The sequence below is a fragment of the Cobetia sp. BMC6 genome (assembly GCF_029991385.1).
Taxonomy (GTDB): Bacteria; Pseudomonadota; Gammaproteobacteria; order Pseudomonadales; family Halomonadaceae; genus Cobetia.
Genome location: NZ_JAKUMF010000012.1, coordinates 57,672 through 104,166 on the forward strand (window position 1 = coordinate 57,672; position 46,495 = coordinate 104,166).

Genomic DNA, 46,495 nt, shown 5'->3' on the forward strand with positions numbered 1-46,495 from the left:
TGACGCTATCACTGACGTTGTGCTGGACGCGCTTGGCAGCCGGGCTATCGTCGGCGGCGAAGGATGCAGTGCTGACGGTGGCGAGTGCGGCAGCGGCGATCAGAGTCTTGAGAGTGTTCATGGTGTATCTCCTCGATAAAAAGCAAAGCGATGATCAGACCCGGCAATCCAGGTCAGGCTTGACGATGGTTCAGACGTTGCTGTCATTCAGGGCGTGCTGGACGCGAGTCGCTGCGACACTCTTGCCGGCATCGTTATCGAATGCCTGGCTGGCAGTGGCCACGGTGTGCGACTGACCATGGATGCGATCGGCACTGATGGACTGCTGAATGCGACCTGCCGCGACGCTCATGCCGGTTTCCGCGAAGCTGGCTTGCTGGGTAGCGGCTGACTGAGCGGTGCCGACGACGACGTCTTGGCTGATGGACTGCTGGACACGCTGGGCGGCCGGGCTGTCGTCCGCGGCGAAGGTGGCGGTGCTGACGGTAGCGAGAGCGGCGGCGGCGATCAGAGTCTTGATGGTTTTCATGATGAATCTCCTCGATAAACAAAGTGGTCAGTGGGCGTGAGTGCCCGGGCAAGACGACTGAATGGCTCAGACGTTGCTGTCGCTCAGGGCGTGCTGAACGCGGGTAGCAGCGACACTCTTGCCGGCGTCGTTGTCGAAGGCCTGCTCGCGGCTGACGGTGGCAACACCCTTGCCTTCGATGGCGGACTGATTGAGGGCAGTCTCGACACGACCTGCGGCAACGCTCATGCCGGTATCGGCGAAAGTGGCCTGGGCAGTCGGTGCCTGCTGGGCAGTGCCGACGACGACGTCCTGGCTGACGGACTGCTGAACACGCTGTGCGGCCGGGCTGTCATCCGCTGCGAAGGAGGCAGTGCTCACGGTAGCGAGAGCGGCGGCGGCGATCAGAGTCTTGAGGTTCAGAGTTTTCATGATGATTTTCCTTTGCTTGTCCTGGGCGATGTTGCCCTTGTGATGTCGTGTGCAGTCTCGGCTGCACCCGCCTAACTTGTTAACAGACTAATGATTATTGCGCTATCACACTAGCCATGTCGCTGGCAGCTCACTGTTTCCATCAAAGAACCAGATTGCGATGCCTTGTCATTGCCTCGGTACCCGTAAGTGGTTAAGTCCCTCACCACGCAAAACCCTTGCAAGCTTTTTGCATCACTTCTGTACAACCATGAAGGTGCATGTCGCCAGTGATCGAATGTCGATCAGTCACTCAGGTCTGCTCCGGTACCGCTGCCTGACACTTCAACTTTGGTCGCGATCATGAGGAAGGCATTCGTCAGCAGTATGTCTTTCTACCCTGCTGAAACCCTCACCGTTGTGCTTGTAGAGTCTTACGCTTGCGCCAACGGGTTGGATGCATGCCATCTTCAAAAAAGTGGAAGACGTCTTGACAGGCGCCAGCCATCGACCGAATCCAGACTGCCGTTTCGTGCAATGTGGAATGAGCGCATTGTGGACGAAACCCGCCACGCGAGATATCCCTCCACTGGAACAGCATTGATTCCAATCACGAACCAATGCGTCACTCACCTGACCCGCTGGACAGACGCTCATCTACGACTTTGGTAATAAGCATAGTATTATCAACCGCTTACGAAGCCCGTGGACGCCCTCTCAAGTCACCTGTTTCAAGCACTCCCTGCGCCTCTGCGCTCCCCTTGCATCGCGACGGGCGATGAAAATTGTTGTCCAGACACGAAAACGCGGAGCCATTGGAAGATGGCTCCGCGTTTTTTCATGCTGCTGCACCGCGCCTCAATAGCCCGGGTATTTCTCCCAGGCCCACTTTTCATCCTTACCCCCACCATCGGTGTAGAGCTCCCAGCGGGGGCAGTCGTGCAGGTCTTTGGCGATCTCGCCGATGACGTCACGCAGTTCAAGGGGCGCCAGCCAGTCACTCGGTATCGCCTCCTCGCCCCATTGCGCCCCGAGCAGATTGCCCGTGATGGCCCCGGTGGAATCCGAATCCCCATCGTGATTGACCGCGAGCTGAATCGCAGAGCGGTAATCCCGGGCAGTGAGCGCGCAGTAGACAGCGATTGCCAAGGCTTCTTCCGCGATCCACCCCAGCCCCAGCAATACCACTGCGGCCGGCGCCGACGTTTCGGACTCGGCCAGCGCGCGGGCTTGCTCCAGGGCCTGCAGAGTGTCATCACAGCTCGGCTTGCGCTCGAGAATACGCAGAGCATGCGCGAGTGCCTGTGCCATCGAATCCCCCGCCACCAGACACTGGATCATCACCGCCAGCACGCCGCCGGTCAGCTGGCCGGTCACGTGCCCATGGGTCAGCGCACAGACCTCTTCTCCGAGTTCGAAGCACATCTCATGGGAGGCTCCCATCGCATGCGCGAACAAGCCGACAGGTGCCACACGCATCACCCCACCACAGCCCTTGCTGTCGTTTTGCGCCTTGTCACCGTAGGCACGCATCTGCTTGAGCGCTGACAGGCATGTCATGCCCGGGGCGCGCCGCGAATGGAGCTCGCGCTGCTTGATCAGCCAGCCACTGTCCAACCATTCCTGCTCGGTCTCCTGCCGCGAGCGTTCGCCTTGGGTGTAAAGCCAGCGCTCGTAGGCGCTGCTGACCAGACCACTTTGCGTCGTGATGCCTCTCAAGCAGCCACGCACATGACTGCGCAGCAGGCCCTCGGCAGTAAACAGCGTCATCTGCGTATCATCGGTAATCCGCCCCAGCCCACCATAGGCCGGTGCATAGTCGGCTATTCCATCACTGCCGAAGCGCGCCTGGATCTCCTCGTGCGACAGGAATTCCACCGCCGCCCCCAGGGCGTCACCCACCGCACCGCCCAACAGGCAACCACGAAACCGCGATGTCATCTCAAGCGTCATGTGCCTCTCCCCTGCGTGACCTTCAGGTGGCGTCAGCCACCCTCAATACGTCTTACGCTATCAGCATCTGCGCATTTGCTGAAAAGCAGGCTCAACCAGTGGTGCGCATAATCAGGCAGAACTGGATGGGCGCTCAGTATCGGCAGGCGTGAGGTTGGCAGCACCGAAGACAACGCCGATGACAAGCCCGACGATAGAGACCTTCATACAAGAACGGCCGCCCAGGAGGCGGCCGTTCTTCTTCATGCAATTGTGACTTTCCGCGGTGTGCTCTCAGCGATCACTCTGCTGCTCGGTCTACACGGAGGTTCATGAGGCCAGCTTGAGGATATCGTCATACAAGGCTCTCGAAAGCGTGACGCCCTCTTCTTGATGCTTCTGGCGAGCCTTGAAGCGACGCTCGGAGGAGAGCCTTGCGCCCTGCTGCTTCACGAGTTCGAACAGCCTTTCAGAGCGCAGCATGTGCTGCTGGGTGCTGCCGCCCGTGAGGCGCGCGGGATCTATCGCGATGATCAACTCCCCATGATACGGCAGGCTCCCCTTGCCCTGATCGTGTTCGCTGGATTCGATACTCAGCATGTCGCCGATCAGCGGCCCTGCGATCAACTCGATCATGATCGCCAGCGCAGAGCCCTTGTGATCACCGAAGGGCAGCATCGCGCCATGGTCCAGCACTTCCGTCGGGTCCTGTGACGGCTCGCCCTCTCGATCGACACCCCAGCCGAGCGGAATCTTGTCCCCCTGGCGACGATGCAGCTCGATATCGCCGCGCGCGATGGCACTGGTGGCGAAGTCGAATACGTACGGGTTTCCGTCCTCACGCGGCCAGCCAAAGGCGAGGGGATTGGTCCCCAGCAGAGGCTGACTGCCACCATACGGCGCCATGTACGACTGAGTCGGATTGCAGGCGATAGCGACCAGTCCTTCACGCGTCAGCCGCTCGATCTCTACCCACAATGCCGTGCCATGCACGCAATGATTGATGGCCAGAATGGCAATGCCATTGGCACGCGCCTTGTCGAGCAGCTCAGGCACGCCCTGCTGGAAGGCCAGCGACGAGAAGCCCCCCTTGGCATCCACCTTGACGATGGAGGGTGCCGTATCCTCGACGACCGGCACGGCGTCCGGCACCACACCGCCATTGTTCAGTGTCGCGACGAACCCCATCAGGCGATAGAGCCCATGGGAACGACAGCCGTCCATTTCAGCCGCTACCAGCGCGTCACTCATGGCATCGACATGTGGCTCACTGAACCCATGGTGGCTCAGCACCTCGTGACATAGCGTCTTGAGCGCTGCCCGATCGAGATTGACGTCCATTCCTGTCTCTTCCTGTGTTGCATCACTCATACGAACTCATTCCTTTCCAATAAGGTGTCCATCATTTCCATGACGGTCCGCTGATGGCATCAGGCAACCACAGCGCCAGTCCCGGGAAGGCCAGGATCAGCGCCAACACCACCAGCTGCAGGAAGATGAAGGGCATCACCCCCTTGTACATGTGCTTCAGCGTCACTTCAGGAGGCGTGATGGCACGCAGATAGAAGATGGAGGGCGCCAACGGCGGTGTCAGATAACTCGTCTGCATCACGATCAGGAAGGCCACGCAGAACCAGATCTCATCGAACCCGAGCAGGCCGATGACCGGCATCGCCACGGGGATGACGATCAGGACCACCGAGATCATGTCGAGCACGAAACCGGCCAGGAAGGCGATCAGGAGGATGGCGCCAAGAATCAGCCACGGGCTCAAGCCGGTATCCAGCAGCAACGACTGTACGGTGGCCATCCCGCCGGAGGCGAAGAAGACGCCCGCGAACATGTTGCCGCCCAGCACGATCAGCAGAATCATCGCGGTGATGTTGAGTGTGCGTACCGCCGCGTTCCACAGGATGGACAGCGTGAGATTGCGATACCCCAGTGCCAGCAATACGGAGCCGAGCGCCCCACAGGCCGCCGCTTCCGTCGGCGTGGCGATGCCCATCAGAATCGTGCCCAGCACCACCAGGATCAGACTCATGGTCGGCAGCAGCGCACTCAGGGTAATGGTGAGCAGCTTGCCCCACCCCGGATGCTGCTCATCTTCCTTGAGTCGCGGCGCAAGTGCTGGCTTCAGCGCACAGACCACGACGATATAGAGGAGGAACAGCAGCGCCATCAACAGCCCCGGGATCAGCAGACCACTGAACAGTGATCCGACAGAGACCCCGGCTACAGGCCCGAGAATGACCACGGTAATGGAAGGCGGAATCGCCGTGCCCAATGAGCCACTGGCACAGATGGTGCCGGAGATCAGCGACTTGTCGTAGTGATGCTTGAGCATGACCGGCACGGCCAGCATGCCGATCACCGCCTCGGTGGCCCCGACGACACCACTGGCGGCGGCGAAGATGGTGCCCATGATGACCGCACCGACGCCCAGCCCGCCGGGCATCCGACGTGTCCACAGATGGATGGCCCCGAACAGTCGCTCGGCAATGCCGGAATTCTCGAGCATCGCGCCCATGAAGATGAACAAGGGCACGGCAGCCAGAATGGAATTGGACGCCGTGTCCTCGATCTTGGTCAGCAGTTGATAGGCCGCGGCATCCCCGAACTGGGCAACACCAAAGACGGTAGCGACAACGATCATCGAGAACGCGATCGGGAAACCGAGCACGATCAGAGCGATGAGCGCAGGGAACATGATGAGGGCAATGAAGTCGCTCATGAGGACACCTCCGCGCCATGATCATGGCCCAGCAGTGTGCTCCAGAGCTTCAACATCTCCGCGATCACCTGCAGCGTCAGATAGACGAAGCCCAGCCACCACACGCCGAAGACCGGCCAGATCACCGGATTCCAGGCAGAACGTCCGGAGCGCTCATTGCTGGAGAACGCCTCGAGCGCATAGAGCGACAGCTCCCAGACAAGCCACATCAGTACCGGCAGCAACACCGCATAACAGGCCAGATGAACTCCAGCCCTGAGACGCGGTGCAAAATTCTGGCTCAACACATCCACACTAACGTGCTGGCCGACACGCAGGGCATTTGCCATGCCAAGCATGAAGATGGCGCCCATCACCATGTAGCTGACTTCAAACGCCCATAAGGTGGGCTTTCCCAGCACATAACGACTGAAGACTTCATAGACCAACGCAAGCACCAGCGGCAGTATCAAGACTGCCCCCAGATACCCGGCCCAGCGGGTCTGGCGCTCAATGACAGCGACGATTTTCATGGCAACTCACCAGGATGACGACAAGGAGAGAGCCCGGGCGATACAGGTATCGCCCGGGCCAGAGACATCATTCAAGAAGAATCAGCGTCCCATTTCCCCGATCGGCAAACGGTAGTCCTGCCAGGTCGTCATGCTCTGTTTGAAGGTACGTTGCGACTCAAGCACACGTGCGAACCACTCATTCTCGCCCGCCTTCTCATCTTCCCAGGCACGGGTCTCTTCGTAGATGGCATCGATGAAGGATTGATCCAGCTGCACGATTTCGTTGGGGCCTTCCTCCAGCTCCTTGAAGGCCTTGAGATCGGCAAAGGAGCTATCCAGCCAGGACTCGAACACGCTCAGCTTGCCCGCGAGGCGCAACTGGTTCTGCTGGGCTTCGCTCAGCCCGTCCCAGGCATCGACATTCACTTCACACTCCAGAATGCCGCCCGACTGATGGATGCCGGGCAAGATGACGTACTGCGCGACATTCTGGAAACCCGTCGGCTTGTTGAGCTCAGGACTCCCCCACTCCGCGGCATCGATTACACCGCGATCCAACGCCGTATAGATGTCACTGCCGGCCATCACCACGGTAGAGGCCCCAAGACGTGAGGCGATTTCAGCCCAGGCACCCGAGGTTCTCAGGCGCAGTCCCTGGAAGTCCTCAAGCGTCTGCACCTTCTTGCTCGAGTGCAGGAAAATCTCGGTGCCCAGGGTCGAGCACGGGAAGGCCACGACGCCGAACACCTCGCGACGGAAGGCTTCATAGAGCTCGACACCGCCGCCCTCGTACATCCACAGCATGAATTCTTCCGGTGTCAGGCCGCTGGAGTGCCCGGCCAGCAGCGCTGCCGTCGGGTCAGTTCCGTAGTCATAGTTGATGTAGTTGTGACTGATCTGCGCGACACCGGACTTCACGGTATTGGTGACGCGCAGCGCGCCGCCCAGGGTGCCACCGGGGAATACCTGGATGCTCACGTCGCCATTCGTCAATTCGCTTGCATAGTCCGCGAAGGTCTTGGCATCCCGTTCAAGCCAGGGCCCACCGCCCCACGGGGTCGCCATCTTCCACTCGACGTCCGCCGCCTGAGTCGTGGCAGTCGCCAACAGGCTGGCAGCGATACCCATGCCGAGGAGCTGTTTCTTGAAGTCGTACATTTTTGTTTTCCCAAGATTATTTTAATTAGAGTGCAATGCCATGCGTACCTGCAGGCGAATGCCTGATACAGGCTGAGGCCTGATACACGCCCAGTGGGCGGCCACTGTCGATTGCGCATTCGCCTCCACAATTGCATATACGCAATATTGGGTCAAATGTGGATACCTGCTCGACATTTTGCTCGTGGAAGCCCTAAATGGACGCCATCATGGCGCTTACGCCTCTCTCCTGCCGTGGCATGACTTGATGACTCGCGCCCATGTGCCACACAGGCGCTAAGCAACGGCAAACGGCGACAGACGCCACCCAGCAGACAAACTCGATGGAGCACGCTGACATGACACCCCACCAGGAAACGCCGATCGCGCTGAAGCACCGAGAACGCAAGGCAGGCGCCATTGGTGACAATCTCAAGGCACTACGCAAGGAGAAGGGACTGACCATCGCGGCCGTGGCCAGCGCGTCAGGTATCTCGGCGGCCAGCGTGTCGAGAATCGAGAATGGACGTATCTCGCCGACCTTCGAGGCGATCGTGAATCTCGCTAGGGGCCTGAAGGTGGATGTCAGCGAGCTGTTCTATCACACGGAGGACGCGGCATTTCGGGGTTGGCTCGCGTTGACGCGAGCACAGGAGGGAGACGTCATCGAGACGCCCAACTACCGCTATCGACCGCTCTGCAACAATGTGGCGTCCAAGGAATACATGGTATTGGAAACCACCGTGCTCAATCGCAGTCTCGAGGAGTTCGGCGGCCTGCAAAAACATTCCGGCCAGGAACAGATCATCGTGACCAGCGGCGAGGTGACGGTCTGGACCGAACTCTACGACCCCATCCAGCTCAAGGTCGGTGACAGCCTGGCCTTCGACAGCACCCTCGGACACGCCATCACCTACAACGGTGACACCCCCGCGACCATGACCTGGGTATGCAGTGCCTACGCGTGAGGGGATCGAGCCTCATGTGGACAGCACTTTCCACTGAAGATCGGACATGAAAAAGGGGCCTCATCAGAGGCCCCTTTTTCATCGTCTTGCTTAGCGCAGCCTGTTGGCCACTAATTCAGCGATTGAGAATGATGGCCGTGATCGCGCCACCCGCCACCGCGGCCAGCACATAGCGCCCATCGATGTTCAGCCAACGATGACCGCGCGGCGGTTTGGACAGATGACGATGGTGCCAGTCCTTCACCCAGTAGCGGCTGTCGGAGTAGTAATGACGCGGCAGGTGGTCGCCACGGCGCCACTGGTGATGGCGTCGCGCCTCATGACGGCGGCGTTCATGGTGGCGCTGCTGCTTGTGGTGCTTATTGTGCTGTTTGCCGTGATGGCCGCGGTCGTGGTGGCCATGCCCACGGTCATGATGCCCATGGCCTCTATCGTGCGGTCCTGCCTGAGCCAGCGGGGCTCCCAGCAGCGTGAATATCATCATCAGAATGGTCAGTGTGCGCGTTCGCATGGCTGGCCTCCTCGCCTTGCCCCGTCGCCAATCAAGCGCCGGGAGTCATGTTGGGGCTTCCTGGTTAGGAAACAGTGTTGCGCAACCTTAGCGAGAACTGGGGGACGCCGCAAGATGTCTCATTTTTCTCGTTCTTTGTCGTTATTTCATGCACTTTCCGTCGCATTGTGCCGAAACCGATGTCGCCACTGACCAACACCCACCTTTATATGTCGCCACCTCTATAGCGCTCTTTATAGTGCTCTCTCGCAGCGACCCGACTTTCGCTGCCCTTTCCGCTGCCCTTTCCGCTGCCCTCTCCGCTGCCCCATTTCCCCTTTCGACTCCCGGGCCTCGATCAGGAGACTGCTGAGGCATGGCAAGAAAGCGACGATGCCGGGTACGCCGATCGCACCACATCGGTGTAAGACCACCCTCAGAGTTGTGAGATATCTGGCCCTGGATCGTTGGCCGTTTTAGCCAGGACACAATGCTTCAGGCGCCGAACGGGGTGTGAGAACGGAAAAATTCATTTTGCTGAATCGTGTCATTGAATCGAGACACCCTCGCGCAAGCCCTGATTTCATGCGGCCTTCAGCGCTTTCCTGACTTCCATAGCCATGATCACTCGAGGTCATAGCCCAAAGTTCAAGCACGCGGGCTTTGCGTTTTGATGACCATTCACCGATCATTTGCACCACACCTGAGTCATTTGATCGATAATAGACGATCTACCCTCGTCATCGCCGACAGGATCGCCAAGGCGGCTGCGTGACATCTCGGGTAGGAGCAGCAAGACAAGCCGTAAAAAACAGGAGCCAATCATGGCCAGTACTGCGCCAGATTTGGATCGGCAGATCGCCCATATGGACGATGAGCTACTGCCGGTGCCACGTCATAAACTGCACCGGTGGCCACACTTTGCCGGTCTCTATGCCGCCGAGCACGTTGCCGCGACCGAGTTCGTCATCGGTGCCACCTTCGTGGCGCTCGGTGCCGGTATCTGGGATATCCTGCTGGGCCTGCTGATCGGTAATGGCCTCGCAGTGCTCAGCTTCTGGTTGATCACGACGCCAATCGCGATCGAGACCCGTCTGAGCCTCTTCACCTATCTTCACCGTATTGCCGGTGATTCGATGTCACGGCTCTACAATTGGGCCAACGTGGTCATATTCACCGCCATATCGGCGGCCATGATTACCGTTTCCGCCACGGCGGTCAGGCTGCTGTTCGACATCCCGGCCCAGACCCAGGCCTATCCCACCAGCTTCGAGTTCATCCTGCTGGCACTGGCCGTGGCGGCCATTGTGGTGCTGGTCGCGGTCTATGGCTTCAACGCCCTGACCGAATTCGCCAGCATCTGTGCCCCGTGGCTGATGCTGATGTTCACCGTCGGCGGCATGGTTCTGCTGCCGGAACTGGCGGAGTCCGTCACTGGTGAAACCAGCCTGAACAGTTTCTCGAGTTTCATTGATGTCGCCGGCAGTACCGTCTTCACCGGGATCAACTCCCAGGGCGAAGCGGGCATCGGCATCTGGGAAGTCATCGGCTTCTCCTGGGCGGCCAACACCTTCTCCCACTTCGGTCTGATCGACATGGCGCTGCTGCGCTATGCCAAGCGTATGCGCTCCGGCCTTGCGACCAGCACCGGCATGATGTTCGGCCACTATGTCGCCTGGATCTCCGCCGGTCTGATGGGCGCGGCCACCGCAGCCGTCGCCGGTATCAGCATCGATGTGCTGGAACCGGGCGAAGTGGCGTTGCACGCCCTTGGCGCCGCTGGCTTCGTTATCGTGGTCGTCGCAGGCTGGACCACCGCCAACGCCAACCTGTACCGCGCGGGCCTTGCCGCCCAGTCGGCCATGCCGAACCTGTCGCGCAACAAGGCGACGCTGGCCGTGGGTATCTGCGTTGCCGTGCTCAGCTGCTTCCCGTTCGTCTATCGCAGCATGCTGCCGCTGCTGACCTATGCGGGCCTGGTGCTGGTGCCGGTCGGCGGGATCATCTTCGCTGAGCATCACCTGTTCCCGAAACTCGGCTTCAGCCGTTACTGGGCGCGCTACAAGGGCGTGAAGCACAACACGCCGGCACTGGCAACCTGGGCGCTGTCACTGATCTTCGGCTTTGGCCTCGAGACGGTCGACGTGATCCCGTTCTACTACCTGTTCCTGCCGACCTGGTTCGTCTCCATCATCCTCTACACCCTGATGGCCAGATCTGCCGGTGCAGCCGACTCCTACCCGAAAGCCGAAGCGGCCGAGCGGGAATTCCAGGAGCGTGTCGAAGCCCTGCACGCCAAGCAGGCCGAGACCACCAACCACGCACCGGTCAAGGACACTTCGGGTCTGACCAAGGCCATCAAGGCCGTCTGGATGGTGCTGGGCCTGGCGGTGCCGATGGTCCTCGCGCTGCGCGTACTCTTCGGCAGCCCGGACCTGGCCAGCTACGAAGCGAATCGTGAGTTGTTCTATGACGTGACCATCTGGTCGACGATCATCTACTTCATCTTCGCGTACTGGGAGCTGCAGCGCAGCAAGGCGCTGTTCAACAAGCAGTCCCCCAAGCAAGCGGCCACCGCTAGCTGAGTCGGCAGGGGCTTGCCCCCTGCCATGCCAGCGGCGAAGGAAGCCTGAATCACACGGGTGACCTTCGCCGCTGGCCGTTACGACCTACCCTTTCTTTACCCATCTCGACTCGACCGCGACACGCGGCAGGAGACCTCCCCATGACCCGTCTCTCCAATGCCAGTCTGACTCAGCTGGACGCCAAGGTAGCCACTCCGAACTATGACCGCACTGCGGTCAGCGCCGGTATCGTCCACTTCGGCGTGGGCGGTTTCCATCGTGCGCACCAGGCCATGTACCTCGACGAGCTGATGAATCAGGGCAAGGCGCTGGACTGGGGCATCGTCGGCGTCGGCGTGATGCCGGGCGACCGCCGCATGCAGGAAGCCCTGGCCTCGCAGGACCACCTCTACACCGTGGTACTCAAGCACCCGGACGGCAACTATGAGCCGCGCGTGGTGGGTTCCATCATCGATTACCGCTTTGCCCCGGACTCCCCGGAGGCCGTCATCGAGCTGATGGCCGACCCGGCGATCCGCATCGTCTCGCTGACCGTCACCGAAGGTGGCTACAACTTCCACCCGGTCACCGGCGAATTCAATCTCGAGAACGCCGACGTCCAGCACGACCTGGCCAACCCGGGGGAAGCCAAGACCAGCTTCGGCCTGATCACCGAAGCCCTGGCACGTCGTCGCGAGCGTGGCGTCGCCCCGTTCACCGTGATGTCCTGTGACAACATCGAAGGCAACGGCAACGTCGCTCACAAGATGTTCACTGCCTACGCGCGTGCACGTGATGCAGAACTGGCGGCATGGATCGAAGCCGAAGTCCCCTTCCCCAACTCCATGGTCGACCGCATCACGCCGGTGACCACGCCGGCTGACATCGAAGAGCTGTCCTCACGTTTCGGCGTGGAAGACGCCTGGCCGGTGGTCTGCGAGCCCTTCACCCAGTGGGTGCTGGAAGACCACTTCGCCCATGGCCGCCCGGCCTTTGAAGATGCCGGCGTGCAGCCGGTGGAAGATGTCGAGCCCTATGAGCTGATGAAGCTGCGTCTGCTCAACGCCGGTCACCAGGCGCTGTGCTACTTCGGCTATCTGGCCGGCTATCGCTACGCGCATGAAGCCTGCAACGACCCGCTGATCGTCGACTTCCTGCTCGGCTACATGAACGAGGAAGCTCGCCCGACGCTGGCCCAGCTGCCGGGTATCGATCTCGACGCCCATTGCCGCACGCTGATCGAGCGTTTCGCCAACCCGGAAGTCAAGGACACCCTCGCGCGTCTGTGCGCCGAGACCTCCGACCGCATTCCGAAGTTCCTGATCCCGGTGGCACACGCACAGCTCAAGACCGACGGCGAACTGCGTCGTACCGCAGCCGTCGTGGCCAGCTGGGCACGTTATGCAGAAGGCGTGGATGAGCAAGGCGAGACCATCGACGTGGTCGACCCGCTGAAGGACGAGCTGATGGAGCGTGCCAGCCGTCAGCGCGAAGAGCCGACTGCCTTCCTGGACAACCGTGAACTGTTCGGTGATCTGGTCGATCAGCCGCGCTTCCGCGACGCCTACCTGGCAGCGCTGAAGAGCCTGCACGACAACGGCGCGCGCGCCACGCTGGAAATGCTGGTGGCAGACGCCAAGTAAGCATGGCGGTGCAGGGGTTCACGACAACGTGATGCCCCGCCAGCGCCCGTAGAAAGACAAAAGCGAGATAGGCAGCCGCCTGTCTCGCTTTTTTTGTGCCTCATGCCACGCCTTTCCTCACACCAGCGCAACGGTCCACAGTCCCGCCAGCATGATGACGATGCCGATCCACTTGGCGATGGCCGCTCGCTCGCGCAACCAGAGCACCCCGAGCATCACGCCCAGCGGGATCGACAGTTGACGCATCGCCACGACGAGGCTGACCTCCGCCGTCAGCGTCATGGCAACCAGCACCAGCCCGTAGGTCGCCATCACCATCACGCCGGTCAGCACCATGCTGCCCCGCTCCCCCCGCCATAGCGCGGGCAGGCGGCGACGCTCTGCCGGCAGCAACATCACCAGCAGCGCGCCCCAAGCGACGGTCATGATGGCCTGCAACACCAGAAAGACAGCGCCCGCCGAGGTGGGCGAGTAACCGACACTCACCATGATATCCAGCGCCTGCTTGTCGATCAGCGAATAGCCGGTGGTGCCGACTGCTGCCAGCAGCGCGAACCCCAACGCGGGCGTCAGGTAGGTCGAGGGGCGCAGGCCCTGCGGACTGCTCAAGGGCAGCACCAACGCGCCGAGCACGATCAGCCCCATGCCGACCAGATCCAACGCCGTGAGTGCCTGACTGCCCAGCAGACTCAGTGACACCAGCGGCACCAGCACCACCGGCAAGGCCCGCGCGATGGGATACAGCACACTGACCTCGCCGCGCGCATAGGCCCAGGCAAGTCCGCCCATGTAGAGCACCTGACAGAGGCCGGTGGCCACCAGCCAGCCCCAGAATTCAGTGGGCAGCACGGCAAACGACGGCCCCAACCCCAGCAGCGGCGCAAAGATCAGCGCACCACTGGCCATGGCCAGCATGAAGAAGGCCAGCGACGGCGCCCGCCCCTTGCCGAGCAGATTCCAGCCGGCATGCAGACAGACCGAGATCAGGATGAGTCCCAGCGCCAGTGGGCTCAAGAGGCACTCACGGCAATCGTGTGGCCTTGAACTTGAGCTTGAGCTTGAACATGAAACTGGGCTTGAGAGTGAGCTTGCCCGTGCATGGGGACAGGCATGCGGACGGGCATGCGGGAATTACGGGCTTTCAGGGCAACCAGGCGGCAATCGCCAATGAGCATATGTCCTTACCTTTTGCGAGAAGACGCCAGCCTCAAGGCCTTGTGCAAGGACCCGAGGCTGGCGCCTGAAGGGGTGGAGTGAAGTGGTGGGGTGAAATGGTAGATCAAGGTGGGCGAGCGAGGTGACAGGCAGGCCTGGCATCGCCACCCCGTCACCAGGCTGTCAGGGGCGCTCACCGCGCGCCAGACGCGCCTCGATCTCGCGGATCACCTCGGGCAGCTGCGCGATGGTGTCGATCATGAAGTGCGGCCCGGACGGCGTGAACTGGGCTTCGATGGCGCTACGCCTTTCGTTGAGCTCTGCCTCCGACAGGTCCATGAACACCGCGTGATCCAGCCCCATGGCGTTGCCGGAGCAGGTCAGCGCGACCGTCCACATGCCGGCGCTGCGACCTTCCAGCAGCCCCGGCGCCGTGTCATCCACTTTCACACAGGCCGCCACGTCAGTGATGCCCAGCGCGATGACATTGGCCAGAGACTGCGCCGGAGAGGGTCGCCCTTTGGGCACCTCATCAGTGGCCACGACATGGTCCACCACCAGCCCATTGCCCTTGCCCCGTGCGACCACCTGCTCGAGCACCTCTCGGGGGTAGCCGGAGCAGGAGCCGATCTTGATGCCCTTGTCGCGCAACCCGTTGATGACCTCGAGCGCGCCGGGAATCAGTGCGGAGTGCGCCCCGATCTTGTCGATCTGCAGCGGCATGAAGCGCTCATAAAGCGCCGTGACATCGGCATCACTCGGGGCGTGGCCACAGGCTGCCTCGAAACGGGCCGCGATCGCTGGGTCATCACACAGGGTGCGGATGTGTTCCCATTTGCCCATGCCCATCGGGCCGCGCGCCTCTTCCAGACTGATGGCCACGCCGATTTCCGCGAAGGCCTCGACGAAGATCTGGGTCGGCGCGAAGGAGCCGAAATCCACCAGGGTGCCGGCCCAATCGAAGATGGCAGCCTGCAGACGATCCGGGGTGTGATATTGCATGACAGTTCTCCAGTCAGTTGAGTGCGACAGCGCCAGCGCACGGGCGGGCATCGTCGACACCCAGGGTGGCCAGCGCGTCATCCACGGCGGCCAGAAGTTGATCCATCACGCGGACATCCAGCTGCCCGATGCTGCCGATGCGGAAGCTCTCCACGTCGGTGAGCTTGCCCGGGTAGATGATGAAGCCACGTGCCTTGAGCTCGGCGTAGAAACGTGAAAAGTCGAAGTCCGGGTGTGCCGGGCTCAGGAAGGTGGTGATGATCGGCGACAGCCAGGCATCGTCGAGCAGGGTCGTGAAGCCGCGCTGACGCATGCCTGCCACCAGTCGCTGCATGTTGGCGTGATACCGGGCGTGGCGACCCGCGACGCCGCCCTCCTCGGCGTGTTCCTTCAGCGCCTGGTGAAACGCCGCCACCACGTGAGTCGGCGGGGTATAACGCCATTGGCCGGTGCGCTTGAGGTACTGCCATTGATCGTGCAGGTCCAGCGACAGTGAGTGGCTACGCCCCTGTGCCGCCTGCAGCGCATCGCGCCGGGCGATCACGAAGCCGAACCCCGGCACCCCCTCGAAGCATTTGTTGGCCGAGGAGATCAGCGCCAGAAACGGGGTACGTTGCGCATCGATCTCCAGCGCCCCGAAGCCACTCATCGAATCGAGGATCAGCTCACGGCCGTGTGCTGCCACCACCTCGGCGATGTCCGCCACCGGATTGAGCATCCCGGAGCTTGTCTCGCAGTGAATCATGGCGACATGGCCGATCTCGGGCCTTGCCGCGAGTCTGTCGGCCACGGCCTTGGCACACGGCGCCTCGGCATCGCCCCACGCCAGCACGTCGCAGTCGCGCCCCATGCGGGTCAGTAGACTGACCAGCCGCTTGCCATAGGCGCCATTGACCAGCACCAGCGTCGTACTCGTCGGCTCGATCAGACTGCCCAGCGCCGCCTCGACCGCGAAGGTACCGCTGCCCTGCATCGGCACGCACTCATGGTGCTCACTGGCATTGGCACAGCGGAGCAACTGCTGGCAGATCTCGGCGGTCTTGGTGTTGAAGTCCTGATCCCAGGAGCCCCAGTCCTTCATCATGGCGGCCTTGACGCTCTCACTGGTGGTCAAGGGACCGGGAGTCAGCAGGTACGGATGTTGAATACTCATTGGTATATACCAGTTAATTTGCACAAAAAAAAGACGGCCAACGGCGTAATCAGGTCGCCTGTCGCCAGCGTTGGGCACGGGTCAACAGCAGATGACTGACCACCGCATGCAGCAGCTTGACGCCCAGACAGGTGAAGAAGATCAGCACTGCCATGGCGGCCGCGCTGGCGAAGTGCCCGGCTTCGTCGAGATGCATCACCGCGATGGAGGCCAGTCGGGTATCGCTGTTGTAGAGAAATACCACCGCCGAGACGGTCGTCATCGCGTTCATGAACAGATAGGCCGAGATATCCAGCACTGACGGCAGAGACACCGGCAAGGTGATGCGGCAGAAGGTCTTCCAGAACGGCACCTTGAGTGAGGCACCGACCGCCTCGAATTCCCCATCGAGCTGCTTGAGCGCGGTCACCGAGGTCAGGTGGCAGACGGTATAGAAATGCACCAGGGTGTTGAGCACCAGAATCGCGAAGGTGCCGTAGATCCAGTTCAGCGGGTTGTCGGCCTGGTTGAAGTAGAAGATGTAGGACAGACCCAGCACCATGCCCGGCACGGCCATCGGCATCATCGCCATGAAGTGCAGTCCCTGGCGCAGCGGGCGATAGCCCTGACTCTTCTCGGTCAGCCAGGCGTTGAAGAAGATGACCAGCGTGCCGATCAAGGTGACCCAGAAGGCCAGCGTCAGCGAGTTGAGCCACGCGTCCCAGCCACCACCCGCCAGCGCCTTGAAGGCGTAGTGATCGAGGGTCAGGCTCAGGTTGTAGGGCCAGAACTGCACGAGCGAGGCATAGATGGCGGTGCCGATCACGGCCAGAATCGCGGCGGCCACGCCATAGCAGAGCAGCGCGAAGACCCAGTCACGCAGCGGGCTTGGCGTCGGCTGCCAGGGCACGGCGCGCGCCGAGAGCTGCGCGACCTGACGGCGCTGGATCCAGCGGTCCACCGCGAAGGACAGCAAGGCCGGCAACAGCAGGATGACGCTGACCACCGCGCCCATCTGGAAGTTCTGCTGCCCCACCACCTGACGATAGACATCGGTGGCCAGCACACTGAACTGCCCGCCAATGATCTTCGGCACGCCGAAATCGGTGATCGACAGCGTGAAGGCCACGAAGGCACAGGAGATGATGCCGTAGCGCGCACCCGGCAAGGTGATGGTCAGAAAGCTGCGCCATTTGGGCGTTCCCAGCGCGTCCGCGGCTTCATAGAGACGGGCATCGCTGTTGCTGAGCGCCGTCATCATGATCATCAGCGCATGCGGGAAGATCCAGAATGTCATGCCCATCACGATGCCGATGGGGCCGTAGATGCTCTCCCCCAGCAGCACATCCTTGAACCAGCCCTGATTGCCGAAAAGATACACCAGACTGATGGCTGGCAGCAGTGACGGAGCCAGTAGCGGCAGGATGGACAGCATGCGGAAGACGCGCTTGCCCGGCATGCAGGTGCGGGTGGTGCCGTACGCGCACAGGAAGGCCAGGCTCACCACCGTCAGGGTACTGATCAACGCGATGCTGACGGAATTGATGATCGAGCCGACCAGCGCCGGCGTCTGCACATAGCGCGCGAAGTTGGCCAGGCCGACGAAGTCGCCGCTGCGGTCCTGCACGCTCTTGATCAGCATGGTGGCCAGCGGCAACAGCAGCCCGATGACCAGCAGCGCCAAGGCCAGCAGCAACATCAACAGACGCAAGCCGGACTCGCCAGACAGCCGACCCGACAAGGGCAATGCGCGCGCCATCATGCCTGCGCCTCCACCAACGGATACAGGCGGATCGCCTCGGACGGCAGACGCACACCCACCCGAGCACCGACCCGCACGCCCAGTGACTCGCTGTCCTTGAGCGCCACATCCGCCGACAGTGTCTGCCCACAGCCCTCAAGCGTCAGAGTGATACGCAGGAAGGCGCCGAGAAACTCGACGTGATCCACCTGCGCCGACAGCCCCTCACCCACTGCGCACAGCGAGACGGCTTCCGGGCGAATGGCCAGACGCGCCTGATCCAGCCCCTCAAGATCATGCGCCGCGCATTCCAGTCGCTGCTGGCCCAGACGCAGAGTACTGGCGTTCTCGGGACAGCATTGCAGGAAGTTCATGCTGCCGATGAATTCGGCCACGAAGGCGCTCGCCGGCTGACGGTAGATCTCGGCGGGAGTGCCGATCTGCTCGATCACGCCATGGTTCATCACCACGATGCGGTCCGCCATGGCCAGGGCCTCTTCCTGGTCGTGGGTCACCATGATGGTGGTGACGCCCAGCCGTGCCTGCAGTGCCTTGATCTGACTGCGCAGATGCAGGCGTACGCGCGCATCCAGTGCCGACAGCGGCTCATCGAGCAACAGCAGCCCCGGCTCGGTCGCCAGCGCCCGCGCCAATGCCACGCGTTGCTGCTGGCCCCCGGACAGTGCCGCCGGATACTTGCCTTCACTGCCGGCCAGGTCCACCAGGGTGAGCAGCTCCGTCACGCGGCGGCGCATCGCGTCACGCGCATCGCGCCGATTGCGCAGCCCATAGGCCACATTGTCGAACACGGTGAGATTGGGGAACAGCGCATAGGACTGGAAGACGATGCCGAAGTCGCGCGCCTGCGGCGGCAGCCGTGAGATGTCCTGGCCGCGCTGGTGGATGGTGCCTTCGCTCTGCGGCGCAAGCCCGGCGATGGCGCGCAGCAAGGTGGTCTTGCCACAGCCGGAGGGGCCGAGGAAGCACACGAACTCGCCTTCGCGGATCGCGAGATCGATCTCGCTCAGGGCCGTGAACTGGCCATAGCGCTTGGTGAGGCCGCTGATCTTGAGGTGGATGCTGTCTGACGACGCAGAACGCGTGGTGAGTGCCTGAGGCGCTGCGTCACGCGCAGGCGCCCGGGCTGCAGGGGCGGATACCGCGCGCGGCGAGGCGCCGGCAGTCGCTGGCGGCGCTTGACGCGAGGCGTGATGACGCGGGGGTGCGGTCACAAGAGACATGCGAGAAACTCCCGACCCCGGCGCAAGGCGCCGGGGCAATGACGAAGGTGGCTGGGCGTGACTTACTGACTGTCGGACTTGCCGTCGTAACGGCGCTGCCATTCGGCGAGCACTTCATCCCGCTGGTTGGCCGCCTTGGCAAAGTCAGCCTCGATCATCATCTCGGTGATATTGGCCGGATAATGCTCGATCGGCTTGGCCACCCCCGGATAGGCCACGACCGCATAGCCTTCGTTGTAGAGTTCATTGGCCGGCTTGGACACTGCCCAATCCATCAGTGCCTGCGCCGCCTCACGCTTGTCGGTGCCCTTCATGATCGCCGCGGCTTCCATGTCCCAGCCCAGCCCTTCCTCGGGGAAGACCAGGTCCACCGGTGCGCCCTGTGCCTTGAGGCGCGCGCCTCGGAAGGCGAAGGACACACCGACCACGGCCTCGCCGGAACCGGCCAGATTGCAGGGCGCGGAGCCTGAGTGGGTATAGCGGGCAATGTTGTCGTGCAGGCGGTCCATGTACTCCCAGCCGCCCTCGTCACCCCACAGCTGCAACCAGCTGGCGACATCCAGATAGCCGGTACCGGAAGAACTCGGATTGGGCATGATCACGTGGCCCTTGAACTCGGGACGCGTGAGGTCTTCCCAGGACGTCGGCTTGGGCACTCCCAGTCGCTCACCTTCGACGGTGTTGTAGCAGAGCGAGGCGACCCAGGCGTCCATCCCGACCCAGGACGGGTCCTGGCCATCACGGTAGGCGGGGTCGACGAACTTGCTATCCAGCGCCTCGACTCCCTTGGGGGCATAACGCGACAGCATGCCTTCCTTCTCGAGCACCAGCAGGCTGGTCGCGGCCAGGCCCCACACCACATCCGCCTGCGGGTTGTCCTTCTCGGCAAGCAATCGTGCGGTGATCACGCCCGTGGAGTCGCGCACCCATTTGATGTCGATATCCGGGTGCGCCTGCTGGAAGCGCTCGGCATATTTCTGCAGATCATCGGACTCCACCGCAGTATAGACGGTGAGCTCGGTGGCCGCCTGGGCATTGAGGGAAACGACCAGACCAACGGCACTGGCCAGCAAGGAACGGGTGAGGAAGGAACGGGTCAAGAAGGACATCGGGACTCTCCAACGCTTGGAATGAATGGCTCTCACCATCTGGTATATACCAAGAGTATGAGCGGGCCGAATGACACCCCCGTGACAGTCAGTTGAAGGCCCGGTGAAACAGTGTTATCTCATATAGTGTCCCTGCAGCGCGGGCTCAGGGCTTGTTCTTGAGCGTGACGGTGATGCACAGCGCATTGTGCAGCCAGCGCTCTTCGTCATAGCCGATGGGACGATGCTGCTCATCGAAGGTAGCGCGACGTACGGTCAGACCGGGACTACCCATGGCGACCCCCAGCTCCCGGGCGGCCTGCTCCCCCAGCGACTCGGAGTAGAAGCGCAGCTCACGGTGGGCCAGCGTCAGGCCATAGCGCCCGCGCAGCTCCGCCCACAGTGACACCCCGAACTGGCCCTCCTCGAGCAGTCCCGGGGCACGCTCCGGCACCACCCACATCGACTCGCTGAGCACGGCGCGCTCATCCACGAAACGCCGGCGGCGAATATGATAGAGCGGTGTCTGGGCCGCCAGGCCCAGCGCTTGCGCAGCCGGTGGGTAGGCCTGAACATCGGTCAGCAGCACTTCCGTCCGTGGCCGCCGCCCCTGCGCCGTCACATAGTCATTGAAGCCGGAGTCACGCGTGGGGTCGTAATCCAGCCGCGGCGGCGACACGAACCACCCACGCCGATTGCTGCGATGAATGCGCCCTTCTCCCTCCAGCTGCCCCAACGCCTGACGCAACGTCACGCGCGTGGTATCGAAGCGCTCGGCCAGCACGCGTTCCGAGGGCAATCGCCCATCTTCAAAGGCATCAGGGTCCTTCAGCTGTTCGCGCAGGCGATCGGTAAGGTGGAGGTAATACGCATCACTCATGACGAGGGGTCCTGACCAAAGATGAAGGGGTTGCCACTACCGGGTAATAACACGGCGCCGCTTGCCCCGCCGGCGAAGAAAATGCCCGGGACTCTGCGCCGCCAAACGGCTGGACGCTCCAGAAACTATCACATTCGCGTGACTCGCACTGGCCTGCCAGCTTACGTGCCGCTGGCGCTGCAGGGTTTCATGACAGCCGCCTGGTTGAGCTCACAGGCGTGGATGGCGGTGGGATGACACGCTGATGTTCAAGGAGGGGGTGAACGCACAATGCGCAGCCTCTAAAGACTGCGCATCGCATGGGTAAACAGGAAACGAATGACCGGCGGGAGAACTCAGAACTCGCTGACGATATTCAGGTACTGCTGCATGTCCCCGACCATGGCCTGCTCCAAGAGCTTGCCTGTCTCGATGGCATAGGGCTGCTGGAAGTGAATGTCCCACAGGTCTGACTCCGTGCGCCAATGCTCGTATATCACCAGCGTGTCGTCCTGCCCGTCGATGGTATACAGATCAAACACGAGATTGCCCGGCTCCTCACTGCGCGTCTTCGCCACATGCGTGGTGAATTGCTGCAGCAATCGAGCGCGATATTCTTCCTTGATCTTGAAGATGAAGAAGATACTGAATACCTCATCTTCCGGCTGCACGTGCCTGGGGTTCGCCTCATGCAATGGCGGCGGGTCAGTATCGTTCAAGGGCATCACCTCGAATGACGATGCCAACGCCGTGTCAGCCAGTTTCAGCAGGGCTTGCGCGTATGGCTGATTCACATGTGCCTGATGAGCTTCGGCGCTTGCCCAGCGCTCGTAGGCGAAGATGGTGGTGGGAGAATCCTTGGCCGCGAAGAAACGCATTTCCAGCATCTCCGGTTCAGCCGCTGAGCCCAGCTTGTTGTCAGCCAAGGCCTGCTTGAAGGTAGCGAGTTGTTCGGGCTTGACGTCAAATTTCACGATCAAGGTGAGCATGGAGATGCCCCTTATAGTCAGTGGTTGTCATAGGCCCAACGGCAAGAGCTGTTACGTCACGTGGCAGCAGGTCTGTCTCGGGAAGTGACTGACACTATCTCTCGCTGCCTGGCTGAAAAACCCGCGGCGCAGAGAAAGACTTTCAATGAAACCTTGAACGTGAATACAGCCCCTTCCTCTGCAATGCGCCGCTTGAAACAAGAGACTGCGGCCTCACGCAGATTCAGAACGAAAGATCCCGCAGGCAGGGCTACAGGATCAACGAATACAGACAACTCATCGACCAGCTCACGTCCTCATCCCAGGCCCTGCTTGCCACTCGCGGCAGAGATCAGCGCCGCCCCACATGACGTGTGACAGCCGTGAAACGCTACCGGCTTGCCATTCAAGCTGATGGTGGGATGCCCCTAGATGATGCTGCAGATGCTGTGGCCATCCTTGGGACACCTTACCATGACCCCCACCACTGCCACCGGCTTGCCCTCCAACAGATAGTTGGACTGGGCATACACCACCTTGCCGCCATGTGTGGTGCTATCACCTGGCACTATAACGCCATCGCCGGAACTGAGCATCCGAGACCCTACAGCTGGGCCGCTTTGAAGACTCGCTCTCCCATGTGTCAACGTCCTCTTCCACGCCGAGTCAGCCGTTGCTTGGGCCATTGAGGGAGTCTTTTCCTCAAGCATTGGACAAGAAATACGCATGACGTAATGACAACGATTTATTTCACTTTCTGGCACCATTCAGAACACTCAGCAAATAAACACAACTCATGCCGAGTAATATTATTTATATAATACGTCATGTCTTTCATGCTGCTCTGGCACGTGTCACGCAACTGAACATCGTCGCACCCGCTCGTCCAATCATCGTTGAGGTGAATGAGAGGCAAGCTTTCTCCGCCAGGGTGTGGACATTGACATGCGTATAATTTATCGTTGCCAACGAATTTGATAACGAGAAAAAATAAAAACACCGTTTTGCCAAGCTTGGGGCTGACCAACAACTCGCATCAGCGCCCTTGCAAGGCTTGACCGATAACAAGGACGCGTATGCGATATCATTATTCCGATGAAGGCAGATGCATGCCACGCCGCCCTCCCCCAAGTTCCCGCCTGACCGGGAAGTGCCACCAACTCCGTCTTCATTGACCGAGATTGCCGATTATTGATGACGCGGCCCACGTGCTGCGCTGGATGCCATTTGCTTGAGCAAATGACGCAGAACTACGTCCACGGCTAAGAACCTTCCCCTCCTTACTCGTCGCTATCGACAACCGTTTGCCCTTAGGCGACTGCGTTGCGTAGCGCCCTGTTTCCCTACCGAGGGCCAGTTCTTGAACAACGAATCGCTATATCAATTCTCTACCCTGACTGTCGTACTGCTGCTGCTTGCCTTCTATGGCGGCACCTACCTGATGACGCTGGGGATCCGCAAGAAAAATGAAGATGCCGATGCCTTCATGGTCTCCAACCATCGCGTTGGCTTCGGCATGGGCGCGGCAAGCATGACGGCTACCTGGATCTGGGCGGCCTCCTTCTATGCCGCCGCCACCTCCGGCTATACCTATGGTGTCTCAGGGCCGATCCACTATGGCCTGTGGGGTGCACTGATGATTCTGTTCATCTACCCCTTCGGTCGCCGCTTCCGCAAGCTGGCGCCCAATGCGCATACACTGGGCGAGCTGATCCATGCGCGCCACGGTTCCTCCAGTCAGCTGATTCTGGCGCTCTCCAACCTGCTGGGTAGCGTGATCAGCCTGATGGTCAACTTCACCGCCGCCGGGGCGCTCGTCTCCGTGCTCTCACCGCTGTCCTTCCAGGCAGGCGTGATCATGGCGGGTGTGGGGGTGCTGTTCTACACCCTGTGGTCCGGCTTCCGCGCCTCGGTACTGACCGACTTCGCGCAACTGGTTGCCCTGATGGCGATCGCCATCGTGATCATTCCAGCGGTGTTCTTCGCCATGGGCGGCCCGACAGAGCTGGTCGCTGGCCTAGATAATCTGACGCCTGAGCAGGCCAACTTCTTCTCGACGGATGCCATCCTGAACCAGGGGGCGCCCTTCTTCGTCGCTGTACTGGCCTATGCGATCGGTAACCAGACCATTTCCCAGCGCCTGTTCGCCGTCAACGAAGACCACATCAAGCCGACCTTCCTCACCGCGACGCTGGGCTATGGTGCCATCGTCATCGGCCTGGGCATGATTGGCCTGATGGCACTGACACTCGGGGTGGAGCCGCTCAACGGCGACATGAACAACCTCATCCCGCAGATGGTGTCCGAGTATCTGCCGCCGTTCTTCATCGCGCTGTTCTTCATTCTGGTGATCGGCTCGCTGTCCTCTACCGCGGATTCCGACCTTTCCGCGCTATCCGCCATCATCATGGCTGATGTCTATGGCAAGAATATCGCCCGCGGCAAGCCAGACCCGAAGCGCATGCTCTTCATCGGCCGCTTGACCATGATCATCGCCACGGTGCTGGGCATCGTCTTCGCCAGCTTTTCACTGGATATCCTGGTGATGCTGGTCTTCGTCGGGGCTCTGTGGGGCGCGATCGTTTTCCCGGTCATCGCCAGCTGCTTCTGGAATCGCGTGACCAACACCGCCTTCACCACGTCGGTCATCGTCGCGATGGTGATGTTCTGCCTGGCACGCTTTGAACTGGTGCCGCTGACGGGCATGAGCGGCCTGTTCTTCGAGCTGCTCGCCAGCATCGGCGGCGGCGTGATCATCGGTCTGATGGTATTCGGCTTCCTGGGGCGCATTCTCGGCATCATCGCTGCTGTCGCCGCCATGATCGCCATGCTGATCTTCGCGACCGACTTCCTGCGTGACTACACCGTTCTGCTCGCCTCACTGACCGCTTACGGCACCAGCACTCTGGTGTGTGTGGTCATGAGCCTCGCCAGCCGCCAGGAGCGCTTCGACTTCGACACCATCACCGCACGTGTCGGCAACTATGACGAAGCACTCGACGCAGACGACCACAAGACTTCAGCGCCCAACCAGCCACAGCCGGCGGCCTGAGCCTCGCATGAAGCTGGATAACGTCTGAAGACGGACAACAGGAGACATGCCCCATGACATTGCTTTTCGCTACCTATGTACTGATATGGCCAGCACTCACCCTGGCGGTATTGATCGTCATCTGTCGCGCGGTCGCACGTGATCGTCGCATCGCACGTGAAGAAAAGCGCGAGCTGGTATGAAGCTCTTGGCGTAATGTGACGCCATGAACGCAAAAGCCCGCCTCTGGAATGTCCAGAGGCGGGCTTTTTTACAGCTTACCGAAGAATAGCCTATCTATCACACCTGCTCGACGATCCACTCATGCGCGGGGTCATTCTTGAACTTCCAGACCCGCTTGGGGCCGGCACTGTCGTTGAGACCACGCTGGCCATCAGAAAATCGAGCACATTTCCACGGGCAAGATCGAAACACTGGCAGGCGATGACGGTCTTAGCACCCTGCTCCTAGAACCATACCTCGCTCTGGACACCGAAGGCCCATTCGCCTCCCGTAAAGCCTGCACTCCCGAGGGCATCGTCTTCGGAGTAATCATTGAGCTCTTCATCCCAGTCACTCCAGGACGCGAACAAGCGAATTTCCGGACGCTTCCAGAAGCCACCGACTTCAGGCTTGAAGGTCGGTGCAATGGTGAACTTGCTATACCCGCCTTCCACGGCATTGCCTGTCGAGCCGGGGTCCAGGTCCATCCATTGATAGCTCAGCTCGTACTGCATCTCGAAATTCGTCGTCAGCTCATTGGCCAGACGCGCATTGAAGGTCGCCCAGGAATACTCATCTCCGTCGTCGTAGCGATCTTTGCTCACCTCTGCCAGAACGGCTGGTGCGAAGCGCCACTTGGGTGCGAGATAGGTCGTGCCGTAAAGCCCCAGCCGAGTAGAAGTGGCGTCATCCGTCAGGTTCCCGTCAGCTCCGATGACCTTGGTCTCCGCGCCGAGCCCTCGACCATGCAGCACGGCGGCCTTGAAACTGCCATCGGCGAGGCCAAAGAAGCTGTCGCCATGGTAGGCCAGCATGGTGTGGAAGCCGGAATCGGCCGCTTCGGCCCCCGTGTCCATGGCGCGCTCTTCATTGTCTGCCGCCGACAGGGCACTGACCATCCACTGCCAGTGGCCGACATAGTTGTTCATGGTGAACGTCAGGTTGTCGGTATTACCGCCAGTATCGGAGTCCTCTGTCGGGTATTCACTGTAACTGCGCCCGTAGACCGAGAAGTTGGCTTTCCAGTCATCGGCAAGCTGGACGTCGTAGATACCTGCGCCGGTCCCGGCGAGGAAGATGAAATCGCTGTCTAGCCAGTGGATATCGAAGTTGTCCCGATCGAAGCGCTTACCCGCCCAGATGGAGGAATTCTCGAAGGCGCCGGTAAAGCTCGGCAGATCGCTCAACTCCACGAAGACCTGTCGTACGTTCAGACTGGACTCGTCCGAGGTCCAGTCGTTACTGGTCTCTACTCCATCGGCAATCATGGTGCGGTAAAGCGCCTTCGTCCCGTTGTCGTAGCGGGTCTTGTAGTTGAATACCGACTCGACGTAGGTGTCGGGTTCGTTCCCCAGCCGCCCGACCGCCCCGCCCACCGAGCCCGCCGGCGTGAGGTAGGGGCCGCCTTCGATGCTCTTGCCTCCTTCGCCGATCAATAGTCCGGAGCGGGCATAGGCATTGAAGGAGAACCCTTCTTCGCCACTGGCCTGGCGCTCGACGGCCGCCAGACGCTCTTCGAGGTCCTCGGTCTGCGCGGTCACGCGCGCGGGTTGATCAGCCTCATTCGACTGGCGCTGAACGGCCATCGCGCGCTCTGCCTCGGCGGCGCGACGCTCAGCCGCTCTGGCCCGTTGTTCGGCGTCATCGATACGCTGTTCCAGCTCTGCGAGCCGCGCCTCGATATCGCCTGTCCCGTCGGCATTGGCGAGTCCACTGGTGCTCATGACCGCTATGGCAACGGCCATGACAAGTGGGGTCTTGAGCGGGTGCTGAGGGGGAGTTGTCATGTTGAAGAGAGCCTTTGTTGTTGTTGACGAATCACTCGCTTGGCGATGATCAGCGAAGTGGCGCCCGAATCATTGGCGTTGGAGGGGTTGCCACACTCACTTAATCGTTTAAGACCCTAGTGGCAATCCGGCGCTCCAGACACACGACTTATGTCGAAATTCGACCAAAGGGGAGCGATCACCGCGTAAAACTCCCATTTCTGGCGACATATCGGTGACAGCAAGACCAAAGTTCAGGTTGCGGATATCGACGCCAATCGTTTGACTGTGACTACGCCTTAATCGATTAAGAAGCCACCATCGGACGACGTTGTGACTCTCCCCCACCCAGTCGTCCGATGCGGGTCAAACAACAACAAGTGACGAGGATCCACCATGCAACGCAAGACGCTAATCGCCTCAAGCTTCGCCCTGCTGGGAGCGGCCACCACCGCCCCTGCGATGGGCGCGGACCTGACCATCTCCTGCGGTGCGGTCGGGGCCGAACTGGAACTCTGTGAACAGGGCGTCGCTGCCTGGGAAGACAAGACCGGCCATGAGGTCGATATCGTCTCCACGCCCAATTCCTCGACGGAACGCCTCTCGCTCTACCAGCAGATTCTGTCAGCGCAGTCCGGTGACATCGACGTCTTGCAGATCGATGTGGTCTGGCCGGGCCTGCTCGGCAATCACCTGCTTGATCTGCACCAGACGCTCGGCGAAAAGGCATCGCAGGGCCACTTCAAGACCATCATCGACAACAACACGGTCGATGGCCGCCTGGTGGCCATGCCCTGGTTCACGGATGCCGGGGTGCTCTACTACCGCAAGGACCTGCTGGAGAAATACGGGTTCGCACCTCCCGAGACATGGCAGGAGCTGACAGAGACTGCCACGCAGATCCAGGCAAAGGAACGCGAGGCCGGCAGCGAGAAGATGTGGGGTTACGTCTTCCAGGGGCGTGCCTATGAGGGCCTGACCTGCAATGCGCTGGAATGGGTCGCCAGCAACGACGGTGGCGCCATTGTCGATGCCGATGGCGAGATCACCGTCGACAACCCCAATACGGCCTCCGCTCTCGACCTGGCCGCCAGCTGGATCGGCGAGATCACCCCGCAGGGGGCGCTCAATTATTCCGAGGAAGAAGCCCGCGGCATCTTCCAGTCCGGCAACGCCGTCTTCATGCGCAACTGGCCCTACGCCTGGTCGCTGACCCAGAGCGATAACAGCAAGGTGGCTGGCAAGGTCGGAGTGGTCAAGCTGCCCCACGGCGCCGAGGGAGAAAGCGCGGCGGCGCTGGGCGGCTGGAACCTGGCGGTCTCGAAGTACAGCGAGAACCCCGAGCTCGCCTCGCAGCTGGTGGCCTTCCTCACCGGTGAGTCCGAGCAGAAACGCCGGGCCATCCAGGCCGCCTACAACCCGACCCTCACGGCGCTGTATCAGGACGAAGAGGTGCTCACCGCCGTGCCCTTCTTCGGCACGCTCTACGACACCTTCACCAATGCCGTGGCACGTCCGTCTGCCGTCACCGGTGACAACTACGGCCAGGTCAGTAACGCCTTCTTCAATGCGACCCACAGTGTGCTGAGCGGCGAGCAGAGCGGCGCCCAGGCCGTGGCTCAGCTGAAGGGCGAGCTGGCTCGCATCAAACGTCGTCGCTGGTAACCCGGGAGGTTTCGCATGACAACCACGCTCAATGAGTCAGTGCCGACGGACACGCCCTCGGCCCGGACCCGCAAACGCGGCACCAAGGTCAGACGCCAGCGGGTACGTGCGGCCTGGACCTATCTCGCGCCGATGCTGGTCGCGCTGGCCCTGGTGGCCGGCTGGCCACTGCTGAGAACCTTCTACCTCAGCCTGACCGATGCCTCGCTCTCGGACACGACCGGCGCCGCCTTCATCGGCTTTGAAAACTACCTCGTGAAGGACGACGGCGTCTGGTACGGCCTGCTGGCTGACCCGGTGTGGTGGAATTCCGTCTGGAACACCGTCTATTTCAGCGTCATCTCGGTGTCGCTGGAAGTCGTCTTCGGCATCATCGTGGCCCTGCTGCTCAACGCCGAATTCAAGGGGCGCATGCTGGTCCGCGCCGCGGTGCTCATCCCCTGGGCCATCCCGACCATCGTCTCCGCCAAGATGTGGGCCTGGATGCTCAATGACCAGTTCGGGATCATCAACCACCTGCTGATGGGGCTGGGGCTGATTGATGCGCCCCTGGCCTGGACGGCGGATGCCGATCTGTCGATGTGGGCCGTGATCATGGTCGATGTCTGGAAGACCATCCCCTTCGTGGCACTACTGGTACTCGCCGCGCTGCAGATGCTGCCCAAGGACTGCTATGAGGCCGCCGAGGTCGATGGCATCCACCCGGTGAAGGTGTTCTTCCGTGTCACCCTGCCATTAATCACCCCGGCCCTGCTGGTCGCTGTGATCTTCCGCCTTCTCGATGCACTGCGCGTCTTCGATGTCATCTATGTGCTGACCTCCAACTCGTCGAGCACCATGACCATGTCCATCTACGCCCGCCAGCAACTGGTGGAGTTCCAGGACGTGGGCTACGGCAGTGCCGCCTCCACGATGCTGTTCCTGATCATCGCGCTGGCCGTCGTGGTCTACCTCTACCTTGGCCGCCGCCAACTGGGAGTGGAGAAATGAATCAGACTCCGATGAACCGCTACCAGCTGACCCGACTCGCCAAGCATGTCGGCAAATGGGCCTTGATCGCCATCATCATCGTCTACGCCGTGTTCCCCTTCTATTACGCGGTGATCACCTCACTGAAACCGTCCAGTGAGCTGTTCGAGGTCAACTACTGGCTGACCTCTCTGGACTTCAGCAACTATGCCCAGATCTTTGCGCAGAAGAGCTTCCTACAGGCGATCGGCAACTCGATCCTGATCGCCTTGAGCGTCGTGTTGATCGCGCTGCTGCTGGGCATCACCGCCTCCTATGCGCTGGGGCGCGTGCGCTTTCGCGGCCGCTCCACCGTGATGCTGATCATCCTCGGGGTCTCGATGTTCCCTCAGGTCGCGGTGCTCTCCGGGCTGTTCGAGGTGATTCGCAGCCTGAATCTCTACAACAACCCCGGTGGCCTGATTCTCAGTTACACCATCTTCACGCTGCCCTTCACCGTCTGGGTACTGACGACCTTCATGCGTCAGCTGCCCATGGAACTGGAAGAGGCCGCGATCATGGACGGCGCCACACCGTGGGAGACCATCACCAAGGTCTTCCTGCCCCTGATGTGGCCGGCCATGGCCACCACCGGGTTGCTCGCCTTCATCGCGGCCTGGAACGAGTTCCTGTTCGCCTTGACCTTCACGCTGACCGACAGCGAACGCACCGTGCCGGTCGCCATCGCCCTGATCTCCGGCGGCAGCCAGCATGAGCTCCCCTGGGGCCCCATCATGGCCGCCTCCGTCACCGTCACCATACCGCTGGTCATCCTGGTGATGATCTTCCAGCGCCGCATCGTATCCGGCCTGACCGCCGGCGCCGTCAAAGGATAATTTTCATGTCATTGCTCGAAGCCCAAATGCAGACCTCCTCCAACTGGTGGCGCGGTGGCGTCATCTACCAGATCTACCCGCGCAGCTTCCTGGACAGCAACGGCGACGGGATCGGCGATCTGCCGGGCATCACCGCCAGACTCGATTACGTGGCCTCCCTGGGCGTGGATGGCATCTGGCTGTCGCCCTTCTTCACCTCTCCGATGCTCGACTTCGGGTATGACATCAGCGATTACCGTGATGTCGACCCGATGTTCGGCACCCTGGAGGACTTCAAGGCCCTGCTGGAGCGCGCTCACTCGCTCAATCTCAAGGTCATGATCGACCAGGTGATCAGCCACACCTCCGACCAGCACCCCTGGTTCCAGCAAAGCCGTCAGGACCGCACGAATGACAAGGCCGACTGGTTTGTGTGGGCAGACCCCAAGCCCGATGGCACGCCGCCAAACAACTGGCTGTCGATCTTCGGCGGCTCGGCCTGGACCTTCGATTCGCGCCGCCAGCAGTATTACCTGCATAACTTCCTGACCAGCCAGCCCGACGTGAACTTCCATCACCCGGAGGCCCGTCAGGCTCAGCTCGACAACATGCGCTTCTGGCTGGAACTCGGCGTCGATGGCTTCCGACTGGATACCGTCAACTTCTACTTCCACGATCAGGCTCTGCGCGACAATCCGCCAGTGCCAGCAGGCGAAGCCAAGACACTGGGCGCGCCGGATTCCAACCCCTATACCTGGCAGCGCCACGTCTATGACTTGAGCCGCCCGGAAAATCTCGACTTCCTGAGAGACCTACGTGCCCTGATGGATGAATACCCCGGCACCACCACGGTCGGTGAAATCGGTGACGACAAGCCGCTGGAGCGCATGGCGGAATACACCGCTGGGGGCGACAAGCTGCACATGGCCTACGGATTCGATCTGCTCAATGCGCCGCATTCCGCAGGCTATATCCGAGAAGTCATCGAGCGCTTCCAGCGCCTGGCCGGTGATGCCTGGCCATGCTGGGCCCTGTCAAACCACGACGTGGTGCGCAGCGCCACCCGTTGGGGGGCCCACGAAGACCCGGTGTCCTACCCCAAGGTCGCCCTGGCCATGGTGTTGTCACTGCGCGGCAGCGTCTGCCTCTACCAGGGTGAGGAGCTGGGCCTGCCAGAAGCCGAGGTGCCCTTCGAGCGTATTCAGGACCCTTACGGCAAGGTGCTGTGGCCGGAGTTCAAGGGCCGTGATGGCTGCCGGACCCCCATGCCCTGGCGTCAAGCGGCGCAAGGGGACTTCTCAAGTGTCGAGCCTTGGCTACCGGTCGATGAGCGCCACCTGCCACTGGCCGTGGCCAACCAGGAAGACGACGCTAACTCTGTGCTTCATGCCACGCGGATTCTGCTGAACTTCCGCCGTCAGCATCCGGTCTTGCGTGAGGGGGACATTCAACTGGTCGACGTGGGGGACGAGCTTCTGGGCTTCCTGCGTGAGCATGACGGTCAGCGCATGCTGTGCCTGTTCAATCTCACAGGCACTGAACTAAGTACCGCGCTGCCGCAAGCCTACGCAGGCGGCGCGCGTCTTCTCAAGGGCACGGGTTTCACTGCCGAACTGGATGAGGCTCAGCCCCAGACAGCGCGCCTGGTACTGCCGCCCTATCAGGCTGCCTTCCTGGCACTCGACTAACCTTCTTTCGAAAGCCGGTGCCGAGCACCGGCTGGGAGTCGCAAGATGACAAGCGTAACCCTCTCCAAGATCAACAAGACCTTCGGCAGCACGCACATTATCAAGGACCTGGACCTGAAGATCGGCAGCGGAGAATTCGTGGTCTTCGTCGGGCCGTCAGGCTGTGGCAAGTCGACCTTACTGCGCCTGATCGCCGGGCTGGAATCGATCACCGAGGGTGAGATGCATATCGCCAACGATCTGGTCAATGACCTCCCCCCGCGTGAGCGCGGCGTGGGCATGGTCTTCCAGTCCTATGCCCTCTACCCGCACATGACGGTGTACGAGAACATGGCCTTCGGCCTCAAGCTTGCCAAGACCGACAAGGAAAGCGTCGAACAACGCGTGATGGAGACGGCGCGCATCCTTCAGCTCGAGGAGTTGCTGCACCGCAAGCCCAAGGCGCTTTCCGGCGGCCAGCGACAGCGCGTCGCCATGGGGCGCGCCATGGCGCGTGAGCCGAAGATCCTGTTGTTCGATGAGCCGCTCTCCAACCTGGATGCCTCACTGCGGGTGCAGATGCGCAATGAGATCGCCCGCCTGCACCACCGCCTGGGCTCCACCATGGTCTACGTCACCCACGACCAGGTCGAAGCCATGACCCTGGCCGACAAGATCGTGGTACTGCGTGATGGCCGTATCGAACAGGTCGGCAGTCCCCAGACACTTTATCAGGCACCGGCGACCCGCTTCGTGGCCGGCTTCATCGGCTCCCCGACCATGAACTTCCTGCCGGCGGAGCTATTGAGCAGCGATGCCAATAACTGTCGCATCACGACGGCCGGGATCGGCGAGCTGGGCCTGCCTCGCGATGCCGGTAGCGAGCGCGTTGGTAGCCGTCTGATGCTGGGGGTTCGTCCCGAACACCTCTGCCTGGAAGAGGCCCGTGGCGACAACGCCTTCGAGATCGTCAACGTCGAGTACCTGGGCAACGAAGTCTATGTCTATCTGGATCCGAAAGTCGGCGACAGCCTGCTGATCCACCGCAGTGAAGCCCCCAGTCAGTGGAAGATCGGCCAACGCGTCGCGCTGGTGCCGGACCTGGAGCACGTGCATCTCTTCGACAGCCAGGATCGCGCGCTGAGCCTGACCCAGCAACGCCAGGCAGCCTGACGTTCAGGGCCTGTTCTGCAGGGCTTTTTCTCGAGGGCCTGGCAGCCAGGACTGAGTATCCAGCGCCTGCTCACGGCGCCTCAGGCCAACCGCTTCATTCTCCGCAAGGACCCCACGGGCGGGAGCCATGGCTCCCGCCCAGGAGACTCGCATGTCCACGATTCGAGACACCCAGGTGTCGGCCCACGATTGGTGGCGCGGCGCCGTCATCTATCAGATCTACCCGCGCAGCTTTCAGGACAGCAATGGCGATGGCATCGGTGATCTGCCGGGCATCCTCGAGCGCCTGGATTACATCGCCTCGCTGAATGTCGATGCGATCTGGCTATCCCCCTTCTTTACCTCGCCCATGAAGGACTTCGGCTATGACATCAGCGACTATCGCGATGTCGACCCGATGTTCGGCACCCTGGAGGACTTCGACCGTCTGGTCGAGGCAGCGCATGCGCGCGGCCTGAAAGTCATCATCGATCAGGTGCTCTCACACACCTCCGACGCCCACCCGTGGTTCGAGGAAAGCCGCCAGAGCCGCGATAACCCGCGCGCCGACTGGTATGTCTGGGCAGACCCCAGACCCGATGGCGCACCGCCCACCAACTGGCAATCGATCTTCGGGGGCTCCGCGTGGCAATGGGATACTCGCCGCTGCCAGTACTACCTGCACAACTTCCTGATCGAGCAGCCGGACCTCAACTTCCATCACCCCGAGGTCGTGACGGCCATTCTTGAAGAAGTGCGATTCTGGCTGGAGCGGGGGGTGGATGGTTTCCGCCTGGATGCCATCAACTTCTGCACACATGGTGAGCTAAAGGATAACCCGCCGCGGCGTGAGATCGCCGAGGGCTTCATTGGCGTGCGCCCGGACAACCCCTACGGCTATCAACAACATCTTCACGACAAGACCCAACCCGAGAACCTCGCTGTTCTCGAGCGGCTGCGGAGTCTGCTCGATGAATACCCCGGCACCACCAGCGTTGGCGAGGTCGGCGACGATGACTCCTTGCGCGTGATGGCCGAGTACACCCAAGGCGACCAGCGGCTGCACATGGCCTACTCCTTCGATCTGCTGACCGAGAACGCCTCACCTGACCACCTCCTGGCGACCCTACAGACGATGGAAGCGCAGATCGGGGACGGCTGGCCATGCTGGGCACTGGGAAACCACGATGTCACACGCCTGGCAACGCGCTGGGACGCCGAAGCCTCGCCGGCGCGCCTGCGCCTCTATCTCGCCTTCCTGCTGACCCAGCGCGGCAGCGTCTGCCTGTATCAGGGCGAAGAACTGGGGCTGAGTGAAGCCCAGCTACGCCATGACCAGCTGGTGGACCCCGCCGGCATCACCTTCTGGCCACGCTACAAGGGACGCGACGGCTGCCGGACGCCCATGCCGTGGCAGGCCGGTGAGTCGCATGCGGGCTTCTCTCGCGTGTCTCCCTGGTTGCCGGTTCCCGACTTCCACCATGCCTTGGCCGTCGACCATCAGGAACACGACCCGGCATCGCTGTTGAATGCCAGCCGGGAGCTGCTCGCCTTCCGCCGCCGTCACCCCGCTCTCAGCCGAGGGGAGATCCACTTCCACTCGCTGCATGAGGAAGTCATCTGCTTCACGCGTCACTCAGGCGGCGAGTCGTTGCTGATCGCGCTCAACTTCTCTGCTCAGGCCCTGACTCTGGAGACCGCCTGGCGAGCGGAAGCCCTCGAGGATGCCCCCGGCATGATCAATGGCCACTGGCAGTCAGGTCGCCTGACGCTGCCACCCCACGGTATTGCCATCGCGCGCTGTGTTGGCGATGCGCACTGAATCTCTCGCTTGCCGATCACGCGACTCACATGGAGGTCATGATGTCCCTGTCTCAACTCGATCCTCACGCACGCCTCGACTGGTGGCGTGGCGCCACGATCTATCAGATCTACCCTCGCAGTTTCATGGATGCCAACGGCGACGGCATCGGCGATCTGGCCGGCATCATCGAGCGCCTGCCCCATGTGGCCAGTCTCGGCGTGGATGCCATCTGGCTGTCGCCCTTCTTTACCTCGCCGATGAAGGATTTCGGCTATGACGTCGCGGACTATCGGGATGTCGACCCGATGTTCGGCCACCTGGACGATTTCAAGCGGCTGGTCTCGCAAGCCCATCAGCTGGGAGTGCGCGTGATCATCGACCAGGTGCTGTCTCACAGCTCCGATCAACACGTCTGGTTCCAGCAAAGCCGCAAGGACCGTCACAACGCCAAGGCCGACTGGTATGTCTGGGCTGACCCGCTCCCGGATGGCAACCCGCCCAACAACTGGATGGCGGCCTTCAGTGGTCGCGCCTGGACCTTCGATGCCAAGCGCCGCCAGTACTATCTGCACAACTTCCTGGCCAGTCAGCCGGATCTGAATTTCCATCATCCCGAGGTGCGCCAGGCGCAGCTGGACAACCTGCGTTTCTGGCTGGACCTCGGGGTGGATGGCTTCCGGTTCGACGTCGTCAATTACTACTTCCATGACCGCGCCCTGACCGACAACCCCGCAATGCCGCGCGAAGGCGTCAACCCGGGCAACCCGCAGAGTTATCAGCGGATGCAGCACAATATCGAGCAACCGGAGAATCTGGCGTATCTGGAGCGCATCCGCGACCTGCTCGATGAGTACCCGGGCACCACCAGTGTCGGCGAGATCGCCGGCAATGACCCTCTCCCGACCATGGCCGCCTATACCGCCGGCCAACACCGCCTGCACATGGCCTACACCTTTGACCTGCTCAACAGTGATGGCGATGCCCGCGCGCTGTACGACGTGCTGACGCGCTTTGCCGAGCAGGGGGAAGACACTTGGCCTTGCTGGGCGCTGTCCAATCATGACGTGGAACGCAGTGCGACCAGCTGGGGAGAGTCGCGTGCCCTGCTCGCCCTGACGGTGCTGTGTTCGCTGCGCGGCAGCCTGTGCCTCTATCAGGGGGAAGAACTGGGACTCCCAGAAGCGGAGCTGGCCTTCGAAGATCTGCAGGACCCCTTCGGCATCAACCTGTGGCCCGAGATCAAGGGCCGCGATGGCTGCCGCACGCCGATGGTCTGGGATGACAGCCCGGACGGTGGGTTCAGTCGTCGCGCGACGAAGTCCGGAGTCGAGGCTGAGGCCACACCCTGGCTGCCGGTCTCCCCACGGCAATTGCCATTGTCGGTGGCGCAGCAGGAAAGGCGTGATGACAGCTTCCTGTCACGAGCGCGTCGCCTGCTGCGCTATCGCGGTACGAGCCAGGTGCTGCGCGAGGGCGATCAGATCCTGATTGCGCCCGAGCGGCTGCCTGACGACGTCTTCGCCAGCGTGCGTCAGCAAGGCGCGCAACGCCTGCTGTGTCTGGCTCACCTCGGGGCAGGCGACACGCCGAGCGTGATCGACCCGAGCCAACTCGCGCCAGACATCACCACCTGGACCGCCATCGAGATCGCCGGTGTCACGGCGACACACACCTCTCACCACCCCCTGTCGCTGATGCCAGGCAGCGCCATGTGGCTCGCCCTCAACTGACGCCTGGCGGATTCGATGATTCACGGGATGCTCGGTGGATGACGGTCATCCCGGACGCCGCAACAACAATCACAATGATGGAGTCGCACGCCATGCCTTCTGTTATCAGCACCCCACGCCACCGGATGCTCACGACCCTCAAGGGTAGCGCCGGTGCCCTGCTGTTGAGCGGGGCCTCATTGACGGCACCACTCGCACTGGCCACCGAGGTCACGATTGCCTGTGGCCCCGGTGGAGATTCCGACATGTGCCCGGAGCTCGCCCAGCAATGGGCCGAGCAGTCCGGCAATCGCGTCAATGTGATCTCCACTCCCAACGACACCACCGAGAAGCTCTCGCTGTATCAGCAGCTGCTCAGCAGCGGCTCCAGCGACATCGATGTGCTAATCGTCGACATGGCGTGGCCGGGGCTGCTGGACGATCACCTGGTCGATCTTTCCCGCTACCTGCCCGACGACGCCACCGAGGGCTTCTTCCCCGCGCTGATCGACAACGGCACCGTGGAGGGCCGTCTGGTAGCCATGCCCTGGTACACCGACGCAGGCGTGCTCTATTACCGCAAGGACCTGCTGGAGAAATACGACCAGCAAGTGCCGGAGACCTGGCAGCAACTCACCGAGACGGCGCGTACGATCCAGGCGGCCGAACGCGACGCCGGCAATGCCGATTTCTGGGGATACAGCTTCCAGGGACGCGCCTACGAGGGGCTGACCTGCAACGCACTCGAGTGGGTCGCGAGTCAGGGCGGCGGCACCCTGGTGGATGATGCCGGTGAGGTCACCATCGACAACTCGCACGCCGCGCAGGCACTCGACCTTGCCGCCTCCTGGATCGGCAGCATCGCCCCGGAAGGAGCGCTGAATCATACCGAGGAGGAGTCACGCGGGCTGTTCCAGTCGGGCAATGCGCTGTTCCTGCGCAACTGGCCCTATGTCTGGAAGCTCAGCCAGGCCGAGGGCAGTCCGGTGGCCGGCAAGGTCGGCATGGCGCCCCTCCCCCATGGCTCACAGGGCGAATCCCGCGCGACCCTGGGCGGCTGGAATCTTGCAGTATCACGCTACTCGGAGCACCCGCAGGCCGCAGCGGAGCTGGTCGCCTATATCACCGCTGCCCCGCAGCAGAAGGCCCATGCCATGAAGATGGGACGCAACCCCACCATCGAACACCTCTATCAGGATGACGAGGTGCTGGCGAGCAATCCCTCGATGGGTGAGCTCTATGAAGCGCTCCGGACCGGCGTCGCGCGTCCGGCCTCGGTGACGGGCGACGCCTACGCTCGCGTCTCCAATACCTTCTTCAACCGCACCCACCGTGTGCTTTCCGGCGAGGAGACGGGCACCCAGGCGGTGGAAGCGCTAGGCAAGGAGCTTGAGCGCATCGGCCGCCGGGGCTGGTAACACCACCGTCCCCCGCTCCGCCCAGACAACCCACTCTGACCGCACGCTGGAAGGCCTCTCTCATCCAGGCGAGGCCTTTCACGCCTGCCGGCTTCCGTGTGACTAGCGCCGCATCGACGACAAGGAACGTGCAATGACGCCTACCCAACTTCATCGCCATGCCACACACGACTGGTGGCGTGGTGCAACGCTCTATCAGATCTATCCACGTAGCTTCATGGACGCCAATGGCGACGGTGTCGGCGATATCGCCGGCATCATCCAACGCCTGGACTACCTCGCGACCCTGGGGGTGGACGCGATCTGGATCTCCCCCATCTTCACCTCGCCCATGCAAGACTTCGGGTATGACGTCTCGGACTACCGTGACATCGATCCCCTGTTCGGCACTCTGGAGGATTTCACGCGCCTCATCGCCCGCGCACATGAGCTCGGACTGGCCGTCATCATTGATCAGGTGCTGTCACACAGCTCCGATCAGCATGTGTGGTTCCGGGAAAGTCGCCAGTCCCGGGACAATGCCAAGGCTGACTGGTACGTCTGGGCTGACCCACGTCCAGATGGCAGCGCGCCCAACAACTGGCTAGCCGCCTTTGGTGGGCCGGCCTGGACCTTCGATTCGCGGCGCTGCCAGTACTATCTGCACAACTTCCTCGCCAGCCAGCCGGATCTCAACTTCCATCATCCCGAGGTGCGTCAGGCACAGCTCGACAATCTGCGTTTCTGGCTGGAACTGGGCGTCGACGGATTCCGCTTCGACACCGCCAACTTCTACTTTCATGATCGGGCGCTGACAGACAATCCCCCGTCATCGGACGACTATCGTAGCCGCGGGCATCCCCGCAGCTATCAGCTGCTGAAGCACAATGCGGATCAGCCAGAGAATCTCGACTATCTGGAAGAGATTCGTGCCCTGCTGGAGGAATACCCGGGCGCCACCAGTGTCGGCGAGGTCGGGGGCAGCGACCCGCTCCCCGCCATGGCAGCCTACACCGCGGGTCAGCACCGCCTGCACATGGCCTACACCTTCGACCTGCTCAACAGCACGGGAGATGCCATGGCATTGCACGCCGTTCTGGCACGCTTTGCCGAACATGGCGATGACGCCTGGCCGTGCTGGGCGCTGTCCAATCATGATGTTCCGCGCAGCGCCAGTCGCTGGGGTAGTGACCGTGCCCTGTTGGCTCTGACAGTTCTCTGCTCATTGCGGGGCAGCCTCTGCCTCTATCAGGGCGAAGAGCTTGGATTCGAGGAAGCGGAGTTGAGCTACGCCGAGCTGCAGGACCCCTTCGGAATCGCGCTCTGGCCCGAGGTAAAGGGACGCGATGGATGTCGCACGCCCATGGTGTGGGAGCCTCATCGCCATGGTGGATTCTGCGCCGACTCCCTGTCGCCCTGGCTCCCCGTCCATGTTCCACATCAGTCACAGGCGGTCTCGTTGCAACAAGAGGCGCCCGAGAGTCTGCTGAATCACGTTCGCCAACTGCTGGAACTGCGTCGCGAGAATGCGACGCTGAAGACGGGGCAACAGACACTCATCTCCCCGTCCGTGCTGCCGAAGGGTGTCTTTGGTGTGATACGTCACGACCGTCATCAGCGGATGATGTGCCTGGCCAACCTGGGACACCAATCAGGCCACAAATCAGGCCACGACAACTCTCCCGTCATGCTCGATCTGACAGCCCTGCTGGGCTCGCGAACGCTGCATGGCCAGTGTCATGACCCGATAGAGATCGTCTCATTGCCCGGTATGGCCACGCCTATCCTTGAGACAGGCCAATTGAGACTGTCGCCGGGGATGGCAACCTGGCTGGTCGTGCCAGCCGATGCGTCAAGAGACCAGGATGGGTAAAGGAAAGGACCAGCAAGGGGCGCTTGCGACCGACCATCTGCCCGGGGCATTGTCCCGGGCAGATGGCGTGCAAAGGCAGCTCAGTCTGGTCGCACCGCCTCCATCACTTTCTGGGCATTTCTGGTACGTGGCGATATGCTATTTCTGCACTTAATCGTTCAAGCTTTTCATCATCAGGAACCCGACGCCTGTGTCATCGCCTCGCCGTATCACTCTCAAGGAGCTAGCCGCAGAACTGGGCGTCTCCACCGCCAGTGTTTCCAACGCCTTCAACCGCCCCGACCAGCTCTCGCCTGCATTGCGCGAGCGGATTCTCGAGGAGGCCAAACGGCTGGGCTATCGTGGTCCGGACGCCAAGGCGCGAAGCCTGCGTACGGGGCGCTCACGGATCATCGCCGTGGTACTCGCAGAGACACTGACCTACAGCCTCAAGGATGCCGTCGCCAGCGAGCTGTTGTCGGGCATCGCCGAAGTGCTGGACGCCCACGGCCATACCCTGCTGCTGCTCTCGGGTCGCCAGGATGCCTCTCAAGTGCCGGGGTCTTACAGCATTGCCGATGGCTTCATCGTCTACGGGCTGATGGCCAGCATGGCGCTGGTGGAAGAACTCCAGAGCGCGGGTCACAAGCCCATCGTGGCGGTCGACTTCGATCTGGGCGACCACCCCGCCATCCACGTGGATGATGAGCCCGCCTGCTACGCCATCGCGCGACATGCCCTGAAGACACCCGCCAGTCGCATCGGCATCGTCAACCTGCGCCTGACCGAAACAGCCTGCAACGGCCGCATCACCGAAGCCCATGCGCTGCTCCCGGCGGGTCGAACCATCACCCGCTCGCGACTGGCGGGTTTTCATCGTGCGCTGACTGAGCGGGATATCTCCCCCGATTCTGTGACGATGTGGAACATCGAGGAAAACACCTACGAGGTCTGCGCGCCGGTGCTGGCAGAGATTCTGGATCTTCCGGCCAGTGAACGGCCAGACCTCCTGATGTGCATGTCCGACCGCATCGCGTTGACCGCCGTGACCTTGGCGGAACAACGTGCCATCCGGATTCCCGAAGACCTGCGTATTACCGGCTTTGATGGTATCGAGGAAGGGCAATATCGCTCACCACGCCTAACCACGGTCCAGCAGGATAGTACCGAGAAAGGCCGCCTTGCCGCGCGAATGATTCTAGGGCTGGAACCCGCCTCGCCTCGCCTGCTCACTACCCAGCTGATCCCGGGTGAAACCTGTCCGTGAAGAGACCTCGCGGAGAGTGACGCTATGGGACTTGGCAGGTATTATCCCCAGCCCGTTCATCGCACCCGAGGGAGGTTCCCATGCCGATCCTGCACAGCATCATTCACCGTATCGACAAGGGCAATAGCGAGACGCCGGCCCAGCTGGTGCCTGCCGCCACCACCCTGGCGGCATCCGATGCACTGGAGGATCTGGTGTCCGGGCTCAATGATGCCTACCACGGCAAGGCCAAGAACTGGGGCCGTTTCAATGAAGACGCGCCTGCCGCCTTCCCCACGGAACTGGCGGCCTTCCTCGCAGGTGATAGCGATTTCGCGAACCTGACCCAGGCGCTTGCCAGTCGTCTCATGCCGTTGATCGATGACAACCTCCCGACAGGCGGCCATCTGCTGGTGGTGGATCACCAACAGGGCGAGACGCGTCATCTGTTCATGGCGTTGCTGCATCATCGTGATGGCTTCGCGATCAACGAGACCCTTGCGGTGACGCCTGCCCGCCAGCTCAACCTGACCCAGATGTCATTGGCCGCGCGACTGGATATCAGTCAGTGGCAAGGCAGTTCGACCTCTCACCCCTATCTATCCTGGGCGCGTGATCGCGGACGCACCAAGCTCGCCGAGGCCTTCGCCGAAACGCTGGGTGCACAGGAGCAGCGGGATGCCGGCCAGGAAACCCGTACCCTGCTCAAGGCGTTCAGCGACTATGTCGAGAAGGAAGACATGGCCGAGCAAGCCAGCCGCGAGAAGACCGACACCCTGGTCGATTATGCCACCGACCAGGCCAAGCTCGGTGAGCCGATTACCCTTGATCAGCTGTCTGAGCTGATCGATGAGGAGCGCCCGCAGGCCTTCTACGACCACATTCGCAACAGCGACTATGGGCTGTCACCGGAAATCCCGCCGGACAAGAAGACGCTCAACCAGTTCAAGCGTTTCACCGGGCGCGCCGCGGGCGTCTCGATCAGCTTTGACTCGCACCTGCTGGGCGACTCAGTTGAATACGATGAGGCCAGCGATCGTCTGATCATCAAACAGGTCCCGACGGGCCTGCGTGATCAACTCAAGCAGCGCTGAAGCCTCAGATCAGACAACATCGCCTGATTCATATCCGTCAGACACACGAAGGCCAGGCAGATGCCTGGCCTTCGTGTGTCTGACAAGAAACCGTGTGCCCCGGCCTTTACAGCCCTTCGAGAATCTCATTCATCTGGGCACGCACACTCTGCAAGCCATTGCCGGAGAGATACCAAAGCCCCGGGGATAGTACGGTGACACCAATGTCCGCGCCGCCAGCATCGGCCAGCGCGGCCTTAAGCGCGTCAGCATCCATTGGGGTCTGGCCAATGGCAGCACTGCGATCAACCACATACAGAGTATCCGGCGCCATCTCGGCAATATTCGCTGGCGTCAGCGGATAGAAAGTACGCTCACCACGGCTGACCGGCTCCACGGAGTTCGGCAGCGCCGGCTGATCGATCTGCAGCAGCTCAGTGACGATCGGCTCCTGGCGCAGAACATAACGACCGTCGTTATGGATCACGACCAACGCGTCAAAATTTTCCGCCAGCCCTTCACGCGCCGTCGCAATATCCGACTCGAGCGCTGCCAGCTTCTCACGTGCCTTTTCTTCAGCATGATACGGGGACGCCAAGCTCAGTACCTTGCCGCTCAGTGCCTCGAAGTAGTTGCCTTCTTCGAGAGTGACATCACGCGTCTCCGCCACAGCCTTGAGTGCCTCAAGTGATCCAGATTGACGACCGGTGACCAGAATCAGGTCCGGCTCCAATCCCGCGATCGCCTCGACATCAGGCTCCTTGAGCCCGCCGATATCTGCCCGACCTTTGACCAGGTGTGACACATAGGCGGGCGCAGACTGATGTGGTACCCCGACGAGATGCTCGGCTAATCCCAGCTCATCCAGCGTATCGGCAGCGCCCCAGTCCAAACTCACGACGGAAGGGCCATGCTCTCCCCCGCCGACTTCGTGTGCCTGGGCACTAATAGGTAAAGCAGCCAACAACAGAGTAGAAACAGACAAGGTGAGCCCAGCGACGTTCATCGACACCCCCTTTATTGAATAATAATTAATATCATTTGTGTTTGCGATCCTAGCACGGCTATTTCCTCAAAATCATGCAACTGTGCGTTGCACAACCCGCAATTTACGAACGACTCCATGCCACCACCGAGGGTTGCGCAGAACGCAACTCTGACAACAAAGAAACACACCTAAACTAAAAAATACGAATGTTTATCATTTGTTTTCTTAAATACGAAAAAAAGATCGACACTGATGCGATGACGTCTGTCGTATTCCTTACCCGAAGTCGACGTCAACAGAGCACTCAGTGGCCATAACCCTAAAAAACCTCGTGGCTCAATAACGACATAATCGCGACCTCAAGGATCCAGGAACATGACAGTCCCCGCACTCCCCTTTGCTCGATCGGCCTTGGCTATCGGTATCGCCGCCGCTTGCCTACCTGCTGGCGTACAGGCTGACGAATCCAGCCAGTTGGAACCTGTGGTGGTGACAGCTTCCGGCTACGAGCAGGTGATCTCGGATGCCCCTGCCAGTATCTCGGTCATTACCGGCGAGCAGCTAAACAAGCAGTCGTACACGGACATCACAGATGCCATGGATAATGTGCCTGGCGTCTATGTTACGGGGGGCGGGAATTCTCAGGACATCAGTATTCGAGGGATGGACAACAGCTACACGCTTTACATGATCGATGGCCGCCCGCTCTCGGCTGGCCGCTCCGTGAATACCAATGGCAATGATGAAGGCAAGCAGATTGGTCTCCCCCCGATCTCGATGATCGAACGAGTGGAAGTGATTCGCGGACCGATGTCATCGCTGTACGGCTCACAAGCCATGGGCGGCGTCATCAACATCATCACCAAGAAGGTGGCGGATGATTGGTCAGGGTCTGTCACGACAGAATATACCCACTCGCTCAACGACATCAGCAATGACGGTCAGCAGCTGAGTTTCTATACCAGCGGGCCGCTCATCGAAGGCCTGCTCGGCCTCAAGGTCCATGGCAACTGGACCGGCTATGAAGAAAGCGATTACCAGGGCGGTAGCGACAATGCCGAAAGCATGCCCGATAGCGACACACGTCAAGGAGGTGCCGAGTTCACGCTGACGCCAGATGAGGACAATGCGTTCACGCTCGGCTATACCGCTTCCAAGAAAGAATACACTCACAATGCTGGCGTCAGCATCGCGGATGATTCCGAAACCAGTCGTTATCGCTACGATAAGGACGTCTATACCCTTGGCCACAAGGGAAGTTACGGCAGCTTCCTCACGGACACCTATCTACAGCACGATATCTCGGAGAACGTGCTGGACTCCAATGATGAGAAACGCGAAGAAGTCACCACGCTCAACAACCAGACCACGTACTTCTGGGGCGACCATATGCTGACCTTCGGCGGTCAGTACAAATTCGAGCAGCTGACCGATGAGACCAATGGTTTGCTGGATTCGAATGTCCCGGGGGCCGTCGATAACGTCGATCGCTGGATCGCGGCGCTATTCGTCGAGATGGAATGGAGTCTGACCGAGGACCTCAACGTCACCACCGGCTTGCGCTACGACGATGACGAGCTGTTTGGCGGACATCTCTCGCCGCGCGTCTATGCCAATTACCACCTTGACCCGCAATGGACACTCAAGGGCGGGGTTTCCACGGGCTATAGTCAGCCGAGCCTATCCGCTGCGACAGAGGGCTTTGGACGTCGAACCGGTCGGGGTAGCGCTGTCATCATCGGTAACGAGGAGCTGGATCCGGAAACCAGTACCAACTACGAGCTGGGCACCGTCTTCCAGAACCAGTCTGGCACGCTCAGCGCCGGCGCCACCCTGTTCTACACCCATTTCAAGGACAAGATCTCCGAAGACCGCCTCTGCCAGGGCCCGGATGAAGGTTTCTCCGATCCCGCCTTCCGCGAGTGCAGCTATGCCGGCACTGACTACTATTTCGTCAGCACCTACCGCAACATCGACGAAGCTGTCATGCAGGGCATCGAGCTGTCACTGGACTATGCCATCACGCCAAGCGTGAACCTTAGCTCCAGCTACACCTACACCGACTCCGAGCAGAAAAGTGGTGAATTCAAGGGCGAGCCCTTGAACAAGATCCCGGAACATATGCTCAACGTGGCGCTGGACTGGCAAGCCACTCACGACCTCAATCTGTGGGCACAGGGGAACTACCGTGGCGAAACCAGTGATTACCTGTCACGTACCAGCATGAGCGAAGGCACGCCGAGCTATACCTTCTTCGATGTGGGTGTCGTCTATGCCTTGAACGAGAGCGCTCGCGTCAAGGCTGGCCTCTACAACATCGCTGACAAGGAAGTCACCAATGACACCTACGGCGTGGTGCTGGATGGCCGCCGGTTGAACCTTGGGCTGACCATGGACTTCTGACCCTCGACTAGATCCACTCATGCTTACGCAACAAGGGGAGCCGAAGCTCCCCTTGTTGCATTGCAGCTCATGGTTTTAAACAAGACGTCAGTCATGACGGGCCGGTGTCTTCATCAGCAGCTTCCATCAGATCCACGAGACTCGCTGCCACTTTCCTCCAGCAACCGCTCGCGGAAGGCTTGCACCTTGGCAAGCGTTGCCCCCAGGCCGATGAATCACGTAATAGGCCAAGGAAGAAGCGCATATCACCTCATCGAAAAGTCTCACCAGACGCCCTGCAGCAATTACATCGTGAGCCATTACCTCACGAGCCAGTGCAATACCCTGCTTATCAATTGCAACCTGCCGCTCCGAAGCGGAGTTATTCACCGATGATCCATGACGTATTGCGAGTGGGTTACCTGGCAGTCGTTCTCAAGGATTGCTCAAACCTGTCCAGGAAGAGGTCGGCTTCCGAGCGCTCGATGCACAGTGGCGGGCGAATCTTCAAGGTACTGCCGGACTTGCCGGCCCCGCCGATCGGAATCTGTCAACATAGTTGGCACATGAAGTGGTTCTGGCTTTTTAAAACCCTATTGCCTGCGGTATCGGATCCCGCTCCGGATTCAAATGCACTATCTCCGGCAGGTCGAG

At 61.1% G+C, this 46,495-nt stretch carries 36 protein-coding genes and 1 pseudogene (1 of these 37 running past the window's edge); 17 read left to right on the top strand and 20 right to left on the bottom strand.

What is annotated here, in order from left to right; genetic code table 11:
* The 8 genes from MKZ40_RS15780 to MKZ40_RS15815 form a co-directional block, all read right to left on the bottom strand.
* Positions 1-121, bottom strand: partial view of a hypothetical protein gene (locus MKZ40_RS15780; RefSeq protein WP_175090547.1) — the 5' portion only. The gene continues 218 nt to the left of window position 1, outside the view; only the first 121 of its 339 coding nucleotides appear in the window; it begins with the start codon at positions 119-121; its stop codon lies beyond the left edge, outside the window.
* Between the two features lie 69 nt (positions 122-190).
* The gene (locus MKZ40_RS15785; RefSeq protein WP_054555881.1) at positions 191-529 is read right to left on the bottom strand and encodes a hypothetical protein; all 339 of its coding nucleotides are present in this window, start codon (positions 527-529) and stop codon (positions 191-193) included.
* 66 nt (positions 530-595) lie between these two features.
* Positions 596-940 carry a hypothetical protein gene (locus MKZ40_RS15790; RefSeq protein ID WP_043334022.1) on the bottom strand — a complete coding sequence of 115 codons (345 nt, stop codon included), beginning with the start codon at positions 938-940 and terminating at the stop codon, positions 596-598.
* Positions 941-1,777: 837 nt separating this feature from the next.
* Positions 1,778-2,872, bottom strand: coding sequence for an ADP-ribosylglycohydrolase family protein (locus MKZ40_RS15795; RefSeq protein WP_043334023.1), 1,095 nt, complete (start codon positions 2,870-2,872; stop codon positions 1,778-1,780).
* A 309-nt stretch (positions 2,873-3,181) separates the two neighbouring features.
* Complete coding sequence (locus MKZ40_RS15800) at positions 3,182-4,222, bottom strand: Ldh family oxidoreductase (protein ID WP_199852361.1); 1,041 nt, start codon at positions 4,220-4,222, stop codon at positions 3,182-3,184.
* Positions 4,223-4,253: 31 nt separating this feature from the next.
* The gene (locus MKZ40_RS15805) at positions 4,254-5,582 is read right to left on the bottom strand and encodes a TRAP transporter large permease subunit (protein WP_054555879.1); all 1,329 of its coding nucleotides are present in this window, start codon (positions 5,580-5,582) and stop codon (positions 4,254-4,256) included.
* On the bottom strand, positions 5,579-6,094 hold the full coding sequence (locus MKZ40_RS15810; RefSeq protein WP_043334025.1) for a TRAP transporter small permease subunit: 516 nt from the start codon (positions 6,092-6,094) through the stop codon (positions 5,579-5,581). Before MKZ40_RS15810 ends, MKZ40_RS15805 begins: the two co-directional genes overlap by 4 nt.
* 81 nt (positions 6,095-6,175) lie before the next feature.
* A complete protein-coding gene (locus tag MKZ40_RS15815) occupies positions 6,176-7,234 on the bottom strand; it encodes a C4-dicarboxylate ABC transporter substrate-binding protein (protein ID WP_043334026.1) in 1,059 nt (352 codons plus the stop codon).
* Positions 7,235-7,572: 338 nt separating this feature from the next.
* On the opposite strand from MKZ40_RS15815, the gene MKZ40_RS15820 reads away from it, so the two are divergent.
* The gene (locus MKZ40_RS15820; protein ID WP_172978641.1) at positions 7,573-8,181 is read left to right on the top strand and encodes an XRE family transcriptional regulator; all 609 of its coding nucleotides are present in this window, start codon (positions 7,573-7,575) and stop codon (positions 8,179-8,181) included.
* Positions 8,182-8,296: 115 nt separating this feature from the next.
* Here MKZ40_RS15820 and MKZ40_RS15825 read toward each other — a convergent pair whose 3' ends face one another.
* On the bottom strand, positions 8,297-8,692 hold the full coding sequence (locus MKZ40_RS15825; protein WP_153635514.1) for an RcnB family protein: 396 nt from the start codon (positions 8,690-8,692) through the stop codon (positions 8,297-8,299).
* 803 nt (positions 8,693-9,495) lie between these two features.
* On the opposite strand from MKZ40_RS15825, the gene MKZ40_RS15830 reads away from it, so the two are divergent.
* Complete coding sequence (locus MKZ40_RS15830) at positions 9,496-11,256, top strand: hypothetical protein (RefSeq protein ID WP_153635513.1); 1,761 nt, start codon at positions 9,496-9,498, stop codon at positions 11,254-11,256.
* A 140-nt stretch (positions 11,257-11,396) separates the two neighbouring features.
* Positions 11,397-12,878: a mannitol dehydrogenase family protein gene (locus MKZ40_RS15835; RefSeq protein ID WP_175090548.1), complete on the top strand. Its 1,482-nt coding sequence runs from the start codon at positions 11,397-11,399 to the stop codon at positions 12,876-12,878.
* A gap of 117 nt (positions 12,879-12,995) precedes the next feature.
* On the opposite strand, the gene MKZ40_RS15840 is transcribed toward MKZ40_RS15835, so the two are convergent.
* From MKZ40_RS15840 to MKZ40_RS17220, 9 genes and pseudogenes are all read right to left on the bottom strand, one after another.
* Positions 12,996-13,892, bottom strand: coding sequence for a drug/metabolite transporter (locus MKZ40_RS15840; RefSeq protein WP_153635511.1), 897 nt, complete (start codon positions 13,890-13,892; stop codon positions 12,996-12,998).
* A 324-nt stretch (positions 13,893-14,216) separates the two neighbouring features.
* On the bottom strand, positions 14,217-15,035 hold the full coding sequence (phnX, locus tag MKZ40_RS15845) for a phosphonoacetaldehyde hydrolase (protein WP_153635510.1): 819 nt from the start codon (positions 15,033-15,035) through the stop codon (positions 14,217-14,219).
* 13 nt (positions 15,036-15,048) lie between these two features.
* The gene (locus MKZ40_RS15850; RefSeq protein WP_153635509.1) at positions 15,049-16,188 is read right to left on the bottom strand and encodes a 2-aminoethylphosphonate--pyruvate transaminase; all 1,140 of its coding nucleotides are present in this window, start codon (positions 16,186-16,188) and stop codon (positions 15,049-15,051) included.
* Positions 16,189-16,237: 49 nt separating this feature from the next.
* Positions 16,238-17,929, bottom strand: coding sequence for a putative 2-aminoethylphosphonate ABC transporter permease subunit (locus MKZ40_RS15855; RefSeq protein WP_153635508.1), 1,692 nt, complete (start codon positions 17,927-17,929; stop codon positions 16,238-16,240).
* Positions 17,926-19,149: a putative 2-aminoethylphosphonate ABC transporter ATP-binding protein gene (locus MKZ40_RS15860; RefSeq protein WP_153635507.1), complete on the bottom strand. Its 1,224-nt coding sequence runs from the start codon at positions 19,147-19,149 to the stop codon at positions 17,926-17,928. The genes MKZ40_RS15855 and MKZ40_RS15860 overlap by 4 nt, the downstream gene beginning before the upstream one ends.
* Before the next feature lie 62 nt (positions 19,150-19,211).
* Positions 19,212-20,258 (bottom strand): putative 2-aminoethylphosphonate ABC transporter substrate-binding protein, encoded by a 1,047-nt coding sequence (locus MKZ40_RS15865; protein ID WP_153635506.1) that lies wholly within the window; start codon positions 20,256-20,258, stop codon positions 19,212-19,214.
* Positions 20,259-20,403: 145 nt separating this feature from the next.
* Positions 20,404-21,117, bottom strand: a complete 714-nt coding sequence (locus MKZ40_RS15870) for a UTRA domain-containing protein (RefSeq protein ID WP_153635505.1) — start codon at positions 21,115-21,117, stop codon at positions 20,404-20,406.
* Positions 21,118-21,452: 335 nt separating this feature from the next.
* Complete coding sequence (locus MKZ40_RS15875; protein ID WP_175090549.1) at positions 21,453-22,085, bottom strand: antibiotic biosynthesis monooxygenase; 633 nt, start codon at positions 22,083-22,085, stop codon at positions 21,453-21,455.
* Between the two features lie 296 nt (positions 22,086-22,381).
* A pseudogene (locus tag MKZ40_RS17220) lies at positions 22,382-22,831 on the bottom strand (PAAR domain-containing protein).
* A 593-nt stretch (positions 22,832-23,424) separates the two neighbouring features.
* Here MKZ40_RS17220 and MKZ40_RS15885 point away from each other — a divergent pair.
* Together MKZ40_RS15885 and MKZ40_RS15890 are read left to right on the top strand one after the other, a co-directional pair.
* A complete protein-coding gene (locus MKZ40_RS15885; RefSeq protein WP_175090550.1) occupies positions 23,425-25,116 on the top strand; it encodes a sodium:solute symporter family protein in 1,692 nt (563 codons plus the stop codon).
* Between the two features lie 53 nt (positions 25,117-25,169).
* On the top strand, positions 25,170-25,298 hold the full coding sequence (locus MKZ40_RS15890; RefSeq protein WP_217485951.1) for a putative transporter small subunit: 129 nt from the start codon (positions 25,170-25,172) through the stop codon (positions 25,296-25,298).
* A gap of 264 nt (positions 25,299-25,562) precedes the next feature.
* Here MKZ40_RS15890 and MKZ40_RS15895 read toward each other — a convergent pair whose 3' ends face one another.
* Positions 25,563-27,062 (bottom strand): carbohydrate porin, encoded by a 1,500-nt coding sequence (locus MKZ40_RS15895; protein WP_175090567.1) that lies wholly within the window; start codon positions 27,060-27,062, stop codon positions 25,563-25,565.
* A gap of 417 nt (positions 27,063-27,479) precedes the next feature.
* Between MKZ40_RS15895 and MKZ40_RS15900 the strand changes: the two genes are divergently transcribed.
* The 11 genes from MKZ40_RS15900 to MKZ40_RS15950 all read left to right on the top strand — a co-directional run bounded on the left by MKZ40_RS15900 (position 27,480) and on the right by MKZ40_RS15950 (position 42,492).
* Positions 27,480-28,748 (top strand): ABC transporter substrate-binding protein, encoded by a 1,269-nt coding sequence (locus MKZ40_RS15900; protein WP_175090551.1) that lies wholly within the window; start codon positions 27,480-27,482, stop codon positions 28,746-28,748.
* A gap of 15 nt (positions 28,749-28,763) precedes the next feature.
* The gene (locus MKZ40_RS15905) at positions 28,764-29,738 is read left to right on the top strand and encodes a sugar ABC transporter permease (protein WP_175090552.1); all 975 of its coding nucleotides are present in this window, start codon (positions 28,764-28,766) and stop codon (positions 29,736-29,738) included.
* An 11-nt stretch (positions 29,739-29,749) separates the two neighbouring features.
* Entirely contained in the window at positions 29,750-30,592 is an 843-nt protein-coding gene (locus tag MKZ40_RS15910) for a carbohydrate ABC transporter permease (RefSeq protein WP_084208934.1), read from the top strand.
* A 26-nt stretch (positions 30,593-30,618) separates the two neighbouring features.
* Positions 30,619-32,259: an alpha-glucosidase family protein gene (locus MKZ40_RS15915; RefSeq protein ID WP_175090568.1), complete on the top strand. Its 1,641-nt coding sequence runs from the start codon at positions 30,619-30,621 to the stop codon at positions 32,257-32,259.
* Positions 32,260-32,304: 45 nt separating this feature from the next.
* Positions 32,305-33,411 carry a sn-glycerol-3-phosphate ABC transporter ATP-binding protein UgpC gene (gene ugpC, locus MKZ40_RS15920; RefSeq protein ID WP_175090554.1) on the top strand — a complete coding sequence of 369 codons (1,107 nt, stop codon included), beginning with the start codon at positions 32,305-32,307 and terminating at the stop codon, positions 33,409-33,411.
* A gap of 151 nt (positions 33,412-33,562) precedes the next feature.
* A complete protein-coding gene (locus MKZ40_RS15925) occupies positions 33,563-35,212 on the top strand; it encodes an alpha-glucosidase family protein (protein WP_175090555.1) in 1,650 nt (549 codons plus the stop codon).
* A gap of 38 nt (positions 35,213-35,250) precedes the next feature.
* Positions 35,251-36,924, top strand: coding sequence for an alpha-amylase family glycosyl hydrolase (locus tag MKZ40_RS15930; RefSeq protein WP_217485952.1), 1,674 nt, complete (start codon positions 35,251-35,253; stop codon positions 36,922-36,924).
* 92 nt (positions 36,925-37,016) lie between these two features.
* Positions 37,017-38,321, top strand: coding sequence for an ABC transporter substrate-binding protein (locus MKZ40_RS15935; RefSeq protein ID WP_254627202.1), 1,305 nt, complete (start codon positions 37,017-37,019; stop codon positions 38,319-38,321).
* A gap of 133 nt (positions 38,322-38,454) precedes the next feature.
* Positions 38,455-40,173, top strand: coding sequence for an alpha-amylase family glycosyl hydrolase (locus MKZ40_RS15940; RefSeq protein ID WP_175090557.1), 1,719 nt, complete (start codon positions 38,455-38,457; stop codon positions 40,171-40,173).
* 190 nt (positions 40,174-40,363) lie between these two features.
* On the top strand, positions 40,364-41,419 hold the full coding sequence (locus tag MKZ40_RS15945; protein WP_175090558.1) for a LacI family DNA-binding transcriptional regulator: 1,056 nt from the start codon (positions 40,364-40,366) through the stop codon (positions 41,417-41,419).
* A gap of 80 nt (positions 41,420-41,499) precedes the next feature.
* Positions 41,500-42,492 carry a nucleoid-associated protein gene (locus MKZ40_RS15950; RefSeq protein ID WP_175090559.1) on the top strand — a complete coding sequence of 331 codons (993 nt, stop codon included), beginning with the start codon at positions 41,500-41,502 and terminating at the stop codon, positions 42,490-42,492.
* A gap of 106 nt (positions 42,493-42,598) precedes the next feature.
* Here the strand turns inward: MKZ40_RS15950 and MKZ40_RS15955 are convergent, their stop codons facing one another.
* On the bottom strand, positions 42,599-43,477 hold the full coding sequence (locus tag MKZ40_RS15955; protein ID WP_175090560.1) for an ABC transporter substrate-binding protein: 879 nt from the start codon (positions 43,475-43,477) through the stop codon (positions 42,599-42,601).
* Between the two features lie 357 nt (positions 43,478-43,834).
* Here MKZ40_RS15955 and MKZ40_RS15960 point away from each other — a divergent pair, with 357 nt between their 5' ends.
* On the top strand, positions 43,835-45,862 hold the full coding sequence (locus MKZ40_RS15960; protein WP_175090561.1) for a TonB-dependent receptor: 2,028 nt from the start codon (positions 43,835-43,837) through the stop codon (positions 45,860-45,862).
* The last annotated feature ends 633 nt before the right edge of the window (positions 45,863-46,495 follow it).

Excerpts from the sequence above, each read along its gene's own strand:
- MKZ40_RS15810 (WP_043334025.1), bottom strand. The coding sequence starts at position 6,094 with ATGAAAATCGTCGCTGTCATTGAGCGCCAGACCCGCTGGGCCGGGTAT.
- MKZ40_RS15930 (WP_217485952.1), top strand. The coding sequence starts at position 35,251 with ATGATGTCCCTGTCTCAACTCGATCCTCACGCACGCCTCGACTGGTGG.
- phnX (WP_153635510.1), bottom strand. The coding sequence starts at position 15,035 with ATGCAATATCACACCCCGGATCGTCTGCAGGCTGCCATCTTCGATTGG.
- MKZ40_RS15950 (WP_175090559.1), top strand. The coding sequence starts at position 41,500 with ATGCCGATCCTGCACAGCATCATTCACCGTATCGACAAGGGCAATAGC.
- MKZ40_RS15875 (WP_175090549.1), bottom strand. The coding sequence starts at position 22,085 with ATGCTCACCTTGATCGTGAAATTTGACGTCAAGCCCGAACAACTCGCT.
- MKZ40_RS15835 (WP_175090548.1), top strand. The coding sequence starts at position 11,397 with ATGACCCGTCTCTCCAATGCCAGTCTGACTCAGCTGGACGCCAAGGTA.
- MKZ40_RS15960 (WP_175090561.1), top strand. The coding sequence starts at position 43,835 with ATGACAGTCCCCGCACTCCCCTTTGCTCGATCGGCCTTGGCTATCGGT.
- MKZ40_RS15805 (WP_054555879.1), bottom strand. The coding sequence starts at position 5,582 with ATGAGCGACTTCATTGCCCTCATCATGTTCCCTGCGCTCATCGCTCTG.
- MKZ40_RS15900 (WP_175090551.1), top strand. The coding sequence starts at position 27,480 with ATGCAACGCAAGACGCTAATCGCCTCAAGCTTCGCCCTGCTGGGAGCG.
- MKZ40_RS15910 (WP_084208934.1), top strand. The coding sequence starts at position 29,750 with ATGAACCGCTACCAGCTGACCCGACTCGCCAAGCATGTCGGCAAATGG.
- MKZ40_RS15785 (WP_054555881.1), bottom strand. The coding sequence starts at position 529 with ATGAAAACCATCAAGACTCTGATCGCCGCCGCCGCTCTCGCTACCGTC.
- MKZ40_RS15935 (WP_254627202.1), top strand. The coding sequence starts at position 37,017 with ATGCCTTCTGTTATCAGCACCCCACGCCACCGGATGCTCACGACCCTC.
- ugpC (WP_175090554.1), top strand. The coding sequence starts at position 32,305 with ATGACAAGCGTAACCCTCTCCAAGATCAACAAGACCTTCGGCAGCACG.
- MKZ40_RS15830 (WP_153635513.1), top strand. The coding sequence starts at position 9,496 with ATGGCCAGTACTGCGCCAGATTTGGATCGGCAGATCGCCCATATGGAC.
- MKZ40_RS15860 (WP_153635507.1), bottom strand. The coding sequence starts at position 19,149 with ATGTCTCTTGTGACCGCACCCCCGCGTCATCACGCCTCGCGTCAAGCG.
- MKZ40_RS15825 (WP_153635514.1), bottom strand. The coding sequence starts at position 8,692 with ATGCGAACGCGCACACTGACCATTCTGATGATGATATTCACGCTGCTG.
- MKZ40_RS15790 (WP_043334022.1), bottom strand. The coding sequence starts at position 940 with ATGAAAACTCTGAACCTCAAGACTCTGATCGCCGCCGCCGCTCTCGCT.
- MKZ40_RS15865 (WP_153635506.1), bottom strand. The coding sequence starts at position 20,258 with ATGTCCTTCTTGACCCGTTCCTTCCTCACCCGTTCCTTGCTGGCCAGT.
- MKZ40_RS15870 (WP_153635505.1), bottom strand. The coding sequence starts at position 21,117 with ATGAGTGATGCGTATTACCTCCACCTTACCGATCGCCTGCGCGAACAG.
- MKZ40_RS15800 (WP_199852361.1), bottom strand. The coding sequence starts at position 4,222 with ATGAGTGATGCAACACAGGAAGAGACAGGAATGGACGTCAATCTCGAT.
- MKZ40_RS15955 (WP_175090560.1), bottom strand. The coding sequence starts at position 43,477 with ATGAACGTCGCTGGGCTCACCTTGTCTGTTTCTACTCTGTTGTTGGCT.
- MKZ40_RS15915 (WP_175090568.1), top strand. The coding sequence starts at position 30,619 with ATGCAGACCTCCTCCAACTGGTGGCGCGGTGGCGTCATCTACCAGATC.
- MKZ40_RS15905 (WP_175090552.1), top strand. The coding sequence starts at position 28,764 with ATGACAACCACGCTCAATGAGTCAGTGCCGACGGACACGCCCTCGGCC.
- MKZ40_RS15925 (WP_175090555.1), top strand. The coding sequence starts at position 33,563 with ATGTCCACGATTCGAGACACCCAGGTGTCGGCCCACGATTGGTGGCGC.
- MKZ40_RS15895 (WP_175090567.1), bottom strand. The coding sequence starts at position 27,062 with ATGGCCGTTGCCATAGCGGTCATGAGCACCAGTGGACTCGCCAATGCC.
- MKZ40_RS15795 (WP_043334023.1), bottom strand. The coding sequence starts at position 2,872 with ATGACGCTTGAGATGACATCGCGGTTTCGTGGTTGCCTGTTGGGCGGT.
- MKZ40_RS15815 (WP_043334026.1), bottom strand. The coding sequence starts at position 7,234 with ATGTACGACTTCAAGAAACAGCTCCTCGGCATGGGTATCGCTGCCAGC.
- MKZ40_RS15820 (WP_172978641.1), top strand. The coding sequence starts at position 7,573 with ATGACACCCCACCAGGAAACGCCGATCGCGCTGAAGCACCGAGAACGC.
- MKZ40_RS15850 (WP_153635509.1), bottom strand. The coding sequence starts at position 16,188 with ATGAGTATTCAACATCCGTACCTGCTGACTCCCGGTCCCTTGACCACC.
- MKZ40_RS15890 (WP_217485951.1), top strand. The coding sequence starts at position 25,170 with ATGACATTGCTTTTCGCTACCTATGTACTGATATGGCCAGCACTCACC.
- MKZ40_RS15940 (WP_175090557.1), top strand. The coding sequence starts at position 38,455 with ATGACGCCTACCCAACTTCATCGCCATGCCACACACGACTGGTGGCGT.
- MKZ40_RS15855 (WP_153635508.1), bottom strand. The coding sequence starts at position 17,929 with ATGATGGCGCGCGCATTGCCCTTGTCGGGTCGGCTGTCTGGCGAGTCC.